Genomic DNA, 55,377 nt, shown 5'->3' with positions numbered 1-55,377 from the left:
ATCGACGCCAAGCATCTGTCCATAGAGCTGGAAGGCGAAGTCGTGCACCTGTCGGCTCAGCATCGCGTAGCCGAAATTCATGTCGTTGGCCGACAAGAAGAACCATCCCCAGAAGATGGCCATCGGAGCAGCCCAGAGCGTAAATATCGTGCGCATCAGCGGCTGCCTCCGGGCTTGTTTTCCGGACGGCCGGATATCCGGGAGAGAAGCGAACTGTGCGCGGCGCTCATTGCCATGCGCGAGGCGGTGTGAACGTCGCCTTCGGGCAATGTCATCGCGGCAAGGCTGGAGCGGCGTTCGGCCGTCACCGCGACATAGGAGGCAAGCAGCGCCGTCATCTGGATGGCAACGATCATGAACAGGCCGTCGATGCCTTGCGCCACGCCGCCGACGAGGATCAGCGAAAGCAGGAAAGAAGCGCAGATGAAGGCGATCCGCGCCACGCCCTCGCCCGCATCCGGCCTTGCCGCCGCGTTCAGCAGCGTTTCGACGAAGGCCCAGCAGAACAACACCGCGACGGTCAACAGCGCGATCGAAAGCGGCGCGACCACGGCAAGATTGTCAAGCTCGGGAAACCGGCCGCCCGGGATGGAAAGACCAAGCACGCCAAGCGCCGCCGCTATGCCGCGGCTGCCGTCCATGCAAATAAAGGCAAGCAGCGCGAAAACCGCCGCCCAATGCAAGGCAAGAACTGAGCTCAACACGTGCCGCATGCGCTTCCCGTTTGGGGAGTCCGGGAGATCATGGTTAACCTTTCCCTACTCCAGCAGGCGGAGATTGGGCTTTGCAAAGGCCCGCTGCAACGGAAACCATTTGTTAAGGTTAACAGTCATCCACAGGCCGTCAATTCGGCCTTTCGAGCATGATGCCGAAAAGTGTGAAGCGGTTTTCGGACGACACCAGGCTCTATCTCTTGATCTAGACCTGGATCAGGTCACCGGCGGATAGAGCGTGTCGACGATCATGCGCGCGTCGTGGCGCGAATCGAGCATGCCGTAGGTGGTGCGCCACTGGCCGCCGAGGCGCGTCTCAACGAAGGCGTCGGCAATGCGCCCTGCCCCCAGCCGGCGAAGCTCCGCGGCGGCCGCGGACAGCGCGAGTTGTTCGGTGAGCAGCCGCGCCGAGCCCTGGTCGGTCGCCGCCACCTGCATGGCCGCCTTCAACACACCGATGGTGCCGCGGCCCCCGGTGCCGAGATCGCGGTCGATGCCGGCCAGCACCTCCTCGAACAGTCCAGGCGCGCGGCCGAGCACCCGCAGCACGTCGAGCGCCATGACATTGCCGGAACCTTCCCAGATCGCGTTGACCGGCGCCTCGCGGTAGTAGCGGGCAAGCGGCGCTTCCTCCACATAACCGTTGCCGCCGAGGCATTCCATCGCCTCGTAGAGCAGCGCCGGCGCGATCTTGCAGACCCAGTATTTGACGACAGGCGTCATGGCGCGGGCAAAAGCCGCCTCGCCGCGATCGCTTGCCGCCTCGTCGAAAGAGCGCGCCAGCCGGAATGACAGCGCCGTGGCCGCGGCGACGTCGAGCGCCATGTCGGCTAGGACTCGCTGCATCAGCGGCTGGTCGATGAGGTTTGAGCCGAAGACCTGGCGATGGCGCGTATGATGAACGGCCTCGGCCAGCCCCGCCCGCATCAGCGCCGACGACGCGACCGCACAATCGAGCCTGGTTAGCGTCACCATGTCCATGATCGTTTTGACGCCGGCGCCCGGATCGCCAACCATCTCGCCGATCGCGTTGACGAACTCCACCTCAGACGAGGCGTTCGAGCGGTTGCCGAGCTTGTCCTTCAGGCGCTGGAAGCGGAAGCCATTGCCGGAACCGTCGCCCAGGATGCGCGGAACGAGGAAGCAGGACAGTCCCTCCGGCGCCTGTCCGAGCACCAGGAAGGCATCCGACATCGGCGCCGACATGAACCATTTGTGGCCGGTCAACCGGTAGAAGCCGCTTCCCGTGCGCTCGGCCCTTGTGGTGTTGGCGCGCACATCGGTGCCGCCCTGCTTCTCGGTCATGCCCATGCCGAGCGTCAGCCCGGTCTTTTGCACCGGCGGCTTTTGCGTCTGGTCGTATTTGCGCGTCGTCACGCGCGGCGCCCATTCGCGGAAAAGCTTCGGGCTCGCCATCAGCGCCGCCAGCGAAGCGCTGGTCATGGTGATGGGGCACAGATGCCCGGTCTCGAGCTCGGCGGTCAGATAGAAGCGCGCAGCCCGCACCTGATGGCGGCGGCCGATCTCGGCATCGCCGTTCTCCCACACGGAAGAATGCAGGCCGCCGGCGACCGAGCGGCGCATCAAGGCGTGATAGGCCGGATGAAATTCGACCAGGTCGAGGCGCCGGCCCTGGCGGTCATGCGTGCGCAATTTCGGCGTGTCGGTGTTGGCGAGGCGGGCGAGCTCCTGCGCCTCCTGCGTCATCACGAACTTGCCGAGCCCGTCGAGATCCTTGCGCACGGGATCGGAAAAACGCTCGGCGAGCTGGATGAGCAAAGGATCGCCCCGCCACGCATTGCCACCCGTCAATGGCGGCGGCTGGTTGATCACCTCGTCGGTCACGCCCAATCCTTCAGTTGCCCAATCCTCAAGTCGGCCGAGAGGTCCTTACCTTTTCAAGGCTGCGGTCGCGAATCCGAAGCCATTGGGCCTTATAGCCCAAGCCTGACAAGGCGCGCGACGAAAATACCGGGGAGAACGCCCGCAATCCAAAGCTGGCGCTTGCGGCAGGCCGGAGCGCACCCTATAGCAGCGCCTTGAGATGACCGACGCTTCGTCCCTGCCGCTCTTTCCCCACCGCCATCTTCTGGGCATCCGCGATCTTTCCCCCGCCGACATCGAGCTGCTGCTCGATCGCGCCGACCAGGCCGTGGCGATCTCGCGCCAGCCGGAAAAGAAGACCTCGACGCTGCGCGGCCGCACCCAGATCAACCTGTTCTATGAGGCCTCGACGCGCACGCAGTCCTCCTTTGAGCTGGCCGGGAAAAGGCTTGGCGCCGACGTCATGAACATGTCGGTGGCAAGCTCCTCGGTGAAGAAGGGCGAGACGCTGATCGACACGGCCATGTCGCTCAACGCCATGCGCCCGGACATCCTTATCATCCGCCACCAGTCGGCGGGCGCGGCTGCGCTTCTGGCCCAGAAGGTCGGCTGCTCGGTGGTCAATGCGGGGGACGGCGCGCATGAGCACCCGACGCAGGCCCTGCTCGACGCGCTGACCATCCGCCGCGCCAAGGGGCCGCTGTCGAAGCTGATCGTGGCGATCTGCGGCGACATCCTGCATTCGCGCGTCGCCCGCTCCAACATCATGCTGCTCAACGCACTCGGCGCGCAGGTGCGCGTCGTCGCGCCCTCGACGCTGCTGCCGTCCGGCATCGAGAGGATGGGCGTCATCGTCGCGCGCTCGATGGCCGAAGGGCTGAAGGATGCCGACGTGGTGATGATGCTGCGCCTGCAGCGCGAGCGCATGGAAGGCGCCTTCGTGCCGTCAATCCGCGAGTATTTCCGCTATTTCGGCCTCGATGCTGAAAAGTTGAAGGCCGCCAAGGACGATGCCTTGGTCATGCATCCCGGCCCGATGAATCGCGGCGTCGAGATCGCCTCCGAAATCGCCGACGGACCGCAAAGCGTCATCCAGGAACAGGTGGAGATGGGGGTCGCCGTGCGCATGGCGGTCATGGAAGCGCTGCTCGACCCGCGCCGCAACCACGAGGGACGCGGCGCATGAGCGTGACCGTCTTCAGCAAGGCGCATATCGTCGACCCGTCGCGCGGCGTGGACGAGATCGGCAGCGTCATCGTCGACGGTCGCAAGATCGCAGCGGCCGGCAAGTCCGCGCTCAACCAGGGTGTGCCGGAAGGCGCCACCGTGGTCGACTGCGCCGGCAAGACGATCATCCCAGGCCTTGTCGACGCGCGCGTCTTCATCGGCGAACCGGGCGGCGAGCATCGCGAGACCATCGCCTCGGCAAGTGTCGCGGCGGCGGCAGGTGGCGTCACGTCCATCGTCATGATGCCGGACACCGATCCGGTGATCGACAATGTGGCGCTGGTCGAATTCGTGCTGCGCACGGCAAAAGACACGGCAAGCATCAACATCTTCCCGGCGGCCGCCATCACCAAGGGCCTCGAAGGCCGCGAGATGACCGAATTCGGCCTGCTGCGCGAAGCTGGCGCCGTCGCCTATACCGACGGCCGCCACACGATTTCCAATGCGCTGGTGATGCGCCGCGCGCTTACCTACGCGCGCGATTTCGGCGGTGTGATCGCGCACGAAACCCAGGATGCGAACCTCGCCTCGTCCGGCGTGATGAACGAAGGCCTCTACGCAAGCTGGCTCGGCCTCTCGGGCATCCCGCGCGAGGCGGAGCTCATCCCCCTCGAACGCGACCTGGCATTGGCCCGGCTGACCGGCGGCGCCTATCACGCGGCAAAAATCTCGTCGGCGATGGCCGCCGGCGCGGTGAACCGGGCAAAGACGGACGGCGCCAACGTCACGGCCGGTGTCGCCATCCACAATCTGTCGCTCAACGAGAACGATGTCGGCGAATATCGCACCTTCTTCCGGCTGACCCCGCCCTTGCGCGCCGAGGACGATCGGTTGGCGATGATCGAAGCGATCAAGGACGGCACGATCGACATCATCGTCTCCTCGCACGATCCGCAGGACGTCGACACCAAGCGCCTGCCCTTCGCGGATGCCGCCGCCGGCGCGATCGGGCTGGAGACGCTGCTTGGCGCGGCGCTTCGGCTCTACCACAATGGCGACGTGCCGCTGCTCCGGTTGATCGAGACGCTGTCCACGACGCCGGCAAGATTGTTCGGCCTGCCGGGCGGCACGCTCCAGCCGGGCGCGCCGGCCGATCTCGCCGTCGTCGATCTCGACGAGCCGTGGATCGTCAGCGAAGGCGGCCTTCGTTCGCGCTCGAAGAACACCTGCTTCGAAGGCGCGCGGCTGCAGGGCAAGATTCTGCAAACGATGGTTGCGGGCCGCACGGTGTTTTCCGCGTAGACCACCCGACACATTGAGCGCTGCCAAGTCTGCCAGGCACAGAGTTGCTTGGCGAACCCTCTCGACTCTACCATTATGCCCAACTGATGCTTGACCAGCGCCAGCTCTTGCAAACTATGGTTGCATCACGCACAGTGCGTCAATCCTGGGGCGAGCACCTAGGCGACAGGAATATGGGGGAAACAATGGGTTACGCGATCGCGCTCATCTTCGGCTATCTGCTCGGCTCGATCCCGTTCGGGCTCCTGATCACCCGTGCTGCCGGTCTCGGTGATGTCCGCAAGATCGGCTCCGGCAATATCGGCGCGACCAATGTGCTGAGGACGGGCAACAAAGGTCTCGCCGCAGCAACGCTGCTGCTCGACGCGCTGAAGGGCACCGCTGCAGCCCTGGTCGCCGGCCATTTTTGGCCGGACTATGGGCTTCTGGCCGGCTTTGGCGCCTTCCTCGGCCATCTCTTCCCAGTCTGGCTCGGCTTCAAGGGTGGCAAGGGCGTCGCAACCTATCTCGGCGTTTTGATCGGCCTTGCCTGGCAGGGCATGCTCGTCTTCGCCGTCGTCTGGCTCGCGATGGCCTTCCTGTTCCGCTATTCCTCACTGGCGGCATTGGCGGCCGCGGTGGTCGTGCCGATCGCGCTCTATTTCATCAGCACGCCGCAGATCGCAGGCCTGTTCGCCGTGATGAGCCTGATCGTGATTGCCAAGCACCGCGCCAACATCTCGCGGCTGCTGGCCGGCACCGAAGGCAAGATCGGAGCGAAGGGATGAGCGCGCCGACGGCCGGCCCGCGCCTCAGCGACCGGCAGCGGCTTGCCTGGCTCCGCCTCATCCGCACGCCGAATGTCGGCCCGGCTTCCTTTCGCGAACTGATCAACCGCTTCGGCTCGGCCGAAGCCGCGCTCGAAATGCTGCCCGAATTAATGATTTCCGGCGGCGCCAATCGCATCGTCCGCATCCCCTCCGTCGCCGAGGCAGAAGCCGAGCTGGACACCGCCCGCCGTGCCGGCGCCCGCTTCGTCGGTATCGGCGAGGCCGATTATCCGCCCTTGCTGAAGACCTTGGACAACCCGCCGCCGCTGCTGGCGGTGAAAGGCGAAGGCGCGGTCTTCCGCTTGCCGGCGGTGGCGATTGTCGGCGCCCGCAATGCTTCGCTTGCCGGCATCAAGATGGCGCGCATGCTGGCGGCCGATCTGGGCAGCGAAGGCTACGCCATCGTTTCCGGCCTGGCGCGCGGCATCGACACGGCCGCGCACAAGGGCAGCGTTTCGACCGGCACGGTCGGCGTGCTGGCCGGCGGGCTCGATGTCCCCTATCCGCCCGAAAATGCCGGCCTGTGCGACGAGATTGCCGACCGCGGCGGCGCCATCGTTTCGGAAATGCCCTTCGCCTGGCAGCCGCGCGCCCAGGATTTCCCGCGCCGCAACCGCCTCGTCGCCGGCATGGCGCTCGGCCTGGTGGTGGTCGAAGGCGCGCAACGTTCCGGCTCGCTGATCAGCGCACGCCTCGCCAACGAAATGGGCCGGCTGGTCTTCGCCGTGCCCGGCTCGCCGCTCGACCCGCGCGCCGCCGGCTGCAACGCGCTGCTCAAGGATGGCGTTACGCTGGTCACCGAAGCCGCAGACGTGCTGGGCGCCCTGGCGCCGCTTGCCGGCACCCGCCCTCCAAGAACCGCGCCGCTTGCCGAGGCACCCGACATGTCGGCCATGCCGCCGCCCTGCGAAAACGAGCGCGCCGATGTGCTGGAAGCGCTCGGGCCGACGCCGACAGGCATAGACGATATCATCCGCCACACAGGCTTAAGCGCCGCGCAAATCGCGATGGTGCTTTTGGAGCTCGACCTCGCCGGGCGGCTGGAGCGTCACACGGGTGGGAATGTGTCGCTGATCGCGTGACCTCGGCGTCGCCCGCCGGCCCGAATTTCGCTAGAGCAGTTCAGCGTTTCACGGAATCGCCGAACCGCTCTAAGTGTTTCTTTCTACGCAATTCCGGACGGAAAACCGTTACACACTTTTCCTGGAATTGCTCTAACGGAACAAATATTTGGACACTTCCGGATTGCCGCGGCGCCACATCACGTTGTCGAGGAAGTAGTGGTGCACGTTGATGAAGATCAGCACGATGAAGAAAAACAGCGACGAACCGAGGACCTGGCTGTCGTAGGGGATCAGCGCGGTCAGCACGAACGGGATCAGCCAGAAGCCGAGATAGCCGAGCGCGCCGCCGCCGATGATGAATCCCAGGACACGCAGCCGGTAGCGAGGCCCGAGCACCGACAGGATTTTCGGTTCCGGGTCGCTCGCGGCATCCGAGACGTCGCGCTCGACATTGGTCTGATAGCGCCAGACCACGGCCAGATATTGCAGCGAGTGGAGCGCCGGCACCACCAGCAGCCAGAGCGGGTTTACCCTGGCGATCAGGATCCAGAGATAGAGCGAGGCGACATAGGCCACGATGCCATTGTAAGGCAGGCCGCCGCCGTTTTTTCGCCAGCGGTTGACCAGCATCAGAAGCGTCGCCGCCGTCGATCCGACGGCCGCCAGCACGGCGATGTCGGTTATCCAAGATGGCGCCGCGAAGGTGTAATATTGCAGGCCGTAATACTGCCCCTGCGTGACCGCCGTATTCGTCTGCAGCCAAGCCAGGATCCAGACCGCGTAGCTGTTGACCAGCAGCACCTTCCTGTCCCGGCTATCGAAGAATTTGCGCTTCAGCACGGCGTCAACCATCAGCATGCCGTAGCCCTGCTTGACGTAATGCCAGCCGACGAAGAAGAACATCGCATTGGCCGCCAATCCGAGCAGCCGCGTGTTCGACGTCGCCGCGCCATAGACGAAGAACAAGGCCATGATCACCGGCACGATGACGCCGGCGAAAATGTAGCGAAGCTGCAGGCTCCTGTCGTACCCGTCGCCACGCGCCTTGCGGCCGAAATTGCGATAGAAAATCTGATAGGAATGGGCGAAGTGCGGATAGTTCACCAGATAAGCCACGACAACCATCGTCGCGGCCAACGGCCCTTCATAGTCGCGCGGCACGAAAAACAGCACAGGCAGAATCACAAACGCGCTGCCGCCGAGCATAAGGAAGTCGGCGACCGGACCGAAGAGATATCGGCCGGGCGGCGTCGCTTTGCGGGACGTGGTCTCTACCGAAAGGTCAAGTGCCATCCTGGAGCCTCCCTCGGAGGCCGGAGTTTAACCATGACCCTGTCCAGGAACAAGGCAACGCGGCAGGATCACCTTTGTCTCGGGGAAGTCACACCGTCAGGCTGAGGCAGTCGAAGCGATCTTCACCAGCCGCTTCCTGGCCTCCGCAACCCGCTGCTGTTCCGACCTTATGCGGTCGTACGGCACAAGATCGATCCCGACGCCGCATTCCTCGTCCAGCGTTCTTTTGCGTGATTGAGCGAAATCTCAGCGCGCTTGACGCGCTGCCTGGCCCTGGCCAATTCCAAGTTCAATACGTCCACCGTATCCGCAACCCAAATTGCGGTCCCTTCGGCAAGGAAACCGCCGTGCATAGCTTTTTTGTTCCGATTGACGGGGACGCAGACGTGGCACCTGATTTCGACCCAAGGCGGAAAGTTAGCCCGCTGCCTCAATGGGTGGCGGGCTTTTCATTATGCGGTACAACATACGTCGCAGCCTTCCCGCCACGCGAAACGATAACTGTCGTGTAGCCGGCTGGCAGCGAGCCTGTGACGATCGGATCGACGACTTGGCATCGGCCGACCATTCTTCCGCTGGGAGCCCGCGCTAGCTCTTTTGCCAACGAAGAACGGCATTCGCTGAGGGATGAGAACACGCGAGACGAAGCCGTATTGACCGGTTTGCAGACCGATGCATCGCCTTGGCTGCACAAAAGCAAAACCATGACGGCTGCTGTAGACGAGTCCATGCTCGAAGCTCCTTTTCGGAGCTTCAACGCCAGTGAAATCGCTTTGTTTCACATTTTGCTAAAATACGAGGGAGCGCCCGGCGGCTTTTCGGCTTCCGGGCCCTTTCATCCCCTCATGAAGCCAGTGAACGTGTCGCTGTCGACAATCCTTAGCTTCGTTTCTTCGGTATAATCTTGGCCGAACCAGCCTTTGTTAATGAATGCGGATTGGGAACTCGGCTCCGCTTTTCTTGTCAGCTTCCTGGGCGCCGAGCGCAAAGGCTGCGTCGAGTGCGCGAGTGTCAGCGACCTCAAACCATATGTCACGTGCTGGAATCGATCCTGAATTAAGCACTACAAGGTTGTACGCGATGCCGACGTTGCCGCCTTTATGGGTCTTAACCATAGCTGTCACGATCGGGCGAAATTGCCGCCGCCAGAAGTGAACCGACAGCCCCAGCGCCAGAACGGTTGCGACCAGAGACCCGACCTTGACCCAATCCAAGAGTCCTCCTCAGTTTGCGGACACTGCGGATGCTAAATCCGAGCGGACACAAAAATCGCCCTCACATCTCACAAGTTACTGATTTACTTAGATTTTTTGGTGAGCGCGATGGGATTCGAACCCATGACCTACTGATTAAAAGTTCATTCTTCGCCATTTCAGCAAGCCATTGAAGATGTTCAATAATCCCCGTGTCCGCCCATTAAGCTGTTGATTCGTAAGTGACATCTTTTGACAAATCAGGACACTATGCGACAATGCCCGCCTATGGAAGCCCGTTGATTTGACGGACACAGTGCGGACACGGAACCATGAAGCTTAGCGACCCCGAAATCAAAAAACTGCCGACGCCGGCCACCGGCAACAGGATCACCTACGACGATGAAGTGAAGGGCTTCGGTGTTCGCGTCACCGCTGCGGGTGCCAAATCCTTCATTCTGAACTATCGCACGCGCACCGGCCTGGAGCGGCGGTTTACAATCGGCTCCTGCTCCGATTGGAAATGCAGCCCCGCCCGCGAGGAAGCCAAGGATCTCAAAAAACGGATCGATGTCGGCTTTGATCCGATGGGCGAGCTGAAGAACGCGCGTGATGCCAAGACGATGGCTGATCTCTTCGACCGTTTCGAGAAAGAGCACCTGCCCAAGAAACGCGATTCGACGGCGCGGGACTATAAGGCTCTGATCGACAAGCGCCTCCGAAAGCCTCTTGGCCACAAGAAGGTTATCGAGGTTGAGTTTACAGACATCGACAGCCTGCATCGGAAGATTTCTAAGGACGCACCCTATCTGGCCAACCGGACGGTTGCGGTGCTGTCCAAGATGTTCGGGCTAGCGATCAAGTGGAAGTGGCGCACCGACAACCCGGCCAAGGGGATCGAGCGCAACGATGAGCAAAAGCGTCACCGCTATTTGTCGCCGGCCGAACTGGTGAAGCTCACGGAGGCTCTGACCACGTTAGAGGACCAACAGGCAGCTAACATCTTCCGCCTTCTGCTTCTCACTGGCGCGCGCCGTGGCGAAGTCCAGGCGGCGAAGTGGGAGCAATTCGACCTCACTGCCGGCGTGTGGACCAAGCCGGGCTCGACCACGAAGCAGAAGACCCTGCACCGCGTTCCCCTCTCCGCCCCTGCCCGGCTGCTGCTGACCGAGCTTCGCGAGAAGGCCAAGGACGATGCCGTCTATGTGTTCCCCGGCCGTGGCTCCGACCACCGCGTCGAGATCAAGAACGAGTGGCGGGACGTGTGTATCGCCGCCGGCATCGTCACCGCCGAAACCGTGGGTGAAAAGATCGTGGTGACACCGTCTGCCCGCATCCACGACCTACGCCACACCTATGCCTCTGTCCTGGCTAGCGCAGGCCTTTCCCTGCCGATCATCGGTGCATTGCTCGGACACTCACAGCCGGCCACCACGGCCCGCTACAGCCATCTTATGGACGATCCGCTACGGCAGGCCACCGAACGCGTCGGCGCGATCGTAACGGCCAAGCCCGAGGACAAGGGTGCCGACGTGAGGAACCTCCATGGCTGAGTGGATTTCGAGAGATGAGGCAGAGGCCGCAGTCACGGCGCGCACTGGCAACGCGCAGTCGTGGAGGTCTGGATCCCTCCTTGCCATGGCAATCGGGAATAGGCAGGTGTTGACCATGGGGACAGACCCTGTAGGCCTCGGCATCATCAATAAGGAAAGTCTCTACGCCTGGATTGATGGTCTGATGGGCGTCGGGCCGAAGGTTGTGCCGAAGGTCGCAACGGCTGCAAAGGTCAGCAACCGCCCCCCCGATCAGCGCGAGGCAGCTAAGGCTGTATTGCGCGCCCTCCCGGCGAGCATACTCCAAGGGAAACGAGCGGCGCTCCTGGCTGAGGTAAACCAGCGTCTCGAAACGGCCATCAGCATGGACACGCTACGCCGGGCGCTCGATGAGATTTGACGCAGAAGGTTCTGCGTCTTTTGCTTCTCTTATGCGCTGAAAAAATAGGTCAATTGGGTGTCGTTCCAACCAATGGAAGGACATCCGATGACAAAGCTTCTTGACGAATATCTTACCCGCGACCAGCTCGCGGCCGAACTGAACATCACCCCTCGCACTGTGTGCCGCTGGCAGGACATGCCGGACGGAATTCCCTACGTTCAAGTTGGTGGCCGCATCCTGTACCGGATCACCAGCGTCAAGGCATGGCTTGAATCCAAGGAACGCTCTCCGAACAAGCGGAGGGTGGCGGCATGACTGACGTGACTTGCATCATGGGCATCGACCCAGGCGCATCCGGCGCCATCAGCTTCTATTTCCCTTCCCGGCCCGACCTTATTGCCGTCAGCGACGTTCCTCTTGTGGCCGGCGAGATCGATGCGGCGGAGCTTGGTCGCTCCATCGTCCAGTTTTCGCCCACGATGGCAATCATTGAGCAAGTCGGCGCGATGCCTAAGCAGGGCGTAAGCTCGACGTTCAAATTCGGCATGTCCTACGGCATGGCGCGCGGCGTTGTGGCGGCTCTCGGCATCCCGACGCACCTTGTTACCCCAGGCCGATGGAAGAAGCATTTCCGGCTCGACAGTGACAAGGAGAAGGCTAGAGCCCTGGCAATCCGCCTATGGCCCTCCAGCGCCCATTTCGGCCGCAAGAAGGACCACGGCAGGGCAGAGGCCGCATTACTGGCCCGTTTCGCAGCGGAGACGATGGGAGGCGCCTATGTGGATGCCTCCTGAAATGCGAAAGCCCGCCGGCCAGGGCGAGCTTCGCGAAGTCGATACCAATCCATCCAAGAACCCGACAATAGCCGAAGACATCCGTCTTCTGCAAGCATGTCGCATCATCAAGCGCTGTCCGATGTCGCTGCCGCTAGCCCTAGTGACTGCCGGCCTTGCCTATGGAGGCCGCGCATGACGATCCGCCCTAACATCCCAAGCATCGAGGACATGCACATTGGCGCTGCCGTCCGGCATCTCACGGCGGCACGCAATCACCTTCAATGCGCCGTGCTCCGCTTCGACGACGCGGGCTGCGAACACGATCCGACCGCTAGGTCTTACAGCTATGTCGCCGGGATCGTGGCCTCGTTCCATGACAGGCCGTGGCGTCCAGTGCCACAGCCGGAACCGTCTCACATTGAGCGCGCCGCTGTTGAATGGCGCCGTATGGCGAAAAGGAGCTACTGATGGAGTTCCTTTCCTACTACGACATGTGCAACTTGCCGGAGCCGGAATGGCTCGTTCATGGGCTCATCCAGAAGCGTTCCACTGCCGTGATGTTCGGCAAGTCGAACGCCTTCAAGTCTTTCCTGGCAATCGATATCGGCCTCAGCGTCGATACTGGCCAGGACTGGCACGACAACGAAGTCAGTCACGGCGGCGTGCTTTTCGTCGCCACTGAAGGCGCCAATGGCGTCGGCCGGCTGCGTATCCCGGGATGGTACGATCACCACCGCATCGAGGAAGAGAACAGGCGTGCATTCCTTTACCCGAAGGAGATCCGGCTAGATGTTGCCGACGACGTGACGGCGCTAATTGCCAGGATGAAGCAGGACTTCTTCGCCCTGGTCGTCATCGACATCTTCGGCGGTTCCATGGCCGGCTCTGAGATCGAAGACAAGACAGCCCGGGCGTGGGTGCATGGTATCCAGCGCATCCTCCGCGAAACTGGCGCCTCGATCCTGACGGTGGCACATACAGGCTGGCAGGACGAAACCCGAGCCCGCATGCATACCCATTTCTGGGGCTCGTTCGATACGCGCCTCAGGGTCGAAGGCGACAAGGAAGCCATGACCGCAACCTTGACGGTGGAGAGGCACAAGGACGCCGACAGCAGCGGCTCCTGGGGCTTCCGGCTGGTGCAGTCGCACGGCACCCTTGTTCCCGAAATCGACGCGTCGGTAACGAAGAGCGCGGCCAAGCCCAAGAAACTCTCCGGCGAGAATCGGGCCGCGCTCAACGCGCTTGATGATGCGATCGCTGCACATGGCGTGATGCAGTTCGGAGAGGACTGGCCGCCTTGCAAGGTGGTGCATATCGATCAATGGCGGAAGTACGTCTATCTGCTCTCCCCGGGGGATACAGCCGACACCAAGCGGCAAGGCTTCTACCGAGCCAAGAAGGCGCTGCACAACGGCGGGCACATCGCCTTCTACGATGATCATGTCTGGAAGTGTGCAGGGTAGCGGCTGGAGGCGTGACACCGTGACATGTCTATAGACACATGTCACGTCACGTCACGCTTTCCCTCCACCGTGACGCACCGTGACGTGTCACGCTCTGTCACGCTCTGTCACGGGCAAAATGACTATTGGTGAACCTTGTTCAGGTTCGCACCAGAATCCGAACTTTTTCTGCCTCTGTTTCGAAGCGCCATCGAACCGTCTGGCAAGCTTCGCACTGAGCCTATCGACAAACAGGAAAAGATTGGAACTGATTTGTTATCAGTAGACAAATCATGACAATCATCTTGATTTTGTTTGCTTTTCCAGTCGAACAGGCGAACTGTGTCCGCACAGTATCCGCAACAGATCGACGGGAACATGCAGGCACAGAGCATCACGACCGCCAAGCCATCACCGACTGTTCGCAGCCGTGTGACGAACGGTAACGCCCTCTTCGCCGAAGGTGGCGACGAGCGCGGCCCGTGGGCGAGGCGTTTCCGTGATCTGGTGTCCGAGCACGCGGCCGACGCTGGCGGCTCACCGTTCCTCTCTGAAGCCCAGCGCAGCATCATCCGCCGCGCTTCCACGCTTGAGGTGCAGCTAGAACAGCTCGAAGCCCGCTTCTCTGTTGGTCCGGCCGATCCGGCAGACCTCAACCTCTACAGCACGCTTTCCAACACGCTGCGGCGCCTGCTCACCGACCTCGGCATCGAGCGGAAGCAGAAGGACGGCGACACCATCGACCTCATGGCCGTGGCTCGCCAGAAGCGCGAGGCAGCATGAGGCAAATCTACTCGATCCGCGAAGCGCTCTCTGACGATCGACTGCTAGGAACGCTCCTTCCCGGCAAGTCCTGGGACGCCTGGCGCGCGATCCTCATTGCCTCGATGGGCGAACCGCTCAATGACGAGGAAATGGCGCTGTACGAGGCCAGGACAGGCCGTGACACGCTGCCTGATGGCCCGGTCGAGGAACTGGTCTGCATCTCCGGCCGCCGCTCTGGCAAGACGACTGCCGTGGGTACGCTGTCCACCTATCTCGCGGCTCTCTGCGACTGGTCCGACGTGCTCAGCCGTGGCGACCGTGGCGTCCTACCCTTCCTTGCCCAGAGCCAGCGGACCGCCAAGATCGCCTTCCGTCATGCCAATGCCGCCTTCACCGACATCAAGGCCCTCAAGCGCCTGGTCGAGAACACTACCGCTGAAACCATCTCGCTCAAGAACGGCGTCGATCTCGAAATCAGGCCTGCCAACTTCCGGTCCATTCGCGGCATCACGGCCATTGCGGCGGTCGCGGACGAGTGCGCCTTCTGGTTCTCGGACGAGACCAGTTCGAACCCCGATCGTGAGATCCTGGCCGCTCTGAGGCCTGCCCTCATAACCACGCGCGGACCGCTGATCATGTGCTCCAGCGTCTACGGCAAGAAGGGCGAGCTATGGGAGGCCTACAGGCGCAATTACGGGGCCGATGGCGATCCCCAGGTGCTTGTGTCGTTCGGCTCCTCCAAGGACTTCAACGAGACGTTACCTCAGAAGGTAATCGACAAGGCAGTCGAGCGTGACCCCGATGCCGCCAAGTCGGAATATCTGAGCATCTGGCGCGACGACATCGCGTCGTTCGTGCCCTACGAGCGGGTTAGGGCCTGCGTCGAAGCCGGCACATATGAGAGGCCATTCGACTACAGCCACCGCTACGTCGCCTTTGCCGACCCTTCCGGGGGTGTTTCGGACAGCTATTGCGTTGCCATTGGCCACAAGGAAGGCCATAGGACGATTCTCGATGCGATGCGGGAGTTCCGGGCGCCTTGCGACCCCGAAGACACCACAAGGGCCGTTTGTCAGCTCCTCAGCCAGTACCGGCTGACCACCGTTTTCGGCGACAAGTACGCCGCTGAGTGGGTTTCCAGCGCCTACAGCCGCCACGGCGTCTCCTACCGGCATTCAGAGCTGAATCGGAGCGAAATCTACCTCTCTGCCCTGCCGATGCTGATGGCCGGCGAGGCTGTTCTTTTGGACAGCGACCGACTTGTCCAGCAGTTCACCAGCCTTGAGCGCCGCACTAGCAGTTCCGGCCGAGACATCGTTGACCACACCCGTAATGGCCGGGACGACCTGGCAAACGCCGTCGCAGGTGTCCTGGCCTTGGCTGATGAGGCCGGCCCGAGCCGCGAGCAGATTCAAAAGCTCGAAAACCTCGCTGAAGAACGCCGCGAGCGGCTGATCAGAAGCATCGTCTAGAAAGGATCGAGAGCGATGGATCATCAGATGATGGGGGTCATTTTCGGCACGATGACGCCGGTCGAAAAGCTGTCGTCCTACCGGATGAGATGCGTCGCCTGTGGCGTGGAACGCATTGTGCCAGTTGTCGATGCGCCCACAACGCGGTGCGAATGCGAGACTGCAAAAAAGCAGATGCTGGATCAGGCCATGCCGACATTGCCGGCCGATCCGCCGAAGACCGTGACGATCAAGCGTCTCACTGCCGCAGAACTGGAAAAACAGCGGCGCGACGAGCGGAAGGCGGCTTTTGCGAGGTCGATCGTATGACCCGCAATCTCGTCGAAACGCTCGAATGGCTCGCGGACCGCCAAGCCGCCAACGACCATGATCCTGTTGATGCCGAATGCCGGGAACGCATCGAGCATCGCGGCGGCAAAATCCAGTCATGGCGCAGCACCGAACCGGCGGTTTCCCGGCGATTTGAGCAACGAAAGGACAACTGAAATGGCAAAACGAGCCGCCCCGTCGGGCACCTATCACGCAGCCTCGCTGCGACAGGCCGTAAGGGGTCCGTCGCATGCCCAGGCTCATCCCAGCCATTACCAAGGCCAGCCGGCCAAACGCTCGCCGCCGAGCCCTAAGCCGCGCGGCAAAGTGGTGGACTGACGAACACGGCCCCAAAGGAGCCAAAAGCAAATGAGCAACCTGACCCTCGCTGAAGCTACCGCGCTGCTTGCCGACCCGACTGGAGCAGTTGGCTTTCCGTCCAGCGAGTCCCGCGATTTCGATACCACCAACAACGTCGTCGCATTCGACAAGGGCACGCGTATCTCGCGGATCAGCGATGCTGCACAGGAGTTGGTCGAGACCGAGCGGCCGAACCGTAAAAAACACCGCGCCAAGATTCGCGATGATGGCAAGAGCCGCCTCGATATCGGCGAAGCGGCTCAATTGCTGGTGCAGCAGCAGCCGAAAAAGGTCCAGGGCAGGCTCACCCCCGCACAAGGCGTCGATATGCTGTTGGGTCGCCGCCCACAGGCCCGAGGCAGTGCTTTGACGAAGCAAGAAGCCACCGAGCTTCTTGCCGGCGGCGCCCAAGATGGTGTTGCCCGGTCGCCAGAGCCATTCACTGCCCCCGCGACCACCTACGAAATCGAGGCGACGAACGCAGGGATCGCCCTCCAGCGAGCAAACGCCGACCTGGCGACCCTCGAAAGCCAACTCTGGCAGTTCGTATACGCCGCTGCGGAGGCATTCCCGGACGTGGTTGCCGACCGCAACGCAGTTATGCGGCTCGATGCCCACCGCTTCGGGTTGTTGCTCCAAGCCCAGGACCGGACCGAAGAATTTGGCCGCATCGCGGAACGCCTGTACGGCGCCCGCCTTCAGGCATGGAACCGCGTGGTCGAGGTCGAGGACCAGGAATTTCAGGCCAGGAACCCCGATCTTGACGATAACGACTCGGACCGGATGGCGGCCCTGCTTCTCGCGGTCATGAGCCGGGATGAGGCGGCGGCGTTGGCAAGTATGCCCGCCGCTATGATCTCCGTGTCAGACCCGCGTGTCTTGCAAGTGTTGCAGATCGCCGCCGGCAGCGAGGACCCGGAAACCCTGATCGAGACGCTGCGGGACGCGGGTTTCTCCGAGCAGGATATCGGTGCGATCGCCAAAGGAACGGCACAGGCGCACCTGATGGACCACCGAGTCCGCGAAATCCTTCTGAGAGCGTCGCGAAACGCCGATTTCTCGGAGGCAGCCGCGTGACCACCAAAGCCGAAAAACTGGCCGCATTGGCCCGAGACGCCGGCGCCACGGAATCCGAGCGCCAGCGGGCGCAGGAAGCCTTGGACCGCCTCAGGGCGGCCAGCGCCCCGCCGACGCCTGGCAGCGCAGAGTGGCGCAAGGAGATGCTGCGCCATCAGCATATGGTGGCGCAGGCGGCGCCATTGCTTGGGAACCCCGCATTGACCGCAGCTGAGGCGAAGATCCTCAGGAATTGGATTCGCGGCATCGGAACCCCTTGGGATCAGGGCGCCGAAGAGTTCGTCCGCATCCACCGAAAATTGATGGATAGCGAGCCCGTGAACGGGGCGATCGCACTGGCCTACGAACCCGGAATGAGTGTCTAAGGAGAATTCGAAGTGACCGAGATTGAGATTCTACGCGGGCGCATCGAGGCCCTGGAAATCGAAGCCTACGCCCATTCCGCCATCATCTCCGCACTGCGGGAATGGGTTGGAACCGGGTTTCTCGATCGGGCGGCTGAAATCGCACAAGCGACCGCAGAGCGGGATGTTAGGCCGGGTCGTCAAGCGCGGTATCCCGACGCCGGCAGTGAGGCGCGCGAGTGGGCGGTACGGATCATCGACGATTTTCGGACGGCTGACGCTACTGAGGCCACTTCAGGAGGTATAGCGGCATGACTGGCTCAATCTGGTCATGGTCTACAACGGCCGCTTCGAACGGCAGCGCTGACGGCAACATTGACGCAGCAGAAGGGATGCCGCCCTCTGCCGTGAACGACTCCATGCGCCAGATAATGGGCCGCGAAGCCGAGTTCCTTGCCGATACAGGTGGCGCTCTTGCTGTAGGCGGCACGGCTAACGCCATCACTGTCACGGCCAACTCCGCCTTCACGGCGTATGCCAACAATCTGCAACTGGGCCTCCGTATCGCGTCCGACAATGCTGCCGGCGGCGTGACGCTCAACGCGAACGGCCTCGGTAACAAAGCCATTCGCATCATGGCGGCCAGCGGTGAGACCGATCCGCCGGCCGGCGCTCTGAAGGCCGGCTGCATCGCTAATCTCTGCTATGGAACGTCCTTCAACAGCGCGGCCGGCGCATGGATGCTCATCAATCCTGTTGTTGACGTGCCGAACCTTGTCACGCTCAGCAGCACCCAGACACTCAGCAACAAGACGCTTGCGAGCCCGGCAATGACGGGCAACCCAACGGCGCCCACCGCCGCACCCGGCGATAACGACACGTCTGTGGCTACAACCGCGTTCGTTGCCGCTGCCATCTCGCCGCTTGCAACGACATCGGCACTGAACACCGGCCTTGCGGGCAAGTTGGCGACAACGAGCGCCCCGACCAATGCTTCGCGCAAAAACCTGAAGATCGTAACGTCCTCTGTCACGGCCGGGACGATTACCGCCGACCAATTGGTTCTCGAAGATGGATCGGGCGTTCCCTTCCGGGCCACTTCAGTCAGCGTTTCCTACGCCACTGGCACGTCTGGTGCGAATGGCCTCGATACCGGCTCGATCACCGCTTCCAACTGGTATTATGAGTGGGTCATTTACAACGGCACTACAGTTGCGGCCCTACTGTCCCTCAGCTCGACCGCCCCGACGATGCCAAGCGGCTACACGTTCAAAGCCCGTGTCGGCGCGGTCTATTACGACAGCGGCGCAAAACTGCGGTTCAAGATCCAGTACGATCGGCGGGCGCAGATCGTCGTGGGGACCAACCCAACGACCACTTTGATTGCCGCATCGGGAACCAGCGGAAGCCCGACAACGCCTACTTGGACTGCCGTTGCGGTTGGCACCCTTGTTCCAGCGACTGCCTCTACGATCAGAGTGGCATTGTCCGGTTTCTCGTCTGGGCCGACGACTTACATCATTGCGGCCCCTAATAACAGTTATGGCGCGGCAACATCCTCGTCTAACCCTCCGCCGCTACAGGCCGCCGTCAAAAATGGCGGTGAAGCCATCGGCATTTACAGCACAGTCCAAGGCGAATTCTTCCTTGAGAGCACGAACATCTATTATGCAAGCGCCGCTCCCGCTTCGGCACTGGCTGTCCTTGGATGGGAGGATAACATCTGATGCCTACGCTCACGCCGATCGACAACAATCCTCAGGGTCTCAGCCTGGCGCAGTTGCGCGCCATGGCGGAAGCGGAGGCGGAAGCCAAGGCTCGGGCGGAAGCGGAGGCTGCTCAACGTGCTGCGAACGACCCCAACAACCCCGCCAATGTGCTGCGGAAGCCCTGGGAAGACTACCAGCAACAGCAGCGGTCTCCTTTTGGCGATTTGCCTGACGCGCAGCAGCCGCGCTTGCCCTGGCAGGACTATCAGCAACAGCCGCAATCATGGTCTATTGAAAAACAGCGCGCCATGGCAGCGGCCGATCAAGCTCGGGTGCAGAGTTATATCTCTCAGGCGAAGGCTCGTGTTGCAGCTGGCCCATATGCGGCTGCGTTCGGGATTCCGCAGATGCCCGCCGCCGATCCGAACACCGGGCAACCCGTTGGCGTTCCAGCCTTCTCCCCGAACGATTATGGCCGTATGGGCTCAGCCACCATGGGTGCCGCCGACACCATGACCTTCGGTTTCGGCGATGAATTGGCATCCTACCCGACAAGCCTCCTTACAGGCATCCCGCGCGATCAAATCTTACAGGAAATCCGCCATAACCAGAGCGCCGCACAGTCACAGAATCCCGGCTCTTATCTCGCCGGCCAGATCGGCGGCGGCGTGGCGCAAGCGGCGCTGGGTGCCCCCAGCCTTGGCGTGAACGCTGGCCGTGCTGGTGTTGGCCTGGGCAGGGTAGCGCTCAATTCAGCTATCGACGGCGGTCTGTATGGCGGAGCCTATGGTGCAGGCTCGGCCAACGGAGACCTAGCCGATAGGCTGAAGGGTGGCGCTATTGGTGCAGGAACCGGCGCCGTTGCTGGCGGCGTTGCCCCGTTCCTATCGACCGCCATCACTAAGGGCATCAGCAAGCTCATAAGCCCCTTTGCATCCTCTCCCGAGCGTGAGGCCGCTGTTAATCTGCTGGCTCAGGAAGGCGTGCCGGTCACTGCGGGGCAGCGCACCGGGAACGATGGGCTCCGATACGCAGAAAGCGAGTTGGGCGGCTCCAAGGCCTCTAGGCTGATGAAACAGCAGAATGCCGCATTCACCGACGCTGCGATGCAGAAGGCCGGCGGCTCGGGCCTTGCCACGGCGGATAACCTGGCATCTCTCCAGGGCACGCTAGGGCAGGCTTTTCAGGATATGTCGAGCCGCAACACGCTCGTCGCTGATAACCAGCTAGTGCAGGACATCGGAACCACGGTTAACCGCTACGGCCGCCTCCTGGAGCCCCAGCAGAAGCCGATTGTCGAAAACCTGGCTACCGATCTCGTCCAGCGCATTCGCGCCAACGGTGGCACGCTGCCCGGCCCCGAATATCAGACCATCCGCAGCGACCTATCTTCGGCGGCCAACTCGACCACAAACCAGACGATCGCAGATGCGTTTCGTGGCCTCAGGAACGCGCTTGATGACGCGATGGGAAGATCCATCCCGGCAGACGAGCAACAGGCGTGGCAGACGCTCCGAAGCCAGTATGGAAATATGAAGGTTCTTCAGAAGGCGTCCCTTGGCGGCGGCGAGGATGCGGGGCTTGGTGTCATCTCACCGGCACGGCTGCGCATGGCTGCATCGAGCGGCAACGCTGGCCGGTTCGCTACAGGTGCGAGCGATTACACGGACCTCGCAAAGGCTGGACAGGCCGTCATGACACCGCTGCCCAATTCCGGCACGGCGGCAAGGATTGCAGCTCACACCGTTGGCCTGCTCGGTCCATCGCTGGTAGGCGGCGCTTATGGATACCGGGAGGGCGGTGACTGGGAAAGCGCCTTGGCGGGCGCTGCCGCTGGCATGGCATTGAAGAAGGGCGCGGGCGCAGCTCTGATGAGCCGTCTCGGCCAGGGCTATCTCGGCAACCAGTTGGCCGCAGGCATGTCTAACCCGTCAACCAACGCGCTCCTGGCTGCAATCATGCGCCAGGGTGGGACTCCCGCAATCGTCAACTCACTGGCTCACTAATGTTCGATGATGAAATGCTCGACCGGATGAGCCTCTTTCTCTTGGCCTGGCGGCGTTACCTTGGCCATGACCATCATCATGTCGATTACCGCGCCGCACTGATGAAGCGCTACAGGATCACGCGTGACACGGCGGATGCTGCGCTCGATGCGCTGCGGAATCCTAGCCAGAGGGCTGCCTGATCTTTTAGGCAAAGAGAATGTCGGCAGCCGTTTCGGGCGTGACTAGCTCGGCGATGGAGCGAAATTTGATTTGTCGATCCGATACGACGGCGGCCACAGCGTAGTGCTCGGCCAGGTAGCTGAAGAACTCGCGAGATTTGGTCCGTCCGTAGACATGGGCGTTGAATTCGATGCAAAGCGGGATAGCGCGTTCTATGACGGGCGACATTCCGGCCACGGCTTCAGCCTCAAACCCCTCTACATCGATCCACACCAACCCGAGATCAGATGGGTCAAGTTGCCGGTCGCGCAAAACGGATTCAATGGTCACGACCTTCACGGGAACCGACTTACCGCCGTTCGGCGCATTCGTGACTTTGTGGCCGCCGCTGTTGGTCGCGTGCCCGTTCAAATAGAGCGTCCCCATCTCAGCGCCGGCAGCGGCCCGCACAATGTCAACGCGATCCTCGTATCCATTCAGGAGAGCGTTCATCTGCAAAGTTCGAGCGTTCGCGGCATCAGGCTCGATGGCTATCGCGCGTGAAAACAAGCCCGAGGCCAGGGCGTAAATGGTCTGTGTCCCGATGTTGGCGCCTACGTCAAGAAATGTCTTTGCATCTGTTAGCCGGCCGCCCTCCCTGAGTGCCGCCAAGATGCTTTCGAACTGCGGACGGTGCCAACTGCCGAGTTCCAGAATGGCCTTCCCAATCGGATCATCGTTCGGGTCAAAAACCATTCGGTGATCGCCGAAGTCTTGCACGAGCATCGGGTATTGTTTCGACACCTCTCGCTGAACAGCCCACATATTGGATGCCGGACGGACTAACACTGCGTCCCGCACGCGGCGTATCGATCGCTCAATGCGCCTAAACGGATCAAAAGGAAGCATTTCTGGTTATTCCGCCGTCTGACTTTGAGCTGGCATCGATAGTCCCAGAGCCGCGCTCCTGCAATAGCTCCGCCCCTCGCAGGGCGTGCTTGAATTGTTAACCGATTGGGGGCATCGTGCACAGCGGAGCGTGACAACTCCCGCTGATGGCCTTTGCCGGGCCTAGGCAACCAGAGCGTTGGGCGAGGCGATCCTTGCCGGGATCAAGTTCGACCAACGAAAAGAACGTGCCGATTTGCCGTCGGCGCGAACCGGCACACTATGCCGGGAGAGCGGCGGCAATACAAGACCCGAAAGGGGAAGGCCGTCGCGCATGGTCTCTGGCCATGTTGTCACACTCCCGGCGCCAGTGCTGCCCGCTGGCAACCGGCCGTGACAAGCCGGCAAATCCAGAGAACCACCATGACCTATGCAGCAATCGTGCTGTTGCTCCTGGCAGCAGCCTTACGCACGCGCCTTGGGCGCCTTCACCTCGCAATAAGACTGCTCCGCCTCTCCAATGCCCTCCACAGGGCTGGAAACAACATCATAGAGCACGTCGAGCGGGAGAAGCAGCAATGAACGCGCACGTCTCGACACTGAGGCCCTTCGCCTGTCCGAAGGGGATGGATGCTCGCACATGGCGGCAGGCCATCGAAAAGGAACTCAACGCCCTGTTCGACAAGGCCACAGCTCTCATCACCGCGCTCGACGTGATGGAGGCCGATTCCGAAGATCTGGAGGACGGCGCCGACGCCGAGCCATGGCTTGGCTGGGGAGAGCGTGGGCCGCGCGGCACCGTCGCTTGGCAGGGCGATAAGCGCGGCAGCATGGACGATGATCGGGAGCTAGAGGACGAGCACGGCGGGGACATTATCGACGAGCCACAGGGCGATGACGAGCGAGAGTTTGATCCCGCTGATTACGACTGCCCCGGCCTCATCGAGGGAGGGCAAGGTCTATGAAACCTCTTGGCGCCGTTTCTGGAGTTGCCAAGTTGGCGACACCAGCGCCAGCCGGCAATGAGATGATCGTGATCCCGTTCCACCATTGGTATCGGAACTGCTTCGGCATGATCCCGATCCGGGTAGACGATGATGGGTTCATTCTCGTCTCGCCGTCTTGCTACGACTCCAGGCATTACCCGCCCGGTTCCTGCATTCAGTAGTGGCCGGGCTTTTGCATCGCGAACCTGTGATGCGCGCCACACACTGGACGGTGTTAAGCTAGGCTCCTCCAGAGCATCCCCGTAGATCTTGGCCCGGCGGCTTAGGCTTCCGGGCCTTTTCATTTTTCCGGACATAGTGCGGACACGAAATTCTGCGGACACAGAAACCCGCCCTCACCTTTCGCAAACCCTTGATTTTATGATGTTTTTGGTGAGCGCGATGGGATTCGAACCCATGACCTACTGATTAAAAGTCAGTTGCTCTACCGGCTGAGCTACGCGCTCCCGCGGGCTCATAAACGCCGCCCTCGAAATTGCGCGGAACATAGGGAGAGTGCCGCGGCCGGTCAACCGGAAAAAAAAAGGTCTGCGGCCAGAGTTTTTCGAGGCTTTTGGCGGATTGGCGGGCGGTGGCGCGGCGTGCGTTTGCCTGGACCACCGCCTGCTCTCATTTGCCTGGATATTTCAGAACTCCCTTAAATAACAATGGGTTGAGATTAAAATGGGAACCGGCGCATTCATTTCCCGTTGCTCCGCTACAGGGACGTCAACCACCCTTTCAAGGAGAAGACCAATGAAAAACATCGTCTCGGGCTTGCTTGCCGCCACCTTGTCGGTTTCGTTCGCCGCGGCTGCGGCGGTGCCCGCCAATGCCGCTCAGCTGTTCGTCCCACAGGCTTCGCCGGCCTCGTCCGACGTCCAGACGGTCGCGGAGCGCGACTTCCGCTGGCGGCATAACCATTGGCGCGGCGGTCAGCGTTTCTCGCGCAATGACGGCATGTATTGGAATGGCCATCGCGGCTATCGCGAATACCGCCATGGCTATCGGCGTCATGGCGACTATTGGTTCCCGCTGGCCGCCTTCGCCACCGGCGCGCTGATCACCGGCGCTATCGTCAACAGCGAGAACAACCGCGTCTATCGCGGCGATGCGCATGTGCGGTGGTGCTACGACCACTACCGCTCGTATCGCGCCTCGGACAACACCTTCCAGCCCAACAACGGCCCGCGTCAGCAGTGCAGATCGCCCTACTGACGGCCTCCGGTCAAAGCAATTCCAGGAAAAGCGCGTAGCGGTTTTCCGTCCGGAATTGCGGAAAGCACCTATTTTGGTCGTTGACCGAGCCCGCGCCTCGAGAGGCACGGGCTCTCTCGCTATGTCTCGCGGCGAAGGACTGTGTCAGTTCGCCCATCGTATGTTCTTGAAGACCAGATAGAGAGCGCCGCCCTCACCCCGCGAGGAGCGATAAGCTCCAAGCGCGTTGCAAACGCGAACCATCGCTGCCGTCAGTTCCCAACCGAGCGCATCCAAATCGCCGCTCGTATCGTCTACGTAGGCCTGGGCCAGGTCGTCCACGCCCTTTTTCACCCCGAACGTCCGCACCAGTTCCGCGTCGCCGACAAGATCGCCCGGTAAGTTCGAATTGGCCCAAGCCCAGAGCCAATTGCCCGCTTTGGCACTGGTAGAGCCCGCAATCTGGATTTCCGAGATAACCTTGGCGCCCGCTTTGTCGGAGAAAATCAGCTTTCCGGCCGCCAGGTCGTAGTTGTAGCGCATCCAGTGGCCGAGGCGGAAATCCTGCTCCAGGGCGTGCGTTCTTGGCGGCGAGCTGTTCAAAGGCCTCATCGCGCCAAGCAGCATACCAATCCGGTTGCATTCTTCCCCGGTCCAGTGATCGTTACTGCGTACTCAGCGTCCTGCGCACCGCATCGCGCCAGCCAGCGAGCTTCGCCGAGCGCGTTGCTGCATCCATCTCAGGCTTGAAGCGCCGTTCGAGCGCCCAGCTCTTGGCGAAATCCTTTGCTTTTGGCCAGACGCCAGCCTTCGATCCGGCAAGCCAGGCCGCCCCCAACGCGGTCGTCTCCAGGATGGTCGGGCGGTCGACCGGCGCGTCGAGGATGTCTGCTAGCCGCTGCATCGTCCAGTCGGAAGCGACCATGCCGCCGTCGACGCGAAGCACCGTCTTGGCGGAAGCGCCCTTCCAGTCCTTGCGCATCGCGTCGAGCAGGTCACGCGTCTGGAAGGCGACCGATTCGAGTGCCGCGCGCGCGAACTCGGCCGGGCCTGAGTTGCGGGTCAGGCCGAAGATCGCGCCGCGCGCCTCCGCGTCCCAATGCGGCGCGCCGAGACCGACAAAGGCCGGCACCAGATAGACCTGCTGCGCCGGGTCGGCGCTCGCCGCCAGGGCGCCGCTCTGCTCGGCCTTGCCGATCACCTTGATGCCGTCGCGCAGCCACTGCACGGCGGCGCCCGCAATGAAGATCGAGCCTTCCAGCGCGTAGGTGGTCTTGCCATTAAGCCGATGGGCGATGGTGGTGAGCAGCCGGTTCTTAGACCTCACCAGGTCGGCGCCGGTGTTGAGCAATGCGAAGCAGCCTGTACCATAGGTCGATTTCATCATACCCGGCTCGAAACAGGCCTGGCCGATGGTCGCCGCGTGCTGGTCGCCGGCGACGCCGAGTATTTTCATCTCGGCGCCAAACAGGCTCTTTTCGGTGACGCCGAAATCGTCGGCGCAGTCCTTCACCTCAGGCAGGATCGCGGCCGGTATGTTCAGGATCGAGAGCAGCTCCTCATCCCAGACATTCTTCTCGATGTTGTAGACCAATGTGCGCGAGGCGTTTGTCGCGTCGGTTGCGTGCACCTTGCCGCCGGTCAGCCGCCAGATCAGGAAACTGTCGATCGTGCCGGCAAGCAACTCGCCTCTCTCGGCGCGCTTGCGCGCGCCTTTCACCTTGTCCAGCATCCAGGCGATCTTGGTGCCGGAGAAATAGGGATCGAGCAGCAGGCCGGTCTTGCGGGTGAATTTCTTTTCCAACCCCTGCTTCTTCAGCTTCTGGCAGAGCGGCCCCGTGCGGCGGTCCTGCCAGACGATCGCATTGTGGATCGGCTTGCCGGTCGCTTTGTCCCAGATCACGACCGTCTCGCGCTGATTGGTGATGCCGATGGCGGCCACATCCGATGCCGTGCGGCCTGCCGATTTCAGCGCCGCCTTCACCGTTGCGACGACGCTCGTCCAGATGTCTTCCGAATCATGCTCGACCCAGCCGGAGGCCGGATAATGCTGCGCGAATTCCTGCTGACCGGCGCCGGCTACTTTCATCTTGTCGTCGAACAGGATCGCCCGGGTCGAGGTCGTTCCCTGGTCGATCGCCAGCACAAAACCGCTCATTTGGCTTCCTCCGCCTTGATACAAACAGGGGAGACGGCAATGCGCCGCCTCCCCCTATTTCACACGGGCGCGAACGCCCGCATCGACAGCCCTACTTCTGCCAGCTCTTCACCAGCTCGTCGTAGTTGATGGTGATCGGCTTGTCCTTCTCGTTCTCGACCTTGAGCTGCGGCGCAAGGTTGCCCTTCGAGACGGCGTCCTTGTTCCAGTATTCGAGATCGTGCTCTTCGGCCATCTTCGGTCCGATGTCGCCCTGGACGCCCGATTTCTCGAGGCGAGAGAGCACCTTCTCCTGGTCTGCGCAGAGCGAGTCCATCGCTTCCTGCGGGGTCTTCGCACCGGACGACGCATCGCCGATGTTCTGCCACCAGAGCTGCGCCAGCTTCGGATAGTCCGGGACGTTGGTGCCGGTCGGGGTCCACTGCACGCGCGCCGGCGAGCGGTAGAACTCGATCAGGCCGCCGAGCTTCGGCGCCCGTTCGGTGAAGCTCTTGTCGTGGATGGTGGAGTCGCGGATGAAGGTCAGACCGACCTGGCTCTTCTTCACGTCGACCGTCTTCGAGACGACGAACTGCGCATAGAGCCAGGCGGCCTTGGCGCGGTCGGTCGGGGTCGACTTCAGCAGCGTCCACGAACCGGCGTCCTGGTAGCCGAGCTTCATTCCGTCCTTCCAGTAGACACCGTGCGGCGACGGCGCGACGCGCCATTTCGGCGTGCCGTCGTCGTTCACGACCGGCAGGCCGGGCTTGGCCATGTCGGCGGTGAAGGCGGTGTACCAGAAGATCTGCTGGGCGATGTTGCCCTGCGAGGGAACCGGACCCGATTCGGAGAAGGTCATGCCCTGCGCTTCCGGCGGTGCATAGGCCTTCAGCCAATCCAGATACTTCTGGATGGCATAGACAGAGGCCGGAGCGTTGGTGTCGCCGCCGCGCGCGGAGCACGAACCGACGGGACGCGAATTCTCGTCGACCTTGATGCCCCATTCGTCGACCGGCTTGCCGTTCGGGATGCCCTTGTCGCCATTGCCGGCCATCGACAGCCACGCATCGGTGAAGCGCCAGCCGAGCGACGGGTCCTTCTTGCCGTAGTCCATGTGGCCGAAGACCTTTTTGCCGTCGATCTCGCGGCCGGTGAAGAACTGGGCGATGTCCTCATAGGCCGACCAGTTGACCGGCACGCCGAGGTCGTAGCCATACTTGGCCTTGAAGTCCGCCTTGTTCTTCTCGTCGTTGAACCAGTCGTAGCGGAACCAGTAGAGGTTGGCGAACTGCTGGTCGGGCAGCTGGTAGAGCTTGCCGTCCGGCGCGGTGGTGAAGGATTTGCCGATGAAGTCGTCGACGTCGAGCATCGGATCTGTGACGTCCTTGCCCTCGCCGGCCATCCAGTCGGTCAGGTTGCGCGCCTGCTGATAACGCCAGTGCGTGCCGATCAGGTCGGAGTCGTTGACCCAGCCGTCATAGAGGTTCTGGCCGGTCTGCATCTGGGTCTGGATCTTCTCGACGACGTCGCCCTCCTGGATGACATCATGCGTGACCTTGATGCCGGTGATGGCGGTGAAGGCCGGCGCCAGCGTCTGCGACTCGTACTGGTGCGTTGTCAGGGTTTCCGACACGACCTTGATTTCCATGCCGGCGAACGGCTTGGCGGCGTCGACGAACCACTGCATTTCCTTTTCCTGGTCGGCGCGTGAAAGCGTCGACAATGGACCTATCTCCTTGTCCAGAAAGGCTTTTGCCTCGTCCATCCCGGCGTAGGCGTGGCCGGCGCCGAGCAATAGGACAAGGGCGGTTGTTGATGTTAGAAATTGCCGTCGCATGTGTCTCCTCCAGTCTTAGGTTGCAAGTGCGATCCGGTGCGGCCGCCAGCACGCGGCCGCTCCGGCTTTTCCCCCTCTATACGTATCGGAACACGCCAATGGCGTAGATCACGGAGAGAGCGAGAGCCCACCACAGGTTGGGTCCAACCAGACCCAGCCAAGCGAGATGGATGAAGGCGCTGCCGAGCAGCGAAACGAAGAGGCGGTCGCCGCGCGTCGTCTCGAAGCGCAGTACGCCGACGCGCGGATTGCCGCCGGGCGAGACATATTCCCACACGCCCATGCCGAACAGCATCAGCACGATGATGATGAAGAAGGCCGCCGTCGGCCAGGTCCACGCCATCCAGGAGAAGTCGAGATTCATGGATCACACCCTCCCCAGGGCGAAGCCCTTGGCGATGTAGTTACGGACGAACCAGATGACCAAAGCGCCGGGGATCAGCGTCAGCACGCCGGCGGCGGCGAGCAGGCCCCAGTCCATGCCGGCGGCCGAGACGGTGCGCGTCATAGTGGCGGCGATCGGCTTGGCGTCGGTCGTGGTCAGCGTGCGCGCGATCAGCAGTTCCACCCAAGAGAACATGAAGCAGAAGAAGCAGGCGACGCCGATGCCGCTCGCGATCAGCGGCATGAAGATCTTCACGAAGAAGCGCGGGAAGGAATAGCCGTCGATATAGGCGGTCTCGTCGATCTCCTTCGGCACGCCCGACATGAAGCCTTCGAGGATCCACACCGCCAGCGGCACGTTGAACAGACAGTGCGCCAGCGCCACCGCGATATGCGTGTCGATGAGCCCGAAGGCGGAATAGAGCTGGAAGAACGGCAGCGCGAACACCGCCGGCGGCGCCATGCGGTTGGTCAGCAGCCAGAAGAACAGGTGCTTGTCGCCGAGGAAGCGGTAGCGCGAGAAGGCGTAGGCCGCCGGCAGCGCCACGGTCACCGAGATCACCATGTTCATAACCACATAGGTGATTGAATTGATGTAGCCCGAATACCAGGACGCATCGGTGAAGATGATTTTGTAGTTGCGCAGCGTCGGCTCGTGCGGAAACAGCGTCAGCGAGGACACGATCTCCTGGTTGGTCTTGAAGCTCATATTGATGAGCCAGTAAATCGGTAAGAGAAGCACGATGATGTAGATCGTCGGCACGATCCACCACCAGCGCGATTCCTCGCCGCGGCGGCGCATCAGCTTCGCCACCTCGTCCTGAGATAGCGCACTGCCCACTTCGGTGACCGCCGCTTCGCTCACGCGTGTCGTCTCGTTGGCGCCCGCCATCTCAGCGCTCCGCGTCGTAGTTGGTCATCACGGTGTAGAACACCCATGACAACAACAGGATGATCAGGAAGTAGACCAGCGACATCGCCGCCGCCGGTCCGAGGTCGAACTGGCCGAGCGCCGTCTTGACGAGGTCGATCGACAGGAAGGTCGTCGAATTGCCGGGACCGCCGCCGGTGACGACGAAGGGCTCGGTGTAGATCATGAACGAGTCCATGAAGCGTAGCAGCACGGCGATCAGCAGCACGCGCTGCATCTTCGGCAGTTGGATGTAGCGGAACACCGCCCAGCGCGACGCGCCGTCGATCTTGGCCGCCTGGTAGAAGGCGTCGGGAATGGAAACCAGGCCGGCATAGCAAAGCAGCACGACCAGGCTGGTCCAGTGCCAGACATCCATGATGATGACGGTGACCCAGGCATCGAACGGGTCCTGGACGTAGTTGTAGTCGATGCCGAGCGCGTTGACGTAGTAGCCGAGCAGGCCGATGTCGTTGCGGCCGAAGACCTGCCAGATGGTGCCGACAACGTTCCACGGAACCAGCAGCGGCAGCGCCATCAGCACCAGGCAGACCGGCACGCCCCAGCCCTTCTTAGGCATGTTGAGCGCAATGAAGATGCCGAGTGGCACTTCGATCGCCAGGATGATGAAGGAGAAGATCAGGTTGCGCACCATCGCTTCCCAGAAGCGATTGGAGTGCAGCAGGTCCTCGAACCATTCGGTGCCGGCCCAGAAGAAGACGTTGTTGCCGAACGTATCCTGCACCGAATAATTGACGACGGTCATCAGCGGGATGACGGCCGAAAACGCCACCAGCACCAGCACCGGCAGGACAAGGAACCAGGCCTTGTTGTTCCAGGTCTTGTCCATCTAGGCCCCCATCTCGACGCGCCAGGAATCGGCATAGATGTTGATGCCGGCAGGATCGAAGCGGACTTTCGGGTCGGCCGGAACCTCGTCGTCCTCGCCGATGACGGCCGCGATCTCCTTGCCTTCGAGGTTGGCGCGAACGACCTTGTGGCGCCCGACATCCTCGACCTTGCTCACCTGCACCGCCATGCCTTCACGGCCGAGCCCCACATATTCGGGACGGATGCCGAGTTCGACGGCGCCGTTGTCGGCCTTGGGCACGCCGGGCAGCTCGATACGCTGCGCGCCGAGCTTTGCCGTCCGGCCCTCGAGCGCAACCGGCAGCACGTTCATGCCCGGCGAGCCGATGAAATAGCCGACGAAAGTGTGGCGCGGGCGCTCGAAGAGCTCCGCCGGCGTGCCGATCTGGACGATCTCTCCGTCATACATGACCACGACGCGGTCGGCGAAGGTCAGCGCCTCGGTCTGGTCGTGCGTGACATAGACCATGGTGTAGCCGAAGCGGCGATGCAGCTGCTTCAACTGCGAGCGCAGCACCCATTTCATATGCGGATCGATGACGGTGAGCGGCTCGTCGAACAGGATGGCATTGACGTCGGAGCGCACCAGGCCGCGTCCAAGCGAGATCTTCTGCTTCTGGTCGGCGGTGAGGCCGCGCGCCTTCTTCTTCGCCAGCGAGGTGAGATCGATCATGTCGAGCGTCTCGCGGACCTTGCGGTCGACGTCCGTCTCCGGCACGCGGCGATTGCGCAGCGGGAAGGCCAGATTGTCGTAGACGGTCATGGTGTCGTAGATGACCGGGAACTGGAACACCTGCGCGATGTTGCGCTCCTGCGTCGACAGCTTGGTCACATCGCGGCCATTGAACAAAAGCTGGCCGTGCGAGGGATGCAGTAGTCCCGAGATGATGTTGAGCAAGGTCGTCTTGCCGCAACCGGACGGTCCGAGCAGCGCATAGGCGCCGCCATCCTCGAAGGTGTGGTGCACCTCCTTCAGCGCGAAATCGGAATCCTTCTGCGGGTTGGGCAGGTAGGAGTGGCGGATGTGATTGACCTCGATGCGCGCCATCTGATGCTCCTCAAGCCGCCAGCTTCGATGCCGTCACGGCGCGGCCGTTCTGGTCGAAAACCATGATGTGGCGTGGGTCTATGAACACCTCGATCTCGTCATCGACCTCGAAGTCGAGGATGCCATGCGCGAGCATCACCCAGCGCGCATCGGCGAAGTCGAGATGGACGAAACTTTCCGAGCCGGTGATCTCGGTGATGGTGACTTTCGCCCTGACCGGTACGGCGCTCGCGTTCGGCCGCTCCAGCGACAGATGATGCGGCTGGAAGCCGATCGTGTAGCTCGCGTCCGCAATGCCGGCGAGCTCGGGCGGCACCGGCAGCTTCACGCCGCCTTCGAGCAGGAAGTCCGATCCTTTCTTGGACAGCACGATGGTGTTGAGAGGCGGATCGGCAAACGTCCTTGCCGTCACCAGGTCGACCGGCTTGCGGAACACCTCGACGGTCGGCCCGAACTGGGTGACGCGGCCCTCCGAAAGTGTCGCCGTGTTGCCGCTCAGCAGCAGCGCTTCATGCGGTTCGGTGGTGGCATAGACGAAGATGGTGCCGGCAGCGGCAAAGATCTTCGGCAATTCGGCGCGCAATTCCTCGCGCAGCTTGTAGTCGAGATTGGCCAAAGGCTCGTCGAGCAGCACAAGGCTGGCATTCTTGACGATGGCGCGGGCAAGCGCCGTGCGCTGCTGCTGGCCGCCCGAGAGGTTGAGCGGCGTGCGGTCGAGATAGGGCGTCAGCTTCAAAAGCGCCGCCGCGTTGCGCACTTCCTTGTCGATCCTGGCCTGCTCGACGCCTGCCACGCGAAGCGGCGAGGCGATGTTTTCGTAGACGGTCATCGCCGGGTAGTTGATGAACTGCTGGTAGACCATGGCGACGTTGCGCTTCTGCACCGGCTGCCCGGTCACGTCCTTGCCGTCGAACCAGACCGAGCCGGAAGTCGGCGCATCGAGGCCGGCCATCAGCCGCATCAGGCTGGTCTTGCCGGAAAGCGTCGGCCCCAGCAGGACGTTCAGCGAACCGTGCTGAAGCGTCAGCGACACGTCGCGGATTTGCTCCTGCGCGCCGACCGTCTTCGTCACATTCCTCAGTTCCAGCATCACGCCTCCTCCCAGGCCTTGCGCATCAGCGGCCGATCCTCATTCCGCCGCCGCGACGTGACGGTTTCCCAGTCCGCGCATGAATTCCTCCAGCGCCGCCGCCTGCTCGCGGCTCAAATGCAGGCCGCGCTTGGTGCGGCGCCACAACACGTCCTCGGCGGTGACCGCCCATTCGTTCTCGACGAGATAGCGGACTTCCGCCTCGAAAAGATCGGCGCCGAAGTTGCGGCCGAGATCGGCATTCGACTTGGCGAGCCCGAGCAGCTTTTGCGCGCGCGTGCCGTAAAGCCGGGTGAGGCGGCGCGCCAGCCGCTGGTCGAGGAACGGATAGGTGTTCTTCAGCCTGGCGACCTGGGCATCGAAACCCGTCGCGGGAAAATCGCCGCCCGGCAGCGGTGCGTCATGTGTCCACGGCTTGCCGCGCTTGCCGAGGAACCCTTCGATCTTCTCCAGCATCGATTCCGCCAGCCGGCGGAAGGTCGTGATCTTACCGCCGAAGGCGTTGACCAACGGGGCCGCGCCCTCCCCGCCCTCGGCCTTCAGCACATAGTCGCGCGTCGCCTCCTGCGCCTTGGAGGCGCCGTCGTCATAGAGCGGGCGCACCGCCGAATAGGTCCAGACGATGTCGGAGCGCTTCACGGGCTGCGCGAAATACTCGCTTGCCGCGGCGCACAAATAATCGATCTCGGTATCGGAGATCTTCACCTCATGCGGATCGCCGGGATAATCGCGATCGGTGGTGCCGATCAGCGTGAACTCTTCCTCGTAGGGAATGGCGAAGATGATGCGGCCATCCTTGTTCTGGAAGAAATAGGCACGCGGATCGTCGAACTTCTTGGCTATCACGATGTGGCTGCCCTGCACGAGGCGGACATTGTGGACTTCGTTCTGGCCGACGGCGGTCTGCAGCACGTGATCGACCCAAGGCCCGGCTGCGTTGACCAGAAGCCGGGCGCGAACCTCTTCGGTTTCACCGGTGAGCACGTTCTGCAGCTTGACGGTCCAGATCGAACCGTCGCGCCGCGCGCTGACGACCTTGGTGCGGGTGCGGATAATGGCGCCGCGGTCGGCGGCATCGCGGGCGTTCAACGCCACGAGGCGCGCGTCGTTCACCCAACCATCGGAATATTCGAAAGCCTTCTGAAACAATGGCTTCAGCGGCTTGCCGGCGGGGTCGTTGCCCATGTCCAGCGTCTTCGTCGCCGGCAGCAGCTTGCGCCCGCCGATATGGTCGTAGAGGAACAGCCCAAGCCGGATCAGCCAGGCGGGCCTGAGGCCCTTGGCGTAAGGCAAAACGAAGCGCATCGGCCAGATGATGTGCGGCGCGTTCTTCCATAGAACCTCGCGCTCCATCAGCGCTTCGCGCACCAGGCGGAACTCGTAGAATTCGAGATAGCGCAGGCCGCCATGGATGAGCTTGGTCGAGCCAGACGAGGTTCCGCTGGCGAGATCGTTCATCTCTGCCAAGAAGACCGAAAATCCGCGACCAACGGCGTCGCGGGCTATGCCGCAGCCATTGATGCCGCCGCCGATGACGAAGATGTCATGGATCGGAGATGCGTCCAAAGTTTCCTCCAACGATTTCGCATTGCACCATTTTTGTGTTTTACGAAACCGTGACGGAATTATTTCGAACTCAAAGCGAATGTCAAACGAAATATCGAAGCTGTGTGAAACAGCCGTGATTTGGGCCTATTCGAGCGACGTCTCGATCAGCCGAACCTCGGTCTCCTCGCAAATCCGGCGGATCGACGGGATTTCGCAACGATCGGTGATGAAGGTGTTCACCTGCGAAAGATGTCCGATCCGAACCGGCGCGGTGCGCTCGAACTTGGTCCGGTCGGAGACCAGAATGACGTGACGGGCATTGGCGATAATGGCCTGGGCGACCTTCACCTCGCGAAAATCGAAGTCGAGCAGCGCGCCGTCATGGTCTATCGCCGAGGCGCCGATCACCGCGTAATCGACCTTGAACTGGCGGATGAAATCGACGGCCGCTTCACCGACGATGCCGCCGTCGGAGCCGCGCACGACGCCACCGGCGATCACCACCTCTATCGAAGGATAGATGCGCATCCTATTGGCAACATTGATGTTATTGGTAATGACCATAAGCCCGTTATGGTCGAGCAGCGACTTGCTGACGGCCTCGGTGGTGGTGCCGATATTGATGAACAGCGAGGCATTGTCCGGGATCAGCCGCGCCGCCGCGCCGCCGATCGCCTCCTTTTCGTCGGCGGCAATCTTGCGTCGCGCCTCATACTCCATGTTCTCGATGCCGGACGGAAACAGCGCGCCACCATGGATGCGGGTGAGCAGGCGCTGATCGCATAGATCGTTGAGGTCCTTGCGGATAGTCTGCGGCGTTACATTGAAATGCGTGGCCAGGTCATCGACAAGAACCCGGCCGTGGTCTTTCGCCATCTGGATGATTTCTGCATGGCGCGGCGAAAGAAACATCGCGCGTTCTCCCGTTTTCGTTTTTCTCGTCTATACCGAAAAACGAAAGCGTAGAAAAGGCAAGCGGCCGGCTAATGAATTCGAGGACGAGCGCAAGCAAAACGCCACTGGTATCGGGTATCAGACGCGCTGCGCCACCTTGCGTTCGACCGAAACGGCCTTGCCCGGTGCGCGGATCATCAGGAACTTGCCGGACCAGTTCCCGCGGATGCGCCAAATGCCTTCGATCTCAGTGGCATCGCCATTCAGGCGGCCGCTGTAGTCGATCGGGTGCGCGTTCGATCCGGCATTGGTGTAGGTCTTGACGAAAGCGACCGCGCTGCCGTCGCGTCGTCCCTCCAAGGTGCATAGCGCAAGGCGCTGGTGGCCAGACCGGCCGGTTCGTGCGTCGTTCCCGTCAAGCCGGATGTCGTCTCGAACAGTGTCGCGACGAAGGAGACCGGCGCCAGTTCGCGCGGATAGAAATAGCGGCCGTTCCAGACACCGGTCAGGTTTTGCGCTGTCTCTTCGCGGGCAGTCACGATCTTCTCCCCCGGCCGCGTTTCGGCAGCTATCTCAGGATGCGAGCGATCTTGCACATTCGCGGATGACATTGAAGGCCGCATCGACATCCGCGGCCGTCGATTCGAACTGGCCCGCCTGGAAACGGATGGCGACCCGCCCGTCGACCCGCGTCTGCGTGAGATAGATCCGGCCATCGGTGTTGATCGCGTCGACCAGGCGCAGATTGTGCTCGTCCGGATCAGTGCCCGACGGCGCCCGGTGCCGGAACGAAAACAGCGACAGCATCGGCTCGCTGACGAGCTCGAAATCCGCTTCCTTGCCGAGCCGCACGGCGAGTCCCTCGCTCCAGGCGACGTGGTTGCGGATCATATTGCGCAGGCCTTCGAGGCCATGGGCGCGCACCAGGAACCAGAGTTTCAGCGCGCGGAAGCGGCGGCCGAGCGGCACCGACCATTCGGAATAGTTGATGATGCCGTCATGGCCGCGCGTCTTCAGATAATCCGGCTTGATGGCCAGCGTGCGCACCAGGTCTTCCGGCTGGCGCACGAACTGGATGGAACAGTCGAATTGCGCGCCCAGCCACTTATGTGGGTTGAAGACGATGGAATCGGCGCCTTCGACTCCGGCCCAGAAATGCCGGTATTCCGGGCAGATCATCGCCGATCCGGCCCAAGCGGCGTCGACATGCAGGTAAAGCCCATGCCGCTTCGCGACTGCGGCCACCGCCTCGATGTCGTCCGTTCCGCCGGTGCTGGTGCCGCCGACGCAGGCGATTATGCCGGCCGGCAGCAGGCCGGCATTGCGATCGGCGATGATCGCGGCCTCCAGCGCCGCGGTATCCATGGCGCGGAAGCGGCCGCTGACCGGGATGCGGACGAGGTTGTCCTCGCCGATGCCGGAAACCCAGATGGCGCGGTCGATCGAGGTATGGACCTGGTCTGAGGAATAGACGCGCAGCTTGCCCTGCCCGACCAGGCCCTTTTTGTTGCCCTGCCAGTCGAGCGCCCGCTCCCGCATGGTAAGCACCGCGGCAAGCGTCGCCGACGAAGCCGAATCCTGGATGACGCCGGAAAAGCCTTCCGGCAGGCCGAGCGCCTGGCGCATCCAGTCGACGATGCGCATCTCGAGTTCGGTCGCCGCCGGCGAGGTCTGCCACAGCATGCATTGCGCGGCCATCGCCGAGACCAGATATTCCGCCACGACCGAGACCGGCGCCGCATTGGCGGGGAAATAGGCGAAGAAGCGCGGATGCTGCCAATGCGTCATGCCCGGCACGATCTTGGCTTCGAAATCGGCGAAGATCTTTTCCATCGGTTCGGGCAATTCGGGTGGCGAGGCCTCGATGCTCCTGAAGATCTCGCCCGGCGCGATGGCCGGCCGCACGGGGCGGTCGCGCAGGCCAGCGCGGTAATCGACACCCCAATCGGCCGCCCGCCTCGACCAGTCGCGGAACATCTCGTTGTCCATCTATCCTCCCGAGCCCAGCCTCAATGCGGCCGGCAAGCTAGCTTTTGATATTAATTAACATGTTAATTATAAGCACGCAACCGACCGCGAATGCGGCCCCTAACCGGGGAAGTCCGGCAGGCTGGCAAAGGCCGCCTTCAAGGCGCTCGACCAGCCATCAGAGACGGTGCGGTAATAGGGATCGTCGTGGCCGATGCGCCTGTTGAGCCCGACCTTGAAGCTGTCCTGTTCCAGGAACAGCAGATCGAGCGGCAGCCCGACCGAGAGGTTGGATTTCAGCGTCGAATCGAACGACACCAGAAGCAGCTTCACCGTCTCGGCAAGGCCCATTGTCCGGTCATAGGCACGGATGATGATCGGCTTGCCGTATTTCGTCTCGCCGATCTGGAAGAAAGGAGTGTCGTCGGTCGACTCGATGAAATTGCCTTCCGGGTAGATCATGAACAGCCTGGGCGGGCTGCCCTTGATCTGGCCGCCCAGGATGAAGGAGGCATTGAAGTAGGAATCCGCTTTGTCGCCGTTCGGCGAGGCATGTTCGATGACTTCCTTGACCGTGTCGCCGACCAGCCGCACCGTCTGGTACATGGACGGCGTCTCGAGCAGCTTGGGATGGCGGTCACTAACGGTCTTGTTTCGTTCGTCGAGCAGGCTGACCACGGCTTGCGTGGTGGCAAGGTTGCCTGCAGACATCAGCACGATGACGCGTTCGCCCGGCTCTTCCCAGATGTGCATCTTCTTGAAGGTCGAGATCGAATCCATGCCGGCATTGGTGCGCGTGTCCGACATGAACACGAGCCCGCGATCGATCTTGAGGCCGACGCAATAGGTCATGATTCTTCTTTAGCAGCGAATCCCGTCGGAAATTACTGCTCTACCGTGACGGTGACGGCAAGCTTCTCTTGCGCCTGTCCCAGCAGTATCCCCGACACCGGCGAGGCATCGCGATAGTCGCGACCCATCGCCACCCGCACGTAGCGTTCGTCGGGAGAGATCCCGTTTGCGGGATCGAAGGCAACCCAGCCGAGCCCGACGACATAGGCCTCGGCCCAGGCATGGCTCGCCGCCTGCTCGACAGTTGCATCCATCATCAGATAGCCGCTGATATAGCGGGCGGGAAAGCCAAGGACGCCTGCCGCGGCGATGAAGATGTGGCTGTGGTCCTGGCACACGCCGGATTTCAGCGCCAGCGCCTCCTCCGCCGGCGTTACGACGCTGGTCGTGCCCGGTCTGTAGGCAACACGTTCGCGGATCGCGCCCATCAGCGCGTGCAGCCGCTCGATTTCGGTGCCCTGCCCGACCGTGCCGGCCAATTCACGTATCCCCTTGCCGGCGGCGGTGAGCGGGGTTTGCTGTGCGAACAGCCAAAGCGGCGCGTAGCCCTGATGCGGACCCGTTACGCCCGCCGTGTCATGCGTCGTCACCTCGCCCGCCGCCTCGACGACGATCGTGCTGTGGCCGCTCTCGGCGCTCAACAGCCGCGTCTCGTTGCCGAAATGGTCGGTAAAGCGAACCTCCTCGCGCGCGCCTTCCACCTTGATCGCCCATGAGTCGACGGTCTGCGTGCGCCCGCTGGAAGGCAGCAAGCGCAGCCTTTGCAGCAGATACTGCACCGGCGCGTCGTAATGGTACTCGGTGCGATGGGAGATCTTGAGCCGCATAACGCCCGCCCTCAGCTTACTCAGTAGAACCGGTAATCCTGGGCGATCTCGTCACCCAGCCTAGTGTTATCGCGAATGAACTCGGCCAGGAACTCGTGCAGGCCGTGATCGAATATGTCCTTGATCGAGCCCCGCTTGAGCATCGCCTGGGTCCTCTCGGCCGTGCCGTGGCATGCATGGCGCTCGCCGTAGTCGTCGGCGAGGAATTTCAGATGCTCGCCGAGGAAGCGGTAGCAGAAGGTCAGCGACCGCGGCATGCGCACATTAAGGATAAGATAGTCGGCAATATTCGTCGGCTTATAGTCGGCTTCATAAACCCAGCGATAGGAGCGGTGCGCCGACACCGAGCGCAGGATCGACTCCCATTGGTAGTTGTCCAGCGTCGAGCCGACCCAGGACAGCGAAGGTAAGAGCACATAATATTTCACGTCGAGGATGCGCGCCGTGTTGTCGGCGCGTTCGACATAGGTTCCGAGCTGCGAGAAATCGAAAATCTCGTTGCGCAGCATCGTGCCGTAGAACGAGCCGCGGATCAGCGCCGTCTCGCGCTTGATGGCGTCGAGCACCGTTGGCAGGTCGCGTTCGTCGATCGGCCTCGCCAGCATGCGCTTCAGCGACATCCAGGCTTCGTTGATGCTCTCCCAGGTCTCCCGCGTCAGCGCCGTGCGCACCATGCGGGCATTGTTGCGCGCCGTCTCGATCGACGACATCGTGCTCGACGGGTTCGAGGTGTCGCGCAACAGGAAGTCGGAGACGTTGGCGGCGGTGTAGTCCTGGTATTTCTGGCTGAAGGCGACGTCGGATCCGGCGCTGAGCAGCACCGAATTCCACTCCTCCGACGCGCTCTGCGTGCGGGTCAGCGCCATGCGCAATCCGGCATCGACCAGGCGCGCCATGTTTTCGGCCCGCTCGATATAGCGGTTCATCCAGTAAAGACCGTTGGCGGTGCGGCCAAGAAGCATGGGAACGCCCTTCGGGCTAGTGAGTAGGGAATAGTGAGTAGGGAATAGTAAGCATTTGAATCTCAACGGAATATGGCATTTCCCTGTCCCCTATACTTCACTGCTGACTACTGACTACTGCCTATTCCCTACTCACTCATTCAATCATCCAATACCCAAGTGTCTTTGGTGCCGCCGCCCTGTGAGGAATTGACCACCAGAGAACCCTCTTTGAGGGCGACACGCGTGAGGCCACCCGGCACGATCTGGATGCGATCCGAGACCAGCACATACGGCCTCAGGTCGACATGGCGCGGCGACAGGCCCTTCTCGGTCAGGATCGGGCAGGTCGACAGCGCCAACGTCGGCTGGGCGATGTAATTGGAAGGTTTTGCCTGCAGCTTCTTGGCGAACTCCTGGCATTCCTTCTTGGTCGCCGCCGGGCCGACCAGCATGCCGTAGCCGCCGGAGCCGTGCACTTCCTTGATGACGAGTTCATGGATGTGCTCGAGCACATATTTGAGGCTGTCCGGCTCCGAGCAGCGCCAGGTCGGGATATTGCCGAGGATAGCCTTGCGGCCGGTGTAGAATTCGACGATCTCCGGCATGTATGAATAGATCGCCTTGTCGTCGGCAATTCCGGTGCCCGGCGCGTTGGCGATGGTAATATTGCCGGCGCGGTAGACATCCATGATGCCGGGCACGCCAAGCGCGGAATCCGGGCGGAAGGTCAGCGGATCGAGGAAGGCGTCGTCGACGCGCCGGTAGAGCACGTCGATCTGCTTGTAGCCTTCGGTCGTGCGCATCGCGACGTGGCCGTCGACGACGCGCAGATCCTGCCCCTCGACGAGCTGCACGCCCATCTGATCGGCGAGGAAGGCGTGCTCGAAATAGGCCGAGTTGTAGGAACCCGGCGTCAGCACCGCGATGGTCGGCGCACCCTTGGTGCTTTGCGGCCGCACCGCTGCCAACGACTGGCGCAGAAGCTGCGGGTAGTTCTCGACCGGTCGCACCTTGATCTTCTGGAACAGCTCCGGAAAGAGCTGCATCATCGTCTCGCGGTTCTCCAGCATATAGGAGACACCCGACGGCGTGCGGGCATTGTCCTCCAGAACGTAGAACTCGTTCTCGGAGATGCGCACGATGTCGACGCCGATGATATGGGTGTAGACGCCGGCCGGCGGCCTGACACCGATCATCTCGGGCAGGAAGGCCTCGTTCTTCGCCACCAGGTCCTTGGGCACGCGCCCGGCACGCAGGATCTCCTGGCGGTGGTAGATGTCATCGAGAAACGCATTCAGCGCCTGCACGCGCTGCTCGATGCCTTGCGTCAGCCGGCGCCATTCCTGGCCGGAAAGGATACGCGGCACGATATCGAAGGGAATCAGCCGCTCGGAAGCCTCCTGCTCGCCGTAGACGGCAAAGGTAATGCCGGTCTTGCGGAAGACGCGCTCGGCGTCCTGCATTTTCTCGGTAAGCCTGGCTGGATCCTGCTCCTTCAGCCAGCGATCGTAAGCCTCATAAGGTCTTCTCAATCCGGAAACTTCCGGAAGCATTTCGTCGAACGCTGCCAATCGTGTACTCCCCTATGAGGCCATTTCACTGGCCTCGCCGGAGAAAATCAAGCGCAATCGATGATTTAGGAGGCCGTGACGGCCACTCTATGCAAATTGCCTAAATTTAAGGCACAGGCGGCAAGGTCGGGTCAGCCGCTGCTTGCCGGCGGGGCATCGCCCGGCCGGTCAGAACGCCCGGAAGGTGACGATGGTGAAGGTGTCCTTGATTCCCGGCAGAATCTGTACCCGCTCGTTGACGAAGTGGCCGACGTCTTCCTCGTCGTCGATATAGAATTTGGCGAGCAGGTCGAAATTGCCGGCGGTCGAGTAGATCTCGGAGGCGATCTCGGCATCGGCGAGCGCGCTTGCGACCTCATAGGACTTGCCCAGATCGCATTTAATCTGCACGAAAAATGCCTTCATTGCCCGGTCCTGCCAGCCTTCGACGCAAGTAAGCGGCCCTTGTGGCAGACTGCCGCCCCGCTTTCAAGCATTACGGGGCACAGGCCCTGAGGAGGCGTCAATCACTGCCTCGTAGCTCGTGAAAGCAAAATCTTCTCAGCCGGGTGAAACCACGCCAACCCGCGCTGCGTATGTTAGATTGCGTTCGCCAAGCGAATTACGGGAGGCACATCATGCGCCGCGCACTGTTCGCATTCGCATTCATTCCAATGTTCCTGGTTTCGCTCGCCTTTGCGGGCGATGCCGAGATCAAGGCCGCGCAAACGGTCATCGACAGCCAGCTGAAGGCTTTCATCGCCAATGACGGCGCCGCCGCCTACAGTTTCGCCGCGCCGAATGTGAAGCAGATCTTCCCCACCGTCGACACCTTCATGAACATGGTGACGAACGGCTACGCGCCGGTGCGCAAGCCGCAATCCTATTCCTTCGGCAAGGTCGAAGAGACCGGACCGGGTTCGATTATCCAGCAGGTGCTGATCGTCGGACCGGACGGCAAGGACTACGAGGCGGTCTATACTCTGCAGCAGCAGGCGGACGGCAGTTTCAAGATCACCGGCTGCAGCCTGCGCGCCTCGACCTCGGTCAGCACATAAAGCAGCTTTTCAGTAGCGTGCCCTGCCGCCCGACATGTCGAATACCGCGCCTGTGTTGAAACTGACGGCATCGGAGCAAAGCCAGAGCACCAGCGCCGCGACCTCCTCCACGGCCCCAAGGCGCTTCAGCGGACTGGCACCGATCATGTCGCTGACGACTTCATTGCCAAGTCGCCTGATAAGCTCGGTATCGATCGGCCCGGGCGCGACACAATTGACTCGAATATCGGTGTCGTTCACTTCGCGCGACAAGGCTTTGGTGAAGGAGATGATGCCCGCGCTCGCCGCCGAATAGGCGGCCAGCTTCGGTAACCCCTCCTTGCCTGCCAGAGATCCCATATTGACGATACGGCCTGTGCCGGCCTTGCGCATCACCGGCAGAACCTGGTGGGTAACCTCGAACGTCCCGATGAGATTGACTCCGATGATGCGCTGCCACTCGGCCGGCTCGAAGGCTTCGAAGCTGCGATATGGGCCGAGATAGCCCGCATTGTTGACGAGAATATCGACCCGGCCGCTCTGGGCGATCACTTCGCTCAGGGCATTTCCGATATCGCCTGCCTTGGTTACATCGACCGTCTGGCTGCGGGCTCCGTCGACTGGCGCTGGATCGGCATCCCATATCCAGACGTCGCATCCCGACCGCGCCAGCTGCGTGGCGACGGCCTTGCCGATGCCCCTCGATCCACCGGTCACGATCGCCGTCTTGCCGGCAAAGTCGAATGTCACAGCCATGGCTGATCCCCGAGACATGACCCTGCTCTATGGCAGAACGTCCGTCAATCGGCAGGACCAACAGCTAGATCGCCGGGATATCGCCCCTCGCCCAGCCCTCGGTGATCTCGGCGGCGCGCGCTTCAAAAGCCTGCGCCTCGATAGCCGCCCGGATGTCCTGCATCAGTTTCTGATAGTAGGACAGGTTGTTCCAGGTCAAAAGCATGGCGCCGAGCGACTCCTGCGAGCGCACCAGGTGATGCAGATAAGCGCGCGAATAGTCGCGCGCCGCCGGGCAGTCGCTTTCCTCGTCGAGCGGCCGCGGATCGTCGGCGTGGCGGGCATTCCTGAGATTGACCTTGCCGCGCCGCGTGTAGGCGAGGCCATGGCGGCCGGCGCGCGTGGGCATCACGCAGTCGAACATGTCGATGCCGCGCGCAACCGATTTCAGGATATCGTCGGGCGTTCCGACGCCCATCAGGTAGCGCGGCTTGTTCGCCGGCAGTTCCGGGCAGGTGATGTCGAGCATCTCCAGCATCACCGATTGCGGTTCGCCGACCGCCAGCCCGCCGACGGCATAGCCCTTCAGGTCCATCGCCTTGAGCGCCTGCGCCGAACGCACGCGCATCGGCGCGCTGTCGCCGCCCTGGACGATGCCGAACATCGCCTTGCCCGGCTGGTCGCCGAAGGCCGTCTTGCAGCGCTCTGCCCAGCGCAGCGACAGTTCCATGGCGCGCTCGATCTCCTTCGGCTTGGCCGGCAGTGCTGTACATTCGTCGAGCTGCATCTGGATGTCGGAATCGAGCAGCCCCTGGATCTCGATCGACCGCTCCGGCGACATTTCGTAGGGCGCGCCGTCGATATGCGAGCGGAAGGTGACGCCCTGTTCGGTGAGCTTCCTGAGCTTGGACAGCGACATGACCTGGAAGCCGCCGCTGTCGGTCAGGATCGGATGCGGCCAGCGCGCGAACTCGTGCAGGCCGCCAAGCCTTGCCACACGTTCGGCGCCCGGACGCAGCATCAGGTGGTAGGTGTTGCCCAAAATGATGTCGGCGCCGACGCCGCGCACCTGGTCCATATACATGGCCTTGACGGTGCCGCCGGTGCCGACCGGCATGAAGGCCGGCGTGCGGATTTCGCCGCGCGGCATCGAGACAAGGCCGCGCCTGGCCTTGCCGTCGCTGGCCAGCACCTTGAAAGAAAAAGTCTCAGCCATTGAATTCCTTGTCGTGCACCGGCGTGCCTGGCGCCTGCTCGTCGAGCGACTGCCGATAGCGGATGCAGCCGCGCATGAATTTCGGCCATGGCGGCACGGCGATCGCAGGCTCGGTCTTTTCCGGCAAAAGCTCCCAGAGATCCGGGTGATGCCAGCACAGATCGTGTCCGGTCGCATCGCGATGCGCGCGGATGCCGGCGCGCAACTTCTTCACTTCCGCGATCAGCCTATCGCGGTCCATGCCGTCGAGATCATCGTCCATCGCACGTCTCCGCTCGATAAAGCAGGCTGGCGTCGCCATAGGAGTAGAATCTGTAGCGGCTCTCAATGGCATGCGCATAGGCCGAGCGCATCGTCTCCAGCCCGCTGAAGGCAGAGACCAGCATGAACAGCGTCGAGCGCGGCAGATGGAAATTGGTCATCAGCATGTCGGCTGTGCGGAAGCGGTAGCCGGGCGTGATGAAGATGTCGGTCGGTCCGGACCAGGGCTCTATCCTGCCGTCGTCGCGCGCAGCGCTCTCCAGCAGGCGCAGCGATGTCGTGCCGACGCAGATGATCCGCCCTCCCCGCGCCTTGGCCGCGTTAAGCGCCGCCGCCGTCTCCGGGCTTACCGAGCCCGTCTCGGCATGCATCTTGTGGTCGGCCGTGTCGTCGGCCTTCACCGGCAGGAAAGTGCCGGCGCCGACATGCAGCGTGACGAAGCGGCGCTCGATGCCCTTGGCGTCGAGCGCGGCAAACAGCGCCGGGGTGAAATGCAGCCCGGCAGTGGGGGCAGCGACGGCGCCCTCTTCCCTGGCATAGATGGTCTGGTAGTCGGTGCGGTCGCGCTCGTCATCGTCGCGCTTCGAGGCGATATAGGGCGGCAGCGGAATGTGGCCGACGGCATGCAGCGCCTCATCGAGGAACGGCCCGGAAAGGTCGAAGCCGAGCAGCGCTTCGCCCGCCTCGCCTTTCTCGAGCACCCTGGCGTCGAGCTGGCCGAGGAAGCAGGAGTTCTGGTCATGGCCGAAATGGATACGGTCGCCGGCGGCGACGCGCTTGCCCGGCCGCATGAAGGCCTGCCAGCGGTCCGGCGCCACGCGCATATGCAGCGTCGCCTCGACCTGCGCCACCGCATCGCCGCGCTTGCGCATGCCTTTCAACTGCGCCGGGATGACTTTGGTGTCGTTGAACACCAGCACGTCGCCTTCGCGAAGCATCGACGGCAATTCGCTGACGATCCGGTCCTGCAGCATCTCGCCTGGCTTGACGACCAGCAGCCTGGCGCTGTCGCGCGGTTCCGCCGGGCGAAGCGCAATGCGCTCCTCCGGCAGGTCGAAGTCGAACAGGTCGACACGCATCAGAACAGCCGGATGAGCAGCGCCCCGGCAAGAAGCAGCACGGCGCCGGCGACGCGGCCAAACGAGATTTCGCGCACCGCCACGCCAAGGAAGCCGGCGCGATCGATCAGCATGCCGGCGAGCAGCTGCCCGGCGACCAGGAAGGCCATAAGCGCCGCCGCGCCGATGCGCGGCGTGAGGATGGTCGACAGCGTGACATAGAAGCCGCCGAGCATGCCGCCGGCGATGAACAGCCAGGGGGCCGGCGCCTTCCAGTCGAGCGAGATACCCTGCAGCCGCACCACGGCGAAGGCAATGATGCCAAGGACGATGGCGCCCGACAGGAAGGAGAACGCGGCGGCGGCCACGGGAAGGCCGAGGCCGCGCGCCAGCTGCGAATTGATCGGCGCCTGGACGGCGATAAAGGCACCGGACAAGATGCCAAGCAGGGACCAGACTGCGCCCATCATGTTCCGCCTTTACTTGACGTCTGCCGCGACCTTCAGCGACACGATCTTGTCGGGATCCTGCACCGGCTCGCCGCGCTTGATCTTGTCGACATTCTCCATGCCTTCGATGACTTGGCCCCAGACCGTGTACTGGCGGTTGAGGAAGGCAGCGTCATCGAAGCAGATGAAAAACTGCGAATTCGCCGAATTCGGGTTCTGGGCGCGCGCCATCGAGCAGGCGCCGCGGCCGTGATTGGCGTTTGAGAACTCGGCCTTGAGGTCAGGCTTGTCCGACCCGCCCATGCCCGCGCGTGACGGCGCATAGGTCGGCTTGGAGGAATTGCCGAACTTGACGTCGCCGGTCTGCGCCATGAAGCCGTCGATGACGCGGTGGAACACCACGCCGTCATAGGCGCCTTCCCGCGCCAGCTCCTTGATGCGGGCGACGTGGCCCGGCGCCAGCTCGGGATACATTTCGATGACGACCTGGCCCTTGGTCGTTTCCATGATGAGCGCGTTCTCGCGGTCCTTGATCTCAGCCATGTCAGAAATCCTTTTTGAAAATTGAGGGGTGTTATTTGCCGTCGGCGGCGATGCGAACCTTGATCATGCTGTCGGGGTCGGTGACGGTTCCGTTGTCGGCCTCGTCGCCCTTCTTGATCTTGCCGACGAGGTCCATACCGCCGACCACCTTTCCGACGATGGTGTACTGGCCATCGAGGTTCGGCGCCGGCGCGAACATGATGAAGAACTGCGAGTTGGCCGAGTTCGGATCCTGCGAACGGGCCATGCCGACCACGCCGCGGGTGAACTGCTCGCTCTGCGAGAATTCGGCCGGCAGGTCGGGCAGGTCGGAACCGCCGGTGCCGACGGCTTCGGGGTTGAAACCCTTCTTCATGTTGCCGAACTTCACGTCGCCGGTCTGCGCCATGAAGCCGTCGATGACGCGGTGGAAGGCGACATTGTCATAGGCGCCGTCACGCACCAGCTTCTTGATCTGCGCGACATGCTTGGGCGCCAGATCGGGGCGCAGCGCGATGGTCACATCGCCATCCTTCAGCGTGATGATCATGGTGTTTTCCTTGTCGGCGGCGACGGCCGGCCCTGATACCGAGAAAAGGGATGCCGCGAAAAGGCCGGCGAACACGACAAGGAACGAAGCGAGCTTCTTCAGCTGCATGGATATCTCCGGAAAGGCCTATTTGGTGAACTTGGCGATGAGCGCGCCGGCAACAGCCGTCGGCACGAATGGGCGGATGTCGCCGCCCATCGACGCAATCTGGCGCACGAGTGTGGCGGTAATGGTGCGCACCGAAGGGCTGGCGGGCAGAAAAACCGTCTGCAATGCCGGCGCCATCGTCTCGTTCATGCCGGCCATCTGCATCTCATAATCCAGGTCGGTGCCGTCGCGCAGGCCCCGGATCATGATCGAGGCGCCGTTCTTCCGCGCTGCCTCAATGACCAGCCCGTCGAAGGAAACGACCTTGATGCGGCCGCTGTCCTTGCCAAACTCGGCCTTGGTCGAGGCCTCGATCAGCTTCACGCGTTCCTCGAACGAAAACAATGGCTTCTTGCCGGGATGGATGCCGATTGCCGCATAAACGGTGTCGGCCACCGCCAGCGAGGCTTTCAGCACATCGAGATGGCCATTGGTCAGCGGGTCGAAGGAGCCGGCGTAGAGGGCGGTGCGTTCGGTCATGGCAGGCTTCTAGCGGGCGGGCGTACGGAAGGCAAATCCGATTAATCGCCGGCATGCGTGAACCTTCTCACGCCGATGAACGACAGATGAATGCGACAATCACGAACGTTTCACGCAGCGTTCACTAGGTTGCCGCTTCAAGAGGTGAAACCAAATCACCATTTTATCCGTTGTAAGCGCAGGAGAACACGCAAATGCTGATCTACATGCTTGCCGCAGCAATGACCATCGTGATGCTCATCGCGACCGCGTTCGGGTTGCATCAGGAAGCAGCGCGGGTACGCGTCAAGGCCAACACCAGGCGGCTTGATGGTTTCGCTCGTCGCAACGTCTATCGTCGCCACTGATCCTGCCAAGACCGCACCGGCCCAACGGGCCGGCGAAGCCTGAGCCGAACCTTATACGCTCTCACCCGTATCGCCGCTGCCAGCCTCGTCAGACGGCGCTTCTTCCGCCTCTTCGTCCGACTGCGGTTCCGAAATCCGCTCAACCGAGACAACCTTCTCGCCTTCGGCCGTGTTGAAAATCGTCACGCCCTTGGTGGCGCGGCTGGCGAAACGGATGCCGTTGACCGGCACACGGATGACCGTGCCGCCGTCCGAAACCAGCATGATCTGATCGTCATTGCCGACCGGGAAGGTCGCGACCAGGCGGCCGATCTCGGCCGTCTTCGACACGTCGGTGGCGCGAATGCCCTTGCCGCCCCGCCCCGTCAGGCGGAAATCGTAGGACGACGAGCGCTTGCCGTAGCCATATTCGGTCACCGTCAGCACAAGCCGTTCATGCGCCTTGAGGAACTCGTAGCGCTCCTCGGAAAGTTCGGCTTCCTCGCCGACCTCCTCATTGGTGAGCGCAATCTCCTCTTCGTCGCCGGCAGCGCCGGCGGCTAGGCGGCGCTCGGCCGCTGCGCGTTTCAGATAGGCGGCGCGCTCTGCGGGCGACGCATCGACATTCTCGATGATCGACATCGAGATGATGCGGTCGGTCTCGGCCATGGTGATGCCGCGCACGCCGACGGAATTGCGGCTCTGGAAGACGCGCACGTCGGAGACCGGGAAACGGATGCACTGACCTGAATTCGCAGTCAAAAGCACGTCGTCATTGTCGGTGCAGGTCTCGACGCCGAGGATCTCGTCGCCCTCTTCCTCCAGCTTCATGGCGATCTTGCCGTTGCGGTTGACCTGGATGAAATCGGACAGCTTGTTGCGGCGCACGGTGCCGCGCGTGGTGGCGAACATCACGTCGAGCTCGCCCCAGCTGCTCTCGTCCTCGGGCAGCGGCATGATCGTGGTGATGCGCTCGCCCTGCTCGAGCGGCAGCATGTTGATCAGCGCCTTGCCGCGCGATTGCGGGTTGCCGATCGGCAGCCGCCAGACCTTTTCCTTGTAGACGATGCCGCGCGAGGAGAAGAACAGCACCGGCGTATGCGTGTTGGCCACGAACAACCGGGTGACGAAATCCTCTTCCTTGGTCGACATGCCGGAGCGGCCCTTGCCGCCGCGGCGCTGCGCCCGGTAGAGCGACAGCGGCACGCGCTTGATATAGCCGGAGTGGCTGACGGTGACGACCATGTCCTCGCGCTGGATCAGGTCCTCGTCTTCCATATCCGAACCGCCATCGGTCAGCTCGGTGCGGCGCGGCGTGCCGAACTCGTCCCGGACCGCGACCAGCTCGTCCTTGACGATCTGCTGGATGCGGGCGCGGGAAGACAAAATATCCAGGAAATCAACGATTTCGGCGCCGATCTTGTTCAACTCGTCGGCGATCTCGTCGCGGCCGAGCGCGGTCAGGCGCTGCAGGCGCAGGTCGAGGATGGCGCGGGCCTGCTCCTCGGAGAGATTGTAGGTGCCGTCCTCGTTGATGCGATGGCGCGGATCGTCGATCAGCTTGATCAGCGGCGCGACGTCGTGCGACGGCCAGCGCCGTTCCATCAACTGCTCGCGCGCCGTCTGCGGATCGGGCGCCGTGCGGATGAGCTTGATCACCTCATCGATATTGGCGACGGCAATCGCCAGACCGACCAGCACATGGGCCCGCTCACGCGCCTTGCGCAGCAGGTACTTCGTGCGGCGGCTGACGACTTCCTCGCGGAAGCTGACAAAGGCCTTCAGCATGTCGATCAGCGTCAGCACTTCCGGCTTGCCGCCGTTGAGCGCCACCATGTTGGCGCCGAACGAGGTCTGCAGCGGCGTGAAGCGGTAGAGCTGGTTGAGGACGACGTCGGCCACGGCCTCGCGCTTCAACTCGATGACGACGCGGTAGCCCTGGCGGTCGCTCTCGTCGCGGATGTCGGAGATGCCCTCGATGCGCTTGTCACGCACCAGTTCGGCCATCTTCTCGATCATCGAGGCCTTGTTCACCTGATAGGGGATCTCGGTGACGACGATGGACTCGCGGTCATTGCCGCGCTGCTCGATGTTGACGCGGCCGCGCATGACGATCGAGCCGCGGCCCGTCGAATAGGCATTGTAGATGCCGGAACGGCCAAGCACGATGCCGCCAGTCGGGAAATCCGGGCCAGGCACGATCTCCATCAGCGCCGTCAGGTCGATCGCCGGATTGTCGATGATGGCGATGGCGCCGTTGCAGACTTCGCTGAGATTGTGCGGCGGGATGTTGGTGGCCATGCCGACGGCGATGCCGCCGGAGCCGTTGACCAGAAGGTTCGGGAAACGCGCCGGCAGCACCTTGGGCTCGCTGCCAGAGGCGTCGTAAGTGTCCTGGAAATCAACGGTTTCCTTGTCGATGTCCTCCAGGAGCTCATGCGCGACCTTGGTCAGCCTGGACTCGGTGTAGCGCATCGCCGCCGGCGGATCGCCATCGATCGAGCCGAAATTGCCCTGACCGTCGATCAGCGGCACGCGCAGCGACCAGTCCTGCGCCATGCGCACCAGGGCGTCATAGATCGAGGCGTCGCCATGCGGATGGTATTTACCCATCACGTCGGCCACCGGGCGCGCCGATTTCACATATTTGCGGTTCCAATGGTAGCCGCTCTCATGCGAGGCGTAGAGGATGCGGCGATGCACGGGCTTCAGGCCGTCGCGCACATCGGGCAGCGCGCGGCTGACGATCACGCTCATGGCGTAATCGAGATAGGAGCGCTGCATCTCCTCGATGATCGAAATCGGCTCGATGCCGGTGGGGCCGCCATCCGGCCCGCGCGGTGTCTTCTGGTCGGTCAAGTCAGGTCACAATCCAGTCGGGAATCACTGCATGCTTATATAGGAAGCTTCGCCGAAACTCCAACCTTGGCCGGACTTTTCCAGAGACAATTTTCGTGGTAATTTCAAAAGGATACCGCAGATTGCGACGATATGGCCACAGTGCATTTCGCCCCGAAGTCGCGGTTGAAGGGGCATAGGCCGGCAATGGATCGTCACCCTGAGACGGGCACGGCAGTCGCGGCGAACTCCTGGTTACCCCTGCGCGCCTTGAGCGGCTGGACGACAAAAGACCTCAATGGCGACCTGGCGGCCGGCGTGACACTCGCGGCGATTGCCATTCCCGAACAGATGGCGACGGCGCGCCTCGGCGGCTTCGCGCCGGAGATCGGCTTCTTCGCCTTCGTCGCCGGCTCGGTGGCCCTCGCGCTGTTGGGCGCCAACCGCCATTTGTCGGCCGGCGCGGATTCGACGATCACGCCCTTGTTCGCCGGCGGCCTGGCGCTGATCGCAACCGCTGGCTCGCCGCATTACCTGGCGCTCGCGGCCATGCTGGCGCTGATGGTGGGGCTGCTGGTGGCGCTCAGTGGCATTTTCCGTCTTGGCTGGATTGCCGATCTCCTGTCCGTGCCGGTCACGACCGGTTTCCTCGCCGGCATTTCCGTCCATATCATCGTCTCGCAACTGCCCTCCTTGCTTGGCCTGCCGGCCGAAAGCGGCGAGACGGTGCGGCGCGTCGGCGAGATCGCCGCCAATCTCCGCCTCACCAATCCGTGGAGCCTTGCGCTCGGGCTCGGCGTGTTCGCGATTGTCTTCGTCTCCGAGCATGTCAGCGCCCGAATCCCGGCGGCCTTGATCGGCATGGTCCTGGCGACGCTTGCGGTCATCGGCTTCGACTTGAAGAACCGGGGCGTCGAAGTGCTCGGCGCCCTGCCGAACGGCCTGCCGGCTCCCGGCGTGCCGATGGCCGACTTCCAGGACGCTCAGGCGCTTGTCCCGCTCGCGCTGCTGATCGCCATCGTGGTCATGGTGCAGACAGCGGCCACCAGCCGCTCCTTCGCGCCGCGGAACGGCGAAGCGCCCGACGTCAACCGCGATTTCGTCGGCGTCGGCGCCGGCAGCATCGTGGCCGGTCTGTTCGGCGCCTTTGCCGTGAACGCCAGCCCGCCGCGCACGGCCATCGTCGCCCAGACAGGCGGTCGCTCCCAGCTGTCGGGCCTGATCGCGGCGGCCATCGTGCTGGCGCTCGGTGCCTTCGGCGGCAGCCTGCTTGCCAATGTGCCACAGGCCGCGCTTGCCGGCGTGCTGATGTTCGTGGCCCAGCACATCCTGCGCTGGCAGGTCTTCGCCAAGGTCTATCGCCAGGCGCCGGTCGAGTTCGCGCTGATCCTGATCACCATGATCGCGATCGTCGTCCTGCCGATCGAAACCGGCGTCGCCATCGGTATCGGCCTGTCGCTGCTCTACGGCATCTGGGGCTCGACGCGCACGGAGCCGATCGAACTGGCGCAGGTGCCGGGCACCTCAGTTTGGTGGCCGCCGAGCAGTTCGAGCGCGGGCGCGCAGCACCCCGGCGTGCTGGTGGCGGCGTTCCAGGCGCCGCTTTCCTTCGTCAACGCCGACCGCTTCAAGCGCGGCCTCGCCGACCTGATCGACGCCAGGAGCGAGGACGTGAAGCTGGTGGTGCTGGAGGCCAGCAACATCGTCGAGATCGACTATACCGCCGCCCAGGCGCTGATCGAGACCATCCGCCATTGTCGCGACAAAGGCGCGGTCTTTGCTATCGCCCGCATGGAATCGCTGCGCGCCCAGGCGGCGCTCAAGCGGTTCGGCATCGCTGAAATTGTTGGCACAGAGCGGATATTCCACAGCGTCGACGCGGCGATCAAAACACTTGGTCCGGGGAAACCACAGCAGCAAGGACAGGATAGCGTGCCATGATCGACCCGCGAGAACCCATCGTCAGCCCGGTCCCCGTCGAGGAATTGAGGCCGACCCAGATAACAGTCGGCATGCGGGAAGTTGCGTTGAAGCGCCAGATGATCCGGACGCAGGACGCCAAGAACAAGACCGGCGCCTTTCTCGGCAAGCACATGGTGCCGGTGGTGCTCGGTCCCAAAAACCGCAACTACGTCACCGATCACCATCATCTCGCCCGAGCCCTGCTCGAGGAAGGGGTCAAGGACGTGCTCGTGACGGTGATCAGCGACCTGTCCGCGCTCGACAAGGACGCGTTTTTCTTCGTGCTCGACAATCGCGGCTGGATGCACCCGTTCGATGAGAATGGCCGGCGTCGCGATTATTCGGCGATTCCGAAGACGATCGGCGAGCTGGTCGATGACCCCTACCGCAGCGTGGCGGGCGAGCTGCGCCGCCTGGGCGGCTACGCCAAGGACACGACGCCGTTCAGCGAATTCATCTGGGCCGATTTCCTGCGCCGACGCATCGAACGCAATGCAGTCGAGAAGAATTTCGACAAGGCGATGAAGGACGCCCTGACGCTCGCCAAGAGCAAGGACGCGGACTATCTGCCTGGCTGGTGCGGACCGACGGACGATTGACGATGGCGATATCTATCGGCGGGCGCGGTAGGCGCCCGGCGCTTGCCCCATCTCGCGCCGGAATCGGCGATTGAAGGTCGACAGGTCGTTGAAGCCGGCATCGAAGGCGATCGTCGAGATCGCCGCGTCCGAGCTGCGCAGCCGCACGGCGGCCCGGTGCAGCCTTGTCCTGAGCAGGAACTGGTAGGGCGTCATGCCGGCAACCTGCCGGAAAATGCGCAGGAAATGATACGGGCTGGTCGCCGTGCCGTCGGCAAGCTCGCTCAGCGACAGCGGCCGCTCGGCATTGAGCTCGATAAGGCGCACGGCCTCCGCAACCCGTTTCTGGTCGCGGCGGCTGGGTGTGCGTGCCGTTCTGGAAGGACCGGCGGCAGCCGCGATCGCCGCGCCGGCAATGCGCAGGCCGAGTTCCTCGAACGCTTCACTGTCGCCCGTCTCCCGCGCGGCCTCCGCCTCGGCCAGCACCGGCGCCAGCCCCGGCAAGGGCGGCAGGCGCGGATCGGCGAAGCCGAGCCGCTTCGCCCCCGGCAGTTCAGTCACGACGCGCTCCAGATAGGCCGGCGAAAAATGGAAGGAGAGGCAGCGGTCGCCAGCGCCGTGCTCGTGCCCGCATTCGTAGCAGGTGCCGGGATTGCCGAGCAGGATGGCGCCTGGCGCCAGCATCGCCGTGCCCTGACGCGTGCGGTAGCGGAAGGTGCCCCTGGTCACCGCGGCGACGCAAAAACTGCGATGCTGTTCCTCAAATGGCCTGTCGCCGGCGCGGGCGGTGCAGATCACGTCGGACACCTGCCAACCAGGTCCCGAAGCAAGATTTTCGTCAGCCGTCGCCATCACTGAAAGATAGCAATTTTTCCCAAGCGCAGAACCCTGCAATGCCGTTACTGCTTGCCCTCTCCTGACAAACGAGGCAGCAGCCATGATTGAATCTTTTGCCGAAGCCCTGCACAGCGGTAAACCCAATCCGGATCTCGCCGAAAAGCTGAAGCTCTACGGCCGCTTCATCGGCGCCTGGACGTTCGATGCCACACGCATCCTGGATGATGGGACCAGACTGACGGGCCGCGGCGAGGTGCATTTCGGCTGGGTCCTGGAAGGCAAGGCGGTACAGGACGTATGGATCCTGCCCGCGCGCGACGCCGGTCCCTCGCCATCACTCGGACCGTGGACCTTCTACGGCACGACATTGCGCGTCTACGACCCCGGCGCGGATGCCTGGCACATCTTCTGGAGCGATCCGCGCAATCAGTACTACAGCCGGCAGCTCGGCCGCGCCGAGGACGACACGATCGTCCAGGTCGGCGCCGACGGCACCGGCGCGTCGGTGCGCTGGAGCTTTTCACGCATCACCGAACACTCGTTCCGCTGGCTCGGCGAGCGCTCGCATGATGGCGGCGCGACCTGGCGCATGGAGGTCGAATTCCTGGCCCGGCGCGCGACTCCAGCCTGAGCAGACAACCAATTGCAATCATGGAGGAAACAATGCTCGACCATGTCTCGATCGGCGTTCGCGATGCCGGCGCTTCGAAACGCTTCTACGATGTCGCGCTGAAGCCGCTCGGCTAT

Annotated in this window: 61 protein-coding genes and 1 tRNA gene (2 of these 62 running past the window's edge); 28 read left to right on the top strand and 34 right to left on the bottom strand. The window is 62.6% G+C overall.

Translation table 11 applies throughout. The features are described 5' to 3' along the window. From EN869_RS14020 to EN869_RS14010, 3 genes are all read right to left on the bottom strand, one after another. Positions 1-156: the 5' end (the start) of a DUF6105 family protein gene (locus EN869_RS14020; RefSeq protein ID WP_127226310.1), read on the bottom strand. 186 nt of this gene lie to the left of the window's left edge; 156 of the gene's 342 nt are visible here — the first part of the coding sequence; it begins with the start codon at positions 154-156; its stop codon lies off the left edge, out of view. Beyond that, positions 156-713, bottom strand: coding sequence for a hypothetical protein (locus EN869_RS14015; protein WP_127226308.1), 558 nt, complete (start codon positions 711-713; stop codon positions 156-158). The genes EN869_RS14020 and EN869_RS14015 overlap by 1 nt, the downstream gene beginning before the upstream one ends. A 216-nt stretch (positions 714-929) precedes the next feature. After that, the gene (locus EN869_RS14010; RefSeq protein WP_127226306.1) at positions 930-2,558 is read right to left on the bottom strand and encodes a DNA alkylation response protein; all 1,629 of its coding nucleotides are present in this window, start codon (positions 2,556-2,558) and stop codon (positions 930-932) included. A gap of 199 nt (positions 2,559-2,757) precedes the next feature. Between EN869_RS14010 and EN869_RS14005 the strand changes: the two genes are divergently transcribed. The 4 genes from EN869_RS14005 (at position 2,758) to dprA (ending at position 6,897) form a co-directional block, all read left to right on the top strand. Then, positions 2,758-3,723 carry an aspartate carbamoyltransferase catalytic subunit gene (locus tag EN869_RS14005; RefSeq protein WP_127226304.1) on the top strand — a complete coding sequence of 322 codons (966 nt, stop codon included), beginning with the start codon at positions 2,758-2,760 and terminating at the stop codon, positions 3,721-3,723. Then, positions 3,720-5,006, top strand: coding sequence for a dihydroorotase (locus EN869_RS14000; RefSeq protein WP_127226302.1), 1,287 nt, complete (start codon positions 3,720-3,722; stop codon positions 5,004-5,006). Before EN869_RS14005 ends, EN869_RS14000 begins: the two co-directional genes overlap by 4 nt. A 185-nt stretch (positions 5,007-5,191) precedes the next feature. Then, entirely contained in the window at positions 5,192-5,773 is a 582-nt protein-coding gene (plsY, locus tag EN869_RS13995) for a glycerol-3-phosphate 1-O-acyltransferase PlsY (RefSeq protein WP_127226300.1), read from the top strand. Next, a complete protein-coding gene (gene dprA, locus EN869_RS13990; RefSeq protein WP_127226298.1) occupies positions 5,770-6,897 on the top strand; it encodes a DNA-processing protein DprA in 1,128 nt (375 codons plus the stop codon). The genes plsY and dprA overlap by 4 nt, the downstream gene beginning before the upstream one ends. A 132-nt stretch (positions 6,898-7,029) precedes the next feature. Here dprA and EN869_RS13985 read toward each other — a convergent pair whose 3' ends face one another. Further along, on the bottom strand, positions 7,030-8,172 hold the full coding sequence (locus EN869_RS13985) for a hypothetical protein (RefSeq protein WP_127226296.1): 1,143 nt from the start codon (positions 8,170-8,172) through the stop codon (positions 7,030-7,032). A 530-nt stretch (positions 8,173-8,702) separates the two neighbouring features. On the opposite strand from EN869_RS13985, the gene EN869_RS34390 reads away from it, so the two are divergent. Beyond that, positions 8,703-9,074, top strand: coding sequence for a hypothetical protein (locus EN869_RS34390; protein ID WP_167507034.1), 372 nt, complete (start codon positions 8,703-8,705; stop codon positions 9,072-9,074). A gap of 21 nt (positions 9,075-9,095) precedes the next feature. Here EN869_RS34390 and EN869_RS13970 read toward each other — a convergent pair whose 3' ends face one another. Continuing rightward, positions 9,096-9,386, bottom strand: a complete 291-nt coding sequence (locus tag EN869_RS13970; RefSeq protein WP_127226293.1) for a hypothetical protein — start codon at positions 9,384-9,386, stop codon at positions 9,096-9,098. Positions 9,387-9,697: 311 nt separating this feature from the next. On the opposite strand from EN869_RS13970, the gene EN869_RS13965 reads away from it, so the two are divergent. The 15 genes from EN869_RS13965 (at position 9,698) to EN869_RS13895 (ending at position 21,745) form a co-directional block, all read left to right on the top strand. Next, a complete protein-coding gene (locus EN869_RS13965) occupies positions 9,698-10,918 on the top strand; it encodes a site-specific integrase (RefSeq protein ID WP_127226291.1) in 1,221 nt (406 codons plus the stop codon). Continuing rightward, positions 10,911-11,318: a hypothetical protein gene (locus EN869_RS13960; protein ID WP_127226289.1), complete on the top strand. Its 408-nt coding sequence runs from the start codon at positions 10,911-10,913 to the stop codon at positions 11,316-11,318. Before EN869_RS13965 ends, EN869_RS13960 begins: the two co-directional genes overlap by 8 nt. A gap of 87 nt (positions 11,319-11,405) precedes the next feature. Further along, positions 11,406-11,615 (top strand): helix-turn-helix domain-containing protein, encoded by a 210-nt coding sequence (locus tag EN869_RS13955; protein ID WP_127226287.1) that lies wholly within the window; start codon positions 11,406-11,408, stop codon positions 11,613-11,615. Between the two features lie 17 nt (positions 11,616-11,632). Then, positions 11,633-12,094: a crossover junction endodeoxyribonuclease gene (locus tag EN869_RS13950; protein WP_167509392.1), complete on the top strand. Its 462-nt coding sequence runs from the start codon at positions 11,633-11,635 to the stop codon at positions 12,092-12,094. A gap of 449 nt (positions 12,095-12,543) precedes the next feature. Further along, positions 12,544-13,542, top strand: a complete 999-nt coding sequence (locus EN869_RS13945; RefSeq protein WP_167509391.1) for an AAA family ATPase — start codon at positions 12,544-12,546, stop codon at positions 13,540-13,542. 357 nt (positions 13,543-13,899) lie between these two features. Next, positions 13,900-14,304: a hypothetical protein gene (locus EN869_RS13940; protein ID WP_127226282.1), complete on the top strand. Its 405-nt coding sequence runs from the start codon at positions 13,900-13,902 to the stop codon at positions 14,302-14,304. 104 nt (positions 14,305-14,408) lie between these two features. After that, positions 14,409-15,758: a hypothetical protein gene (locus tag EN869_RS13935; protein ID WP_127226281.1), complete on the top strand. Its 1,350-nt coding sequence runs from the start codon at positions 14,409-14,411 to the stop codon at positions 15,756-15,758. A 15-nt stretch (positions 15,759-15,773) separates the two neighbouring features. Next, positions 15,774-16,067, top strand: a complete 294-nt coding sequence (locus EN869_RS13930; protein ID WP_127226279.1) for a hypothetical protein — start codon at positions 15,774-15,776, stop codon at positions 16,065-16,067. Further along, positions 16,064-16,243 (top strand): hypothetical protein, encoded by a 180-nt coding sequence (locus EN869_RS13925; RefSeq protein WP_127226277.1) that lies wholly within the window; start codon positions 16,064-16,066, stop codon positions 16,241-16,243. The genes EN869_RS13930 and EN869_RS13925 overlap by 4 nt, the downstream gene beginning before the upstream one ends. Positions 16,244-16,436: 193 nt before the next feature. Beyond that, positions 16,437-17,504, top strand: coding sequence for a hypothetical protein (locus tag EN869_RS13920; RefSeq protein WP_127226275.1), 1,068 nt, complete (start codon positions 16,437-16,439; stop codon positions 17,502-17,504). Then, on the top strand, positions 17,501-17,869 hold the full coding sequence (locus EN869_RS13915; protein ID WP_127226273.1) for a hypothetical protein: 369 nt from the start codon (positions 17,501-17,503) through the stop codon (positions 17,867-17,869). Before EN869_RS13920 ends, EN869_RS13915 begins: the two co-directional genes overlap by 4 nt. A gap of 12 nt (positions 17,870-17,881) precedes the next feature. Further along, the gene (locus EN869_RS13910) at positions 17,882-18,163 is read left to right on the top strand and encodes a hypothetical protein (protein ID WP_127226271.1); all 282 of its coding nucleotides are present in this window, start codon (positions 17,882-17,884) and stop codon (positions 18,161-18,163) included. Beyond that, positions 18,160-19,575 (top strand): hypothetical protein, encoded by a 1,416-nt coding sequence (locus tag EN869_RS13905; protein ID WP_127226269.1) that lies wholly within the window; start codon positions 18,160-18,162, stop codon positions 19,573-19,575. Before EN869_RS13910 ends, EN869_RS13905 begins: the two co-directional genes overlap by 4 nt. After that, complete coding sequence (locus EN869_RS13900) at positions 19,575-21,563, top strand: hypothetical protein (RefSeq protein WP_127226268.1); 1,989 nt, start codon at positions 19,575-19,577, stop codon at positions 21,561-21,563. Before EN869_RS13905 ends, EN869_RS13900 begins: the two co-directional genes overlap by 1 nt. Further along, positions 21,563-21,745: a hypothetical protein gene (locus EN869_RS13895; protein ID WP_127226266.1), complete on the top strand. Its 183-nt coding sequence runs from the start codon at positions 21,563-21,565 to the stop codon at positions 21,743-21,745. Before EN869_RS13900 ends, EN869_RS13895 begins: the two co-directional genes overlap by 1 nt. Before the next feature lie 4 nt (positions 21,746-21,749). Here EN869_RS13895 and EN869_RS13890 read toward each other — a convergent pair whose 3' ends face one another. Next, positions 21,750-22,613, bottom strand: coding sequence for an FkbM family methyltransferase (locus EN869_RS13890; RefSeq protein ID WP_127226264.1), 864 nt, complete (start codon positions 22,611-22,613; stop codon positions 21,750-21,752). A gap of 557 nt (positions 22,614-23,170) precedes the next feature. Between EN869_RS13890 and EN869_RS13885 the strand changes: the two genes are divergently transcribed. Next, positions 23,171-23,557 (top strand): hypothetical protein, encoded by a 387-nt coding sequence (locus tag EN869_RS13885; RefSeq protein ID WP_127226263.1) that lies wholly within the window; start codon positions 23,171-23,173, stop codon positions 23,555-23,557. Between the two features lie 412 nt (positions 23,558-23,969). Here the strand turns inward: EN869_RS13885 and EN869_RS13880 are convergent. Continuing rightward, positions 23,970-24,045 (bottom strand) — tRNA-Lys (locus EN869_RS13880). Between the two features lie 289 nt (positions 24,046-24,334). On the opposite strand from EN869_RS13880, the gene EN869_RS13875 reads away from it, so the two are divergent. Continuing rightward, positions 24,335-24,796, top strand: coding sequence for a BA14K family protein (locus EN869_RS13875; RefSeq protein WP_127226261.1), 462 nt, complete (start codon positions 24,335-24,337; stop codon positions 24,794-24,796). Positions 24,797-24,940: 144 nt separating this feature from the next. Here the strand turns inward: EN869_RS13875 and EN869_RS13870 are convergent, their stop codons facing one another. The 17 genes from EN869_RS13870 to EN869_RS13790 form a co-directional block, all read right to left on the bottom strand. Then, positions 24,941-25,378, bottom strand: a complete 438-nt coding sequence (locus tag EN869_RS13870; RefSeq protein WP_245512351.1) for a DUF6882 domain-containing protein — start codon at positions 25,376-25,378, stop codon at positions 24,941-24,943. 61 nt (positions 25,379-25,439) lie between these two features. Then, a complete protein-coding gene (gene glpK / locus EN869_RS13865) occupies positions 25,440-26,933 on the bottom strand; it encodes a glycerol kinase GlpK (RefSeq protein ID WP_127226259.1) in 1,494 nt (497 codons plus the stop codon). Between the two features lie 91 nt (positions 26,934-27,024). Beyond that, the gene (locus EN869_RS13860) at positions 27,025-28,749 is read right to left on the bottom strand and encodes an ABC transporter substrate-binding protein (protein WP_127226257.1); all 1,725 of its coding nucleotides are present in this window, start codon (positions 28,747-28,749) and stop codon (positions 27,025-27,027) included. A 76-nt stretch (positions 28,750-28,825) separates the two neighbouring features. Beyond that, positions 28,826-29,113, bottom strand: coding sequence for a DUF2160 domain-containing protein (locus tag EN869_RS13855; protein WP_127226255.1), 288 nt, complete (start codon positions 29,111-29,113; stop codon positions 28,826-28,828). Between the two features lie 3 nt (positions 29,114-29,116). Continuing rightward, positions 29,117-30,025, bottom strand: a complete 909-nt coding sequence (locus tag EN869_RS13850) for a carbohydrate ABC transporter permease (protein ID WP_127226253.1) — start codon at positions 30,023-30,025, stop codon at positions 29,117-29,119. A gap of 1 nt (position 30,026) precedes the next feature. Beyond that, positions 30,027-30,893: a sugar ABC transporter permease gene (locus tag EN869_RS13845; protein WP_127226251.1), complete on the bottom strand. Its 867-nt coding sequence runs from the start codon at positions 30,891-30,893 to the stop codon at positions 30,027-30,029. Continuing rightward, positions 30,894-31,961 carry an ABC transporter ATP-binding protein gene (locus EN869_RS13840; RefSeq protein WP_127226249.1) on the bottom strand — a complete coding sequence of 356 codons (1,068 nt, stop codon included), beginning with the start codon at positions 31,959-31,961 and terminating at the stop codon, positions 30,894-30,896. A gap of 10 nt (positions 31,962-31,971) precedes the next feature. Beyond that, on the bottom strand, positions 31,972-33,051 hold the full coding sequence (locus tag EN869_RS13835; protein WP_127226247.1) for an ABC transporter ATP-binding protein: 1,080 nt from the start codon (positions 33,049-33,051) through the stop codon (positions 31,972-31,974). 39 nt (positions 33,052-33,090) lie between these two features. Then, positions 33,091-34,617: a glycerol-3-phosphate dehydrogenase gene (glpD, locus tag EN869_RS13830; protein ID WP_127226245.1), complete on the bottom strand. Its 1,527-nt coding sequence runs from the start codon at positions 34,615-34,617 to the stop codon at positions 33,091-33,093. A gap of 126 nt (positions 34,618-34,743) precedes the next feature. Then, the gene (locus EN869_RS13825; protein WP_127226243.1) at positions 34,744-35,511 is read right to left on the bottom strand and encodes a DeoR/GlpR family DNA-binding transcription regulator; all 768 of its coding nucleotides are present in this window, start codon (positions 35,509-35,511) and stop codon (positions 34,744-34,746) included. Between the two features lie 120 nt (positions 35,512-35,631). Beyond that, a complete protein-coding gene (locus tag EN869_RS13820; RefSeq protein WP_127226241.1) occupies positions 35,632-35,853 on the bottom strand; it encodes a hypothetical protein in 222 nt (73 codons plus the stop codon). A 213-nt stretch (positions 35,854-36,066) separates the two neighbouring features. Further along, on the bottom strand, positions 36,067-37,482 hold the full coding sequence (locus EN869_RS13815; RefSeq protein WP_127226239.1) for a pyridoxal-dependent decarboxylase: 1,416 nt from the start codon (positions 37,480-37,482) through the stop codon (positions 36,067-36,069). 99 nt (positions 37,483-37,581) lie between these two features. After that, entirely contained in the window at positions 37,582-38,313 is a 732-nt protein-coding gene (locus EN869_RS13810; protein ID WP_127226237.1) for a peptidase, read from the bottom strand. Between the two features lie 32 nt (positions 38,314-38,345). Then, a complete protein-coding gene (locus EN869_RS13805) occupies positions 38,346-39,140 on the bottom strand; it encodes a transglutaminase family protein (RefSeq protein ID WP_127226235.1) in 795 nt (264 codons plus the stop codon). A 20-nt stretch (positions 39,141-39,160) separates the two neighbouring features. After that, positions 39,161-40,102 (bottom strand): alpha-E domain-containing protein, encoded by a 942-nt coding sequence (locus tag EN869_RS13800; protein ID WP_127226233.1) that lies wholly within the window; start codon positions 40,100-40,102, stop codon positions 39,161-39,163. Between the two features lie 140 nt (positions 40,103-40,242). Next, on the bottom strand, positions 40,243-41,655 hold the full coding sequence (locus EN869_RS13795) for a circularly permuted type 2 ATP-grasp protein (protein WP_167498557.1): 1,413 nt from the start codon (positions 41,653-41,655) through the stop codon (positions 40,243-40,245). Positions 41,656-41,823: 168 nt separating this feature from the next. Beyond that, on the bottom strand, positions 41,824-42,060 hold the full coding sequence (locus tag EN869_RS13790) for an Lrp/AsnC ligand binding domain-containing protein (protein ID WP_112098429.1): 237 nt from the start codon (positions 42,058-42,060) through the stop codon (positions 41,824-41,826). A 212-nt stretch (positions 42,061-42,272) separates the two neighbouring features. Here EN869_RS13790 and EN869_RS13785 point away from each other — a divergent pair, with 212 nt between their 5' ends. Further along, a complete protein-coding gene (locus EN869_RS13785; protein WP_127226231.1) occupies positions 42,273-42,692 on the top strand; it encodes a DUF4864 domain-containing protein in 420 nt (139 codons plus the stop codon). Positions 42,693-42,701: 9 nt separating this feature from the next. Here EN869_RS13785 and EN869_RS13780 read toward each other — a convergent pair whose 3' ends face one another. From EN869_RS13780 to coaD, 8 genes are all read right to left on the bottom strand, one after another. After that, positions 42,702-43,427 carry an SDR family NAD(P)-dependent oxidoreductase gene (locus EN869_RS13780; protein ID WP_127226229.1) on the bottom strand — a complete coding sequence of 242 codons (726 nt, stop codon included), beginning with the start codon at positions 43,425-43,427 and terminating at the stop codon, positions 42,702-42,704. Between the two features lie 64 nt (positions 43,428-43,491). Next, on the bottom strand, positions 43,492-44,622 hold the full coding sequence (gene tgt / locus EN869_RS13775; protein ID WP_127226227.1) for a tRNA guanosine(34) transglycosylase Tgt: 1,131 nt from the start codon (positions 44,620-44,622) through the stop codon (positions 43,492-43,494). Continuing rightward, on the bottom strand, positions 44,615-44,884 hold the full coding sequence (locus EN869_RS13770; RefSeq protein ID WP_127226225.1) for a hypothetical protein: 270 nt from the start codon (positions 44,882-44,884) through the stop codon (positions 44,615-44,617). The genes tgt and EN869_RS13770 overlap by 8 nt, the downstream gene beginning before the upstream one ends. Continuing rightward, positions 44,874-45,962 carry a tRNA preQ1(34) S-adenosylmethionine ribosyltransferase-isomerase QueA gene (gene queA / locus EN869_RS13765; RefSeq protein ID WP_127226223.1) on the bottom strand — a complete coding sequence of 363 codons (1,089 nt, stop codon included), beginning with the start codon at positions 45,960-45,962 and terminating at the stop codon, positions 44,874-44,876. Before queA ends, EN869_RS13770 begins: the two co-directional genes overlap by 11 nt. Then, the gene (locus tag EN869_RS13760) at positions 45,962-46,411 is read right to left on the bottom strand and encodes a DMT family transporter (RefSeq protein WP_127226221.1); all 450 of its coding nucleotides are present in this window, start codon (positions 46,409-46,411) and stop codon (positions 45,962-45,964) included. The genes queA and EN869_RS13760 overlap by 1 nt, the downstream gene beginning before the upstream one ends. 9 nt (positions 46,412-46,420) lie before the next feature. Further along, positions 46,421-46,933, bottom strand: coding sequence for a peptidylprolyl isomerase (locus EN869_RS13755; RefSeq protein WP_040987166.1), 513 nt, complete (start codon positions 46,931-46,933; stop codon positions 46,421-46,423). Positions 46,934-46,964: 31 nt separating this feature from the next. Further along, complete coding sequence (locus EN869_RS13750) at positions 46,965-47,462, bottom strand: peptidylprolyl isomerase (protein ID WP_245489429.1); 498 nt, start codon at positions 47,460-47,462, stop codon at positions 46,965-46,967. A 126-nt stretch (positions 47,463-47,588) separates the two neighbouring features. Beyond that, positions 47,589-48,089 (bottom strand): pantetheine-phosphate adenylyltransferase, encoded by a 501-nt coding sequence (gene coaD, locus EN869_RS13745; RefSeq protein WP_127226217.1) that lies wholly within the window; start codon positions 48,087-48,089, stop codon positions 47,589-47,591. Positions 48,090-48,283: 194 nt separating this feature from the next. Here coaD and EN869_RS13740 point away from each other — a divergent pair, with 194 nt between their 5' ends. Beyond that, positions 48,284-48,436 (top strand): hypothetical protein, encoded by a 153-nt coding sequence (locus EN869_RS13740; protein WP_127226215.1) that lies wholly within the window; start codon positions 48,284-48,286, stop codon positions 48,434-48,436. A 51-nt stretch (positions 48,437-48,487) separates the two neighbouring features. On the opposite strand, the gene gyrA is transcribed toward EN869_RS13740, so the two are convergent. Continuing rightward, positions 48,488-51,274: a DNA gyrase subunit A gene (gyrA, locus tag EN869_RS13735; RefSeq protein ID WP_127226213.1), complete on the bottom strand. Its 2,787-nt coding sequence runs from the start codon at positions 51,272-51,274 to the stop codon at positions 48,488-48,490. Positions 51,275-51,460: 186 nt separating this feature from the next. Here gyrA and EN869_RS13730 point away from each other — a divergent pair, with 186 nt between their 5' ends. Together EN869_RS13730 and EN869_RS13725 are read left to right on the top strand one after the other, a co-directional pair. Beyond that, positions 51,461-53,194, top strand: a complete 1,734-nt coding sequence (locus tag EN869_RS13730; RefSeq protein WP_245489422.1) for a SulP family inorganic anion transporter — start codon at positions 51,461-51,463, stop codon at positions 53,192-53,194. Further along, entirely contained in the window at positions 53,191-53,814 is a 624-nt protein-coding gene (locus tag EN869_RS13725; RefSeq protein WP_127226209.1) for a ParB-like protein, read from the top strand. Before EN869_RS13730 ends, EN869_RS13725 begins: the two co-directional genes overlap by 4 nt. A gap of 12 nt (positions 53,815-53,826) precedes the next feature. Here EN869_RS13725 and EN869_RS13720 read toward each other — a convergent pair whose 3' ends face one another. After that, entirely contained in the window at positions 53,827-54,645 is an 819-nt protein-coding gene (locus tag EN869_RS13720; RefSeq protein WP_127226207.1) for an AraC family transcriptional regulator, read from the bottom strand. 85 nt (positions 54,646-54,730) lie between these two features. Here EN869_RS13720 and EN869_RS13715 point away from each other — a divergent pair, with 85 nt between their 5' ends. Both EN869_RS13715 and EN869_RS13710 read left to right on the top strand, forming a co-directional pair. Further along, the gene (locus EN869_RS13715) at positions 54,731-55,261 is read left to right on the top strand and encodes a hypothetical protein (protein ID WP_127226205.1); all 531 of its coding nucleotides are present in this window, start codon (positions 54,731-54,733) and stop codon (positions 55,259-55,261) included. A gap of 32 nt (positions 55,262-55,293) precedes the next feature. Further along, on the top strand, positions 55,294-55,377 hold the 5' portion of the coding sequence (locus EN869_RS13710; RefSeq protein ID WP_127226203.1) for a VOC family protein. 294 nt of this gene lie beyond the right edge of the window; only the first 84 of its 378 coding nucleotides appear in the window; the start codon lies at positions 55,294-55,296; its stop codon lies beyond the right edge, outside the window.

The organism is Mesorhizobium sp. M2D.F.Ca.ET.226.01.1.1, assembly GCF_004022705.2.
GTDB lineage: Bacteria > Pseudomonadota > Alphaproteobacteria > Rhizobiales > Rhizobiaceae > Mesorhizobium.
Note: the sequence above shows the minus strand (reverse complement) of the source record. Positions and strands in the feature narration are given on the sequence as shown.

Excerpts from the sequence above, each read along its gene's own strand:
- EN869_RS14015 (WP_127226308.1), bottom strand. The coding sequence starts at position 713 with ATGCGGCACGTGTTGAGCTCAGTTCTTGCCTTGCATTGGGCGGCGGTT.
- EN869_RS14005 (WP_127226304.1), top strand. The coding sequence starts at position 2,758 with ATGACCGACGCTTCGTCCCTGCCGCTCTTTCCCCACCGCCATCTTCTG.
- EN869_RS14000 (WP_127226302.1), top strand. The coding sequence starts at position 3,720 with ATGAGCGTGACCGTCTTCAGCAAGGCGCATATCGTCGACCCGTCGCGC.
- plsY (WP_127226300.1), top strand. The coding sequence starts at position 5,192 with ATGGGTTACGCGATCGCGCTCATCTTCGGCTATCTGCTCGGCTCGATC.
- dprA (WP_127226298.1), top strand. The coding sequence starts at position 5,770 with ATGAGCGCGCCGACGGCCGGCCCGCGCCTCAGCGACCGGCAGCGGCTT.
- EN869_RS13985 (WP_127226296.1), bottom strand. The coding sequence starts at position 8,172 with ATGGCACTTGACCTTTCGGTAGAGACCACGTCCCGCAAAGCGACGCCG.
- EN869_RS13965 (WP_127226291.1), top strand. The coding sequence starts at position 9,698 with ATGAAGCTTAGCGACCCCGAAATCAAAAAACTGCCGACGCCGGCCACC.
- EN869_RS13960 (WP_127226289.1), top strand. The coding sequence starts at position 10,911 with ATGGCTGAGTGGATTTCGAGAGATGAGGCAGAGGCCGCAGTCACGGCG.
- EN869_RS13955 (WP_127226287.1), top strand. The coding sequence starts at position 11,406 with ATGACAAAGCTTCTTGACGAATATCTTACCCGCGACCAGCTCGCGGCC.
- EN869_RS13950 (WP_167509392.1), top strand. The coding sequence starts at position 11,633 with ATGGGCATCGACCCAGGCGCATCCGGCGCCATCAGCTTCTATTTCCCT.
- EN869_RS13945 (WP_167509391.1), top strand. The coding sequence starts at position 12,544 with ATGGAGTTCCTTTCCTACTACGACATGTGCAACTTGCCGGAGCCGGAA.
- EN869_RS13940 (WP_127226282.1), top strand. The coding sequence starts at position 13,900 with ATGCAGGCACAGAGCATCACGACCGCCAAGCCATCACCGACTGTTCGC.
- EN869_RS13935 (WP_127226281.1), top strand. The coding sequence starts at position 14,409 with ATGGGCGAACCGCTCAATGACGAGGAAATGGCGCTGTACGAGGCCAGG.
- EN869_RS13930 (WP_127226279.1), top strand. The coding sequence starts at position 15,774 with ATGGATCATCAGATGATGGGGGTCATTTTCGGCACGATGACGCCGGTC.
- EN869_RS13925 (WP_127226277.1), top strand. The coding sequence starts at position 16,064 with ATGACCCGCAATCTCGTCGAAACGCTCGAATGGCTCGCGGACCGCCAA.
- EN869_RS13920 (WP_127226275.1), top strand. The coding sequence starts at position 16,437 with ATGAGCAACCTGACCCTCGCTGAAGCTACCGCGCTGCTTGCCGACCCG.
- EN869_RS13905 (WP_127226269.1), top strand. The coding sequence starts at position 18,160 with ATGACTGGCTCAATCTGGTCATGGTCTACAACGGCCGCTTCGAACGGC.
- EN869_RS13900 (WP_127226268.1), top strand. The coding sequence starts at position 19,575 with ATGCCTACGCTCACGCCGATCGACAACAATCCTCAGGGTCTCAGCCTG.
- EN869_RS13895 (WP_127226266.1), top strand. The coding sequence starts at position 21,563 with ATGTTCGATGATGAAATGCTCGACCGGATGAGCCTCTTTCTCTTGGCC.
- EN869_RS13890 (WP_127226264.1), bottom strand. The coding sequence starts at position 22,613 with ATGCTTCCTTTTGATCCGTTTAGGCGCATTGAGCGATCGATACGCCGC.
- EN869_RS13885 (WP_127226263.1), top strand. The coding sequence starts at position 23,171 with ATGAACGCGCACGTCTCGACACTGAGGCCCTTCGCCTGTCCGAAGGGG.
- EN869_RS13875 (WP_127226261.1), top strand. The coding sequence starts at position 24,335 with ATGAAAAACATCGTCTCGGGCTTGCTTGCCGCCACCTTGTCGGTTTCG.
- glpK (WP_127226259.1), bottom strand. The coding sequence starts at position 26,933 with ATGAGCGGTTTTGTGCTGGCGATCGACCAGGGAACGACCTCGACCCGG.
- EN869_RS13860 (WP_127226257.1), bottom strand. The coding sequence starts at position 28,749 with ATGCGACGGCAATTTCTAACATCAACAACCGCCCTTGTCCTATTGCTC.
- EN869_RS13855 (WP_127226255.1), bottom strand. The coding sequence starts at position 29,113 with ATGAATCTCGACTTCTCCTGGATGGCGTGGACCTGGCCGACGGCGGCC.
- EN869_RS13850 (WP_127226253.1), bottom strand. The coding sequence starts at position 30,025 with ATGGCGGGCGCCAACGAGACGACACGCGTGAGCGAAGCGGCGGTCACC.
- EN869_RS13845 (WP_127226251.1), bottom strand. The coding sequence starts at position 30,893 with ATGGACAAGACCTGGAACAACAAGGCCTGGTTCCTTGTCCTGCCGGTG.
- EN869_RS13840 (WP_127226249.1), bottom strand. The coding sequence starts at position 31,961 with ATGGCGCGCATCGAGGTCAATCACATCCGCCACTCCTACCTGCCCAAC.
- EN869_RS13835 (WP_127226247.1), bottom strand. The coding sequence starts at position 33,051 with ATGCTGGAACTGAGGAATGTGACGAAGACGGTCGGCGCGCAGGAGCAA.
- EN869_RS13825 (WP_127226243.1), bottom strand. The coding sequence starts at position 35,511 with ATGTTTCTTTCGCCGCGCCATGCAGAAATCATCCAGATGGCGAAAGAC.
- EN869_RS13815 (WP_127226239.1), bottom strand. The coding sequence starts at position 37,482 with ATGGACAACGAGATGTTCCGCGACTGGTCGAGGCGGGCGGCCGATTGG.
- EN869_RS13810 (WP_127226237.1), bottom strand. The coding sequence starts at position 38,313 with ATGACCTATTGCGTCGGCCTCAAGATCGATCGCGGGCTCGTGTTCATG.
- EN869_RS13805 (WP_127226235.1), bottom strand. The coding sequence starts at position 39,140 with ATGCGGCTCAAGATCTCCCATCGCACCGAGTACCATTACGACGCGCCG.
- EN869_RS13800 (WP_127226233.1), bottom strand. The coding sequence starts at position 40,102 with ATGCTTCTTGGCCGCACCGCCAACGGTCTTTACTGGATGAACCGCTAT.
- EN869_RS13790 (WP_112098429.1), bottom strand. The coding sequence starts at position 42,060 with ATGAAGGCATTTTTCGTGCAGATTAAATGCGATCTGGGCAAGTCCTAT.
- EN869_RS13785 (WP_127226231.1), top strand. The coding sequence starts at position 42,273 with ATGCGCCGCGCACTGTTCGCATTCGCATTCATTCCAATGTTCCTGGTT.
- EN869_RS13780 (WP_127226229.1), bottom strand. The coding sequence starts at position 43,427 with ATGGCTGTGACATTCGACTTTGCCGGCAAGACGGCGATCGTGACCGGT.
- tgt (WP_127226227.1), bottom strand. The coding sequence starts at position 44,622 with ATGGCTGAGACTTTTTCTTTCAAGGTGCTGGCCAGCGACGGCAAGGCC.
- EN869_RS13770 (WP_127226225.1), bottom strand. The coding sequence starts at position 44,884 with ATGGACGATGATCTCGACGGCATGGACCGCGATAGGCTGATCGCGGAA.
- queA (WP_127226223.1), bottom strand. The coding sequence starts at position 45,962 with ATGCGTGTCGACCTGTTCGACTTCGACCTGCCGGAGGAGCGCATTGCG.
- EN869_RS13760 (WP_127226221.1), bottom strand. The coding sequence starts at position 46,411 with ATGATGGGCGCAGTCTGGTCCCTGCTTGGCATCTTGTCCGGTGCCTTT.
- EN869_RS13755 (WP_040987166.1), bottom strand. The coding sequence starts at position 46,933 with ATGGCTGAGATCAAGGACCGCGAGAACGCGCTCATCATGGAAACGACC.
- EN869_RS13750 (WP_245489429.1), bottom strand. The coding sequence starts at position 47,462 with ATGATCATCACGCTGAAGGATGGCGATGTGACCATCGCGCTGCGCCCC.
- coaD (WP_127226217.1), bottom strand. The coding sequence starts at position 48,089 with ATGACCGAACGCACCGCCCTCTACGCCGGCTCCTTCGACCCGCTGACC.
- EN869_RS13740 (WP_127226215.1), top strand. The coding sequence starts at position 48,284 with ATGCTGATCTACATGCTTGCCGCAGCAATGACCATCGTGATGCTCATC.
- EN869_RS13730 (WP_245489422.1), top strand. The coding sequence starts at position 51,461 with ATGGATCGTCACCCTGAGACGGGCACGGCAGTCGCGGCGAACTCCTGG.
- EN869_RS13725 (WP_127226209.1), top strand. The coding sequence starts at position 53,191 with ATGATCGACCCGCGAGAACCCATCGTCAGCCCGGTCCCCGTCGAGGAA.
- EN869_RS13720 (WP_127226207.1), bottom strand. The coding sequence starts at position 54,645 with ATGGCGACGGCTGACGAAAATCTTGCTTCGGGACCTGGTTGGCAGGTG.
- EN869_RS13715 (WP_127226205.1), top strand. The coding sequence starts at position 54,731 with ATGATTGAATCTTTTGCCGAAGCCCTGCACAGCGGTAAACCCAATCCG.